Here is a 46339-nt window from a genome sequence, read left to right as displayed (position 1 = left end):
TCATCCCGACACTCATAACTGGGGCGCGCGGGGTGGCCCAACTCTTAATTCCGCCACGTCGAGCGGCTGACCGGGGACGGTACCCAGGCCCGCCGGAGCCGTTCACCGGGCCCGGTGCGCCGCTCGCCGCGCGGCCGGGGCCGCGCCGCCGGGCGGCATTCGATCACCGCCGATCCGCGCGGGAGCCGGAAGTGCCTGCCGGGCAAGGATTCTGACGCCGTGTCGTGATCGCCGTCGCGCTCCCACCGCCCCGGAACCGCCTCCGACCAGTGACTTTGTGCGTGCATTCACAAGTGGTCTACCGTAGGGCCATCGCCCGGAGCGAGCCGGTATCGAACCGGACTCCGGGTCCTGGGTCAAGACACAGTTCCGAATGGCGATGGCCGCCAGACGTGCACAGCGGGCAGGAGACGACGGCGTGGTGACACAGCGGGGGAGGCGCGACGCGGCGGACTCCCCGGGGCGGGCGCCCCGGCGTCCCCGCCGGCCGGCCGGCCCCGACGCCGACAACGCTCCCACCGCCGAAATGCCCGCGGTACCCGCGGGTGAGCCGGGCCGCAACGGGGATGCCCCCGAGGCCGTCCGGGCGAAGTCCATTCCCGAGGCCGCTGTCGCGCGGCTGGCCGTCTACCTCCGGGTGTTGTCCGGAATGTCGGAACAGGGCGCGACGACCGTTTCGAGCGAAGAGCTGTCGCAGGCCGCGGGCGTCAATTCCGCGAAGCTGCGCAAGGACCTCTCCTACCTGGGCTCCTACGGCACCCGCGGCGTCGGCTACGAGGTCGGCGTGCTGGTCAGCCAGATCGAGCGCATCCTCGGCCTGACCCGGCAGCACAAGGTCGCCGTGGTCGGGATCGGCAACCTGGGCCACGCGCTGGCCAACTACGGCGGCTTCCCGGGGCGCGGCTTCCCGGTCGAAGCGCTGTTCGACCTGGACGCGGACCTGATCGGCGTGCCGGTCGGCGGGCTCCCGGTCTCGCACATGGACGACATCCCCCGGATCTGCGCCGAACGCGGCATCTCCATCGGCGTGATCGCCACCCCGCCCACCGCGGCGCAATCGGTGTGTGACCGGCTGGTCGCGGGCGGTGTCCAGTGCATCCTCAACTTTGCTCCCGTCGTGCTGCAAGTTCCGGCTCACATTGAGGTCCGGAAAGTGGATTTGGCCGTGGAGCTGCAGATACTCTCGTTCCATGTGGCCCGCCGAGCGGACAGTGAAGGCCTAGCCGCCGGTAATCAGGGCAATTCCGGATTACCCGGTGCGGTTCTGCCGTCCGACAATGGAAACGGCAGGCGGAACGGCACGGGTCCGGACGGCGGACGGGAAATGGTGGTGCGCTCATGAGCGTCTTGGCGGTCGGTCTCTCGCATCGGAGTGCGGAGCTGAGCACGCTCGAGCGCGTCGCGGTGCCGGTGCCCGAGATCGGCAAGATCCTCGACGAGCTGCAGCAGGCCGAGCACGTCAGTGAGGTCATGCTCGTCTCGACCTGCAACCGGATCGAGGTCTACGCGGTCGTCGAGACCTTCCACGGTGGCCTCAACGACGTCTCCGAAGTGCTGTCTCGCCAGGCCGGGATGGAACCCGCCGAGCTCTACGACAGCCTGTACGTGCACTACGCCGGTGCCGCCGTCGAGCACCTCTTCTCCGTCACCTCGGGCCTGGACTCGATGGTCGTCGGCGAGACGCAGATCCTGGGCCAGGTCCGCTCCGCCTACGCCACCGCGCGCGAGGCCGGCACCGTCGGCCGCACGCTGCACGAGCTGATCCAGACCGCGCTGCGCGTCGGCAAGCGCGTGCACACCGAGACCGGGCTCGACCAGCTCGGCGCGTCGGTCGTCTCCGAAGCGCTCGCCGCGGCCGGGGACGTCACCGGCAAGCACGCCGTCATCGTCGGCGCCGGCTCGATGGGTGCGCTGAGCGCGTCGCAGCTGCGGAAGGCCGGGATCGGCGAGATCACCGTGGCCAACCGCACCGACGCCCGCGCCCGGCGGCTCGCCGCGAACGTCACCGAGCAGGGCGTGCCGGCCCGGGCGGTCCCGCTGTCCGCCGTCGCCGGCACGGTCCGTGACGCCGACATCGTCATCTGCTGCACCGGCGCGCAGGACGCCGTCTTCGGCCCCGGGCACGTGCTGCCGCGCGGCGGCCGGGACCTCGTCGTCTGCGATCTGGGCCTGCCCCGGGACGTCGACCCGGCGGTCGGCGAGCTCGCCGGCGTCCGGGTGGTCGACCTGGCCACCATCCAGCGCCGGATGCGCGAAGCGGGGACGCCGACCACCGAGCGCCAGACCGCCAAGGCGACCGGGATCGTCCTCGACGAGGTGCGCGACTACCTCGCCGGGCAGCGCAGCGCCGAGGTGACGCCGACTGTCACCGCGCTGCGCCGCCGCGCGGCCGAGGTGGTCGACGCCGAGCTGCTGCGGCTCGACAACCGCCTGCCCGGCCTGGACGGCGCCGTCCGCGAAGAGGTCGGCCGCACGGTCCGCCGGGTGGTCGACAAGCTGCTGCACGCGCCGACGGTGCGGGTCAAGCAGCTGGCCGCCGAGACGGCCGACACCGACTACGCGAACGCGTTGCGAGAACTGTTCTGCCTCGACCCGCAGGCGCCCGCCGCGGTGGCGAGCCCGAAGCCCCCACCAGAGAAGAAGTAGTAGTGACCAGAGTCATTCGTATGGGTACGCGTGCTTCGAAGCTCGCGCTCACCCAGACCGGGACCGTCGCCGACGCCCTGCGCGCCACCGGCGTCGAGGTCGAGATCGTCAAGGTGACCACCCCCGGCGACAAGTCGCTGGCGCCGATCGCGACGATCGGGGTCGGCGTGTTCACCTCCGCGCTGCGGGAAGCCTTGCTGCGCAACGAGGTCGACGTCATCGTCCACTCCTACAAGGACCTGCCGACGGCGCCGGAGCCCGGGATCACGCTGGCCGCCGTGCCGCCCCGCGAAGACCCGCGGGACGCGCTGATCGCGCGCGACGGGCTCACGCTGGGTGAGCTGCCGCCGGGTTCGACGGTGGGCACGGGGGCCGCGCGACGCACCGCGCAGCTGCGCGCGCTGGGTCTCGGTTTGGAAATCGTGCCGATTCGCGGCAATATCGACACCCGCATGCGCAAGGTGACCGACGGCGAGCTCGATGCCGTGGTGCTGGCGCGTGCCGGACTGGCCAGGGTCGGACTGGTCGAGGCGATCACCGAGACCCTCGACCCGATCCAGATGCTGCCCGCGCCCGCGCAGGGTGCGCTCGCGGTGGAGTGCCGGGCCGCCGACGTGGACCTCGAGCAGCTGCTCCGGTCCACTTTGGACGACGAGGGCACGCGGGCCGCGGTGACGGCCGAGCGGGCTCTGCTGGCCGCGCTCGAGGCGGGGTGCAGCGCGCCGGTGGGCGCGCTCGCCGAGATCGTCGAAGATCTCGACGCCGAGGGCAAGGTCGTGGAACGGATCTCGCTGCGCGGCACCGCCGCGGTCGAGGGCGAGGAAGGTGCGGTGGACATGGTCCGGGCCATCGCACTGGCCGACAAGGACCAGGCCGCCCAGCTGGGCAAGGACCTGGCCGCCGAGCTGCTGGACCTAGGGGCCGGAACACTTTCCGGTCCCGCCGAGTGACCTGGGCGTCACACATCCGAACGTAGGAGACCTGTGGCCGGGCGATCCCGCACGGCCGCCGCAAGAGGAGAAACGCACAGATGACCCCCGCGCGAAAGACCACCGGGCGCGTAGCCTTCGTGGGCTCCGGGCCCGGCGACGCCGGCCTGCTCACCGTCCGCGCCCAGGAACTGCTGACCAAGGCCGAGGTCGTGGTGACCGACCCCGACGTGCCGCAGTCCGTGCTGGCCATGGCGGCCGAGGGCGCCGAGGTCCGGCCCGCCGTCGGCGAGGCCACCGAGGTCGCCAAGGACCTGACCACCGAAGCCAAGGCCGGCCGGCTGGTGCTGCGGCTGGTCGCGGGCGACCCGCTGACCACCCCGGCCGTCGTGGCCGAGGTCCAGGCGGTCGCGCGCACGAGCGCCGTGTTCGACGTCATCCCGGGTGTCTCGCCGGCCGCGGCCGTCCCCGCGTACGCGGGCGTCGCCCTGGGCGGCACGCACACCGAGGTCGACGTCCGCGGCGACGTCGACTGGGCGGCCCTGGCCGCCGCGCCCGGCCCGCTGGTGCTGCACGCGACGTCGGCGCACCTGGCCGAGGCCGCGTCGGCGCTGACCGGCAACGGCGTCCCGGCGTCGACCCCGGTCGCGGTCACCGCGAACGGCACCATCAACACCCAGCGCACCCTCGACACCACGCTCGAGAAGGTCGCCAACGACGCCGGCGAGCTCGTCGGCCCGCTGATCGTCACGATCGGCCAGGCCGCCGGGCAGCGCTCGAAGCTGTCGTGGTGGGAGTCGCGGGCGCTGTACGGCTGGAAGGTCCTGGTGCCGCGCACCAAGGAGCAGGCCGGCGAGATGGCCGAGCGCCTGCGCGGTCACGGCGCGACCTCGCACGAGGTGCCGACCATCTCGGTCGAGCCGCCCCGCAGCCCGGCCCAGATGGAGCGTTCGGTCAAGGGCCTGGTCGACGGCCGCTACCAGTGGATCGTCTTCACCTCCACCAACGCGGTCCGCGCGGTGTGGGAGAAGTTCGAGGAGTTCGGCCTGGACGCCCGCGCGTTCTCCGGCGTGAAGATCGCCTGTGTGGGTGAGTCGACCGCGGCGAAGGTGCGCTCGTTCGGCATCATCCCGGAGCTGATCCCCTCGGGCGAGCAGTCGTCCGAAGGCCTGCTGGCCGAATTCCCGCCGTACGACGACGTGCTCGACCCGGTCGACCGCGTGCTGCTGCCGCGGGCCGACATCGCCACCGAGACGCTGTCGGCCGGCCTGCGCGAGCGCGGCTGGGAGATCGACGACGTGACGGCCTACCGGACCGTCCGGGCTGCCCCGCCGCCCGCCGAGACCCGCGAGATGATCAAGACCGGCGGCTTCGACGCGGTCTGCTTCACCTCGTCCTCGACCGTGCGGAACCTGGTCGGCATCGCCGGCAAGCCGCACACCCGCACGCTGGTCGCGTGCATCGGCCCGAAGACCGCCGAGACCGCGGTGGAGTTCGGGCTCCGGGTCGACGTCCAGCCGGAGAAGGCGGACGTCCCCCACCTGGTGGACGCGCTGGCCGAGCACGCCGCGCGGCTGCGCGCGGAAGGTGCCCTGCCGCCGCCGCGCAAGGCGAAGCGGGCCCGCCGCTCCTGAGGTTCGACGTGCCGAAGGCCGCCCCGGTTCGCCGGGGCGGCCTTCGCTCGTTTCAGCGGGGGTTGTCTTTGCGCCACTCCACGTAGTCGGCCACCGAGGCCGCGATGTCGAACCGCGGCTTGAAGCCGGTGTCCTCGGTGAGCCGGGAGATGTCCAGGTACGGGTCCTCGCCGGAAGCCCGCCGAAGGCGCATCCGAAGGGCCTCTGCGAACTCGCAGCCCTGGAACCGCAGCGTCCGCTGGAGGACCCTGGGGCTCACACCCATCGCCTGCAGGCAGCGGCGGTGCAGCTGGCTGGGGGGAGAGCGCGAGGGTTCCGGCCAAGGTGTCGATGTCGACCGGGTGCCACGGCATCAGCCGCCGCACGGCCTCGGCGACCAGCGGGTCCACCGCTTTCACCGGCAGCCGGGCCTGGACGACCTCGAGCGCGCGCTCCGGGGAGCCGGCCGTGGTCACGGCTTCGGCCGAGCGGCCGTCCGCCAGGTCGACGTGCTGGTCGACCAGGTCGTCGAGGGGCACCGGCAGCGGGGGCGTGGCACCCGGCCGGAACCGCACGCCGGCTCGTGCGTGGCGGGATGATCTCGAGCCGCGCCGCGGTCAGCGGGCCGAGCAGCCGGGGCCGGCCGCCGACCGGGAAGTGGAGCTCGATCCCGCCGGTCGGCAGGTGCCGCTCGTCACCGGTGCGCTGGACCCAGACCGTCCGCACGAGGCCGGCCAGCGCGGGCACGGGGAGGCGTTCGACGTACACCTTTCGCACCGAAGCGGTTCCGCGAGAGCGGCGTCAAGCGCACCCTTGCGGAACTGCGGCAAAAGCCGCGGGAGTAACTTGGTAAGGGTGTTCCCCGAGCATCGTCCCCGCAGGCTTCGCACCACCCCGGCCATGCGCAGGCTGGTGGGCGAAACGACGCTGCGGCCACGCCAGCTGATCCTCCCGATGTTCGTCGCCGAAGGGATCGACGCGCCGCGGCCGATCTCGAGCATGCCCGGCGTCGTCCAGCACACCCGCGACACGCTGCGGAAGGCCGCCGTCGACGCGGTCAACGCCGGCGTCGGCGGGCTCATGCTGTTCGGCATCCCGGCCAAGCGCGACGCCGAGGGCTCCGGAGCCGTCGACGAAAAGGGCATCCTCAACGTGGCCCTGCGCGACCTGCGCCAGGAGCTGGGTGACGCCACCGTGCTGATGGCCGACACCTGCCTCGACGAGTTCACCGACCACGGCCACTGCGGTGTCCTGGACGCCGACGGCGGGGTCGACAACGACGCCACGCTGCGGATCTACGCCCAGATGGCCATCGCGCAGGTCGAAGCCGGGGCGCACGTGCTCGGGCCGAGCGGGATGATGGACGGCCAGATCGGCGTCATCCGCCGGGCGCTCGACGAGGTCGGGCACAAGGACGCGGCGATCCTCGCGTACTCCGCGAAGTACGCCAGCGCGTTCTACGGTCCCTTCCGGGAGGCCGTCGACTCGCAGCTCAAGGGCGACCGCAAGACCTACCAGCAGGACCCGGGCAACGGCCGCGAGGCACTGCGCGAGATCGAGCTGGACCTCGCCGAGGGCGCGGACATGATCATGGTCAAGCCCGCGCTGGCCTACCTGGACGTCATCAAGGCGGCCGCGGACATCTCCCCGGTCCCGGTGGCGGCTTACAACATCTCGGGCGAGTACGCGATGGTCGAGGCCGCGGCGGCGAACGGCTGGCTGGACCGCGAGCGGACGGTCCTCGAGGTGCTGACGTCGATCCGCCGCGCGGGTGCGGATCTCATCCTGAGCTACTGGGCCGCGGAAGCCGCTGCCTGGCTGGACTGACCCGTTAGAGTCCACGCGTGGAAGACAAAGAGGACCTCACGGGTCTGACCGACGACGAACGGCGCAAACTCGGCCGGTCGCCCGACCCGGTGCTCCCCGGCGAGCGGGCCCCGAAGGCGGCACCCCCGCGTCCGGTGGCCGTGTCGTTCTGGCTCTGGCTGGCCGGTGGCGTCGTGCTGATCCTGGGGTACGTCCAGCTGATGGCCGGCAAGTCCGCGGTCATCGACCGGTACGTCAAGGGGACGACCGACCCGAAGATCACGCCGCAGATGATCGCGGACGGCGTCACGGCGATGCTGTGGTTCCTCCTCGTCGGGTCGGCCGTGTTCAGCCTGCTGTTCCTCCTCTTCGCGTACAAGGCCCGCGAAGGCACCCGCTCGGCCCGGACGGTGCTGACCGTGCTGCCGATCGTGATGGTGCTGCTGATCTTCACCTTCGCGCCGGTGCTCACCTACCTGACGCTGGTCGCGGTGCTGCTCTTCGTGATCGCGCTGGTGCTGCTGTACCTGCCTTCGGTGAGCGGCTACTTCCCCAAGGTCGGCAAGAAGCTGTGAGCGATCGGCTCTACGCCGAGTCCGGGGTGAGCTGGGCGGCGATCGGGTGGGGGCCGGTCTTCGCCCTGGTGGGCGCGCTGGCGGAGCTCGTCACCGGCGGCCCGGTGCACGTGGTGGGCTGGCTGATGGTCGGGTTCGCGCTGGCCGTCATCACGATGCCGTGGGTGTACGCGCGCCGCCGGTTCCTGTCCCTCGAGGTGACGACCGAGCAGCTGCGGCAGGGCCGGGAGAAGGTGCCGGCCGCGCAGCTGGCTTCGGTCACCGACGTCGGGACGCCGGTCGGCGCGCGCGTGCTGGGCGGCGGCTGGTCGGTGCCGCGCAAGTACGACTCGCTGCCGGTGCGGCTGGCCGACGGCACGGTCGTGCTGGCGTGGGCGAAGGACGTCGAGGCCCTCCAGGACGCGCTGGACCGGCTCGTCCGGGCGACGCCGCGCGAAGCATGAGAAAATCCCCGGTGTGATCGACCTTCCGCAGCCCACCGGGGCCGAGCTCTGGCCGCCGGAAGAACCCGGCCCGCGTGCGCGGCTGCACAAGCCATGGCGGACGTTCGTCGCCGCCGTGGAAGTCGTGCTCGCCGTCGTCGCCGGCTGGGCCGCCTACTCGTGCTGGCACAGCAGCGTCGCCACCGTCGTCACCCGGACCGAGGACGGGGCCGTGCTCGAGTCGCACCGGTACTTCGGCGGGCTGCTCGCCGCCGCCATCGGGCTCGGGACCGTGGCCGCGCTGCTGCTGGTCGACGCGGTGCGTCAGCTGGCGCTCGCCATCCGTGCGCGGAGTACCAAGACCAAGGCCTGATACACAGCTGGCGCACAGGTAACCAACAGTCCATTGCTAAGCAGCGGCACGAAGGTTGCCGCATGACGCGCGTGCGTGCCTCGAAGGCATGGGTGATCAACGGAGCCCTGGTTGTCCTGCTGGCCGGGGCCGGATTCGGGATATACCAGGCATTCAGCCCCGAACCGAGCTCGGCGCAGGCCCAGTCGCGCGGTACCCCGGTCCGCCGGGCGACGGTCACCGAGACCGTCTCCGCCGCCGGGACCCTCGCCAGCAGCTACACCGGCGCGGCGAACTTCGCGACGGCGGGCAAGGTCACCTCGATCGACGTCAAGGTCGGTGACGTCGTCAGTGCCGGGCAGAAGCTCGCCACCGTCGACAGCACCCAGGCGGCGAAGCAGCTTCAGGTCGCGAAGGCGAACCTCGCCGTCGCCCAGAACGCCCTCGACACCGCCGAGACGGCCGAAGACACCCCGGCCACCGGGCAGAACAACCAAAACAGCCAGAACAGCGCCCAGACCGCGGCCAACAACGTCACGTCGGCGCAGGCGAAACTCGACCAGGCCCAGCTCGACGTCCAGACCGCGCAGCAGACGCTCGACAACACGACCCTCTACGCGCCCGGCGCCGGCACGGTCACCGCGATCAGCGGCGCGGTCGGGCAGCAGTCCTCCAGCGGGTCCTCGGCCACGAGCCAGTCTTCGAGCAGCGGCAGCGGCCAAGGCGGCCAGGGTTCGACGAATTCCGGCGCCGCCGCATCGAGCAGCAGTAGCAGTAGCAGCAGCTCCGGGTTCATCACCATCACGAACCTGACCGGCCTGGTCGTCAACACCTCGGTCGCGGAGATCGACGTCAGCAAGGTCAAGGCGGGGCAGAAGGCCACGGTGACGCTCAACGCGCTGCCGGACAAGCCGGTCCAAGCCACCGTGTCGAGCGTCAACCTGACCCCGACCACCAGCGGCAGCGTCGTCTCCTACGGCGCGCAGCTGGCCCTGACCAGCCCGCCGGACGGGCTGCGGCCCGGCCAGTCGACGAGCGTCGTGATCACCGTCGCCGAGGCGGACAACGCGCTGAGCGTGCCGGCCGCGGCGGTGCAGACCGTCGGCAGCACCAACCTCGTCACCGTGCAGGAAAACGGGCAGAACGTCACCCGCCAGGTGCAGGTCGGGCTGCGCGGCGAGTCGACGGTCCAGATCACCTCCGGGGTGACCGAAGGCGAGAACGTCGTGCTCACAGGGACGGCCTCGACCGGGACCACGGGCGGCACCGGGCGCACCGGCGGTACCGGGGGCACCGGCGGGTTCCCCGGCGGCGGAACCGGTGGCTTCCCGGGCGGCGGCCAGCGCGGCACCGGCGCCGGCGGCGGCTTCGGCGGACGCGGATGAACCCGGTGATCGCGGTCTCCGGACTGCGCAAGACCTACGGGGCCGGCGAGACGGCGGTGCACGCGCTGCGCGGCGTCGACCTCACCGTGTGGCCCGGCGAGTACGTCGCGATCATGGGCGCGTCCGGTTCGGGGAAGTCCACGCTGCTGAACATGCTGGGCTGCCTGGACGTGCCGACGTCCGGCCGGTACCTCCTGGACGGCTTCGGGGTCGGCAAGCTGAACGAACGGCAATTGGCGTTGCTGCGCAACCGGAAGATCGGGTTCATCTTCCAGTCCTTCAACCTGGTGCCTCGGACGTCCGCTTTGTCCAATGTGGAACTTCCTTTGGTCTACAGTGGACTCAAGCGGTCCGAGCGCCGTCGCCGCGCGCTCGCGGCGCTCGACATGGTCGGGCTGTCCGACCGGGCCAAGCACCTCCCGAGCGAGCTTTCCGGCGGCCAGATCCAGCGCGTCGCGGTGGCGCGGGCGCTGGTCACCGGCCCGGCGATGCTGCTGGCCGACGAGCCCACCGGCAACCTCGACCGGCGCAGCACCGAGGACGTCCTCGGCGTGTTCGACCGGCTCAACTCCCTCGGCCGCACCATCGTCGTCATCACGCACGAGGACGAGGTCGCCGAGCACGCGCACCGCGTCGTCCGGGTCGACGACGGGCTGATCGTGTCGGACGAAACCACGCGTGCGGTGGGAGCGGTCCGGTGAACCTCCTCGAAATCCTGCGGTTCGCCGTGCGCGGGCTCACCGCGAACAAGCTGCGCTCGGCCCTCACCACGCTCGGCATCACCATCGGCGTCGCCGCGGTGATCCTGCTGGTCGCGGTCGGCAACGGCGCGTCGGCGGCCATCGCGGCCAGCATCCAGGGCCTCGGCACCAACGTCGTCAACGTCTCCCCGGCCCGCGGCGGCGGGCAGGGCGCGGCGGCGCGGCCGCTGACCGTCCAGGACGCGCACGCGCTCGTCGACCCCGTCGGCGCCCCGGACGTCAAGGCCGCTTCGCCGGTGGTCAACACGACGGCGACCGCGACCTACGGGCAGACGTCCTACGACATCTCCAGCGTCGCCGGCACCGAACCCGCGTACTTCACCACGACCAACCGCGAACTCGCCCAGGGGCAGCTGTTCACGAGCGAGGACGTCACGGCCGCGCGGAAGGTCGTCGTGCTCGGCCCGACGACCGCGGAGTCGATCTTCGGCACCGCCACGGACGCGGTCGGCAAGAACGTGCTGCTGAACAGCATCCAGTTCACCGTGATCGGTGTGCTGCAGGCCAAGGGCAGCACCGGGCTGCAGAACGCCGACGACGTCGCCATCGCGCCGATTTCGGCGGTCCAGAACTCCCTCGCCGGCTACGGCAGCCTCAGCCAGATCGCCGTCCAGGCCACCAGCGCCGACTCCGTCTCGCTGGCCCAGTCCGAGATCACCGCGATCCTCAACGCCCGCCACGGCGTCCGGCTCGGCGGCACGCCGGACTACCAGATCCAGAACTCCGAGCAGCTCCTCGCGACCCGGACGTCGGCGACCGAGACGTTCACCGTGCTGCTGGGGGCGGTCGCGGCGATCTCGCTGCTGGTCGGCGGGATCGGCGTCACCAACATCATGCTCGTCACGGTGACCGAGCGGATCCGCGAAATCGGCATCCGCAAGGCGATCGGCGCCCCGCGCTCGGCCATCCTCGGCCAGTTCCTCGCCGAAGCGACCATGCTCAGCCTGTTCGGCGGCCTGCTCGGCGTCGCGATCGGGGTGATCGGCAGCCGGTTCACCATCTCCGGGATCAAACCCGTCGTGGTGCCCTCGTCGATCCTGCTCGCCTTCGCGGTATCCGCCCTGATCGGGCTGTTCTTCGGCAGCTTCCCGGCGAACCGGGCCGCCAAGCTCCGGCCCATCGATGCGTTGCGTCACGAATAAGGAGTTCCCGCATGTCTTCCTCCACCCAGACGCCGCCCGTCCCGGGTGACGAGCCGACGGCGATCCTGCCCGCCGTCGAGCCGACCGCGGAGCAGATCGTCGCCAGCCCAGCGGTCGACGGTGACCTCAACGCCGAAATGCGCCGGGCCGCGAAGCCGTTTTCCCGCACGACGCTGGTGCTCGCCGGGCTCGTCGTGTTCGCGATCGCGTTCGGCGGCGGCGCCTGGACGCACGCGGCGTTCGGCTCCGCCACGCCCACGCGCCCCGGCGGCACTGCCGGGGGCAGTCAGGCCCGCGCCCAGGGCGGCACCGGCCAGCCCGGCGGCACCGGCCAGCAGGGCAGCGGGTTCCGCGGCGGCCGCGGCACCACGGGCACGGTCGACCACGTCGACGGCACCACCGTCTACGTGAAGACCGCGCAGGGTGCCGACGTCAAGGTGTCCACATCGGACTCGACCACGGTCGGGGTGACCCAGCAGGGCAAGCTGTCGGACCTCAAGCCGGGCGCGACGGTCGTCGTCCAGGGCCAGGCGGGCAGCGACGGCACGGTGACCGCGCAGGCCATCACCCAGGAGGCCGGGCGCTAGTTCCAGCTAGTTCAGGACGAGGATCGCGGTGTTGAGCGCCGTCGCGTAGAGGATCCAGGCGAGGTAGGGCACCAGGAGCGCGGCGGCGGCCTTCGACCGGCGGCCGAACAGGACGATCGTCACGACCACGACGACGTCCAGCAGCACGATGTCGGCCAGGGCGAGCCCGGCCGCGCCGCCCTCGAAGAACAGCGGGGTCCAGAGCAGGTTGAACAGCAGGCCGATGCCGTACGCGGCGAACCCGCGCGTCTCGCCGTCGGTCCGCCAGTACAGCCAGCCCGCCACCGCGATGGTGACGTACAGCACCGTCCACACCGGACCGAACAGGGCGGCGGGCGGCGCCCACGCCGGCTGCTCGAGCCGCGCGTAGACCGCCCTCGCCGACGTCGCGGCCAGGCCGCCGACCACGGCCACCACGGCGACGACGCCCAGGAACCCGGCCAGCATCAGCCACGGGTTGCGGTGCGGGGCGCGTTCGGTCACCGGCTGTTCCCCTCCCGGGCGGCTGCCCGTCATCTTAGGCGGGTTTGCGAGACTGGAGGGGTGAGCACTGGAACCGAGCAGTCCAAGGCATGGTTCGACCGCGCGAAGGCGGCCATCCCGGGCGGGGTGAATTCGCCGGTGCGGGCGTTCAACTCGGTCGGCGGCACGCCGCGGTTCATGGTCCGCGGCGAGGGCCCGCACCTGTGGGACGCCGACGGCAACCGCTACGTCGACCTGGTGTCGTCCTGGGGCCCGATGATCCTGGGGCACGCGCACCCGGCGGTCGTCGAGGCGGCGCGCCGGGCGGCGACGTCCGGGCTCTCGTTCGGCACCCCGACGATCGGCGAGGTCGAACTGGCGGAGGAGATCATCGGCCGGGTCGAGCCGGTCGAGCAGGTCCGCCTGGTCAACTCGGGGACCGAGGCCACGATGAGCGCGATCCGGCTGGCCAGGGGGTTCACCGGCCGGTCGAAGATCGTGAAGTTCGCCGGCTGTTACCACGGTCACGTCGACGCGCTGCTCGCGCAGGCCGGCTCCGGCGTCGCGACGCTCGGGCTGCCGACCTCGCCGGGCGTCACCGGGGCACAGGCCGCGGACACGCTGGTGCTGCCCTACAACGACCTCGACGCGGTCCGGAAATCCTTTGTGGACAACCCGGGCGAGATCGCCGCGGTGATCACCGAGGCGGCGGCCGGGAACATGGGCGCGGTCGCGCCGGACGACGGCTTCAACGCCGGGCTGCGCGAGATCGCGCACGAGCACGGCGCGCTGCTGATCATGGACGAGGTGATGACCGGGTTCCGCGTCTCGCACGCGGGCTGGTTCGGCCTCGAAGGCGTGGCCGGCGACCTCTACACGTTCGGCAAGGTGATGTCCGGCGGGCTGCCGGCGGCGGCCTTCGGCGGCCGCGCCGACGTGATGGCCAAGCTCGCCCCGGGCGGGCCGGTCTACCAGGCCGGGACGCTCTCCGGGAACCCCGTCGCGGTGGCCACGGGCCTCGCGACGCTGCGCGCGGCCGACCACGCCGTGTACGCGGCTCTCGACGCCAACGCGAAGCGCCTCGGCAACCTCTTCCACGCCGCGCTCCTCGAAGCGGGGGTCGCGCACAACGTCCAGTACGCGGGCAACCTGGTGAGCGTGTTCTTCGGTGAGACGCCGGTCCGCGACTACGCCGGCGCGCAGGGGTCCGAGACGTGGCGCTTCCCGCCGTTCTTCCACGCGTTGCTCGACGGAGGCGTGTACGCGCCCCCGAGCGCGTACGAGGCGTGGTTCGTCAACGCGGCGATGGACGACGAAGCGTTCTCGGTGATCGAAGCGGCGCTGCCCGCGGCGGCGCGCGCAGCGGCTGGGGCCGTCCAGTGACCACCGTCGTCCACATGCTGCGTCACGGCGAAGTGCACAACCCGGAGAAGATCCTCTACGGCCGGCTGCCCGGCTACCGGCTCTCGGAGCGTGGGCAGCGGCAGGCACTCACGGTCGCCGAGGCCGTCGCCGGTCACGACCTCGTGCACGTCGTCGCCTCGCCGTTGCAGCGGGCGCAGGAGACGGCGGCCCCGATCGCCGCCGCGCACCGGCTCGACATCGCGACCGACGAGGGCCTGATCGAGGCGGGCAACCAGTTCGAGGGCCTGCACGTGGCGGTCGGCGACGGCGCGCTGCGGGAGCCCAAGCACTGGCCGAAGCTGGTGAACCCGTTCAAGCCGTCGTGGGGCGAGCCCTACCTCGAGATCGCCCACCGGATGCTCGGCGCGGTCCACCGGGCCCGCGAGGCGGCTCTCGGTCATGAGGCCCTGTGCGTCTCGCACCAGCTGCCGATCTGGACGTTGCGGCGGTTCCTCGAGGGCAAGCGCCTGTGGCACGACCCGCGGCGCCGCCAGTGCTCGCTGGCGTCCCTGACGTCGCTGGTGTTCGAGGGCGACGAGCTGCGCGAGATCGTCTATAGCGAGCCGGCGGGCGCGACCGACCCGAAGGTGACCGGGGCATGAGGCTGGTCTGGGTGGTGCTCGCGGCACTGGCGCTGGCCGGCTGCAGCGCGGGCAAGGACGCGGTGGTGCAGGGGAGCAGCTTCAGCTTCGTCTCCCCGGGCGGCAAGATCGACATCACCTACGACGCCGCCCAGCGCCAGACGGCCCCGGTCCTGGCCGGCGAAGACCTGATGAACGAGGGCAAGCAGCTGTCGCTGGCGGACTACGCGGGCAAGGTCGTGGTGCTCAACCTGTGGGGCCAGTGGTGCGGGCCGTGCCGCACGGAGGCGCCCGAGATGGAGTCGCTGGCGAAGCAGGGCGTCCAGGTGGTGGGCATCGACGTCCGCGACCCGGCCCGCGAGGTGGCCCAGGACTTCGTCCGCGACCGGCAGCTGACGTACCCGTCGATCTACGACCCGGACGGCCGGGTGCTGCTCAAGCTGAGCGGCTACCCGCGCAACATCATCCCGTCGACGATCGTGCTGGACAAGCAGCACCGCGTGGCGGCGGTGTTCCTGCGGCCGGTGCTGGCCCAGGACCTGCTCCCGGTGACGCAGCGGCTGACCGCGGAGGCTTGAGCGGGGTTGGCCGGGGCGGCACGGCCGGCGGGCTCGGGAGCGCGGCCCGCCCTTCCCTTGGGGGGACCTCCCTGGTCCAGTTTATCGGCGGAGTACGACAGAACCCCGAAATCGCCGGTCGGAAAGCGGAGTCATCCACAACTCAGCCGGGCTGTGGATGAATCAGGCGGAATCGGGTCCTGTCGTGCCGGGTCGGCCCGGAATCGGGCCATCCCGGGCCGCAACCTCGCCGCAGCAGCGCGGACCCGCGACCGAACCACGGCCCGAGCCCGGCACCAGAAACCCGGCCACCCGTGCCACAACCCCCGAAACCCCCGGGACCAAGGTCCTGATCTGCTGTGACCGAGGTCCTGTGAAGCGGCCCCGGCGTTCTCACCAGGACCTCACTGCCTACCCTCAACGGGGTGAACTCCGTGACCGAGCTGGCGATCTCCGGACCGCTGCTGCTCGCCGCGGGTGTCGCGCTGCTCGCCGGCGCGATCTCCTTCGCCTCGCCGTGCGTCGTGCCGCTCGTGCCGGGTTACCTCGCCTACCTCGCCGCGCTCGTCGGGGCCGATGCCCCCGCCGTCAGCGCCGATGAAGAGCGCAAGCAGGGCCGGTGGGCCGTCGTCGGGGCCGCGCTGCTGTTCGTGCTCGGGTTCACCGTCGTGTTCGTCGCGACCTTCGGCACGCTCGTCTGGCTGACCGCGACCCTCACCCTCAACCAGGACCTGCTGCAGCGCCTCGGCGGCGTGCTCACCATCGCGATGGCGCTGGTGTTCCTCGGCTGGATCCCCGGCCTGCAGCGCGAGGTGCGCTCGCACCACGTCCCGCGCGGCGGTGTTTGGGGTGCCCCGCTGCTCGGCGCGATCTTCGGGCTCGGCTGGACGCCCTGCATCGGCCCGACGCTGTCCGCCGTCACCACCCTGGCCAGCGCGACCGGCGGCGCGGCGGCCCGCGGGTACCTGCTGATCGCCGTCTACTGCCTCGGCCTCGGGCTGCCGTTCCTGCTCATCGCGCTCGGCGCCCGGTGGGCCGTGCGCGCCACCGACTGGGTCCGCCGGCACGGCCGCCAGGTGCAGGTCTTCGGCGGCGTGCTGCTGCTGATCGTCGGCCTCCTGCTGGTCACCGGCGTCTGGGGAGATCTGATGGGCTGGATCCGCAACGAACTCGCCATCGACCTGAGGCTGCCCCTGTGACGACCACCGAGGCGCCCCCGAAGACCCCGCAAGGCCCCACGCCCGCCAAGCGCACCTTCGCCTTCCTGCGCAACACCTGGCGCGGCCTGACGTCCATGCGCACCGCGCTCGTCCTGCTGTTCCTCCTCGCCCTGGCCGCCCTGCCGGGCGCGCTCCTGCCGCAGCGGAAGCTCAACGCGCCCAAGGTCGCCGAGTACATCGCCGCCCACGGGTGGTGGGGGACGCTGCTCGACAAGCTCGAGTTCTACGACGTCTACTCCAGCATCTGGTTCTCGGCGATCTACCTGCTGCTGATGATCTCGCTGATCGGCTGCCTGACGCCGCGCAGCTTCGAGTACGTCAAGGCGATGCGCGCCAAGCCGGTGCTGACGCCGCGCAACCTGGCGCGGATGCCGCACTACCGGCTCGGCCGCGGCGAAGCCGATGCCACCGCCGAGATCGCGGCCGTCCACAAGCAGCTTTCCGGCTGGCGCCGCATCGAACGCGAGGAAGCCGACGGCGCCCGCACGATCTCGGCGGAACGCGGGTTCCTGCGCGAGACCGGCAACCTCGTCTTCCACTTCAGCATGCTCGGCCTGATCGTCTTCTTCGCCCTCGGCAAGCTCTACGGCTACGAAGGCCAGGTCATCGTCCAGGCGAACGGCGACGGCTTCTGCAACGCCGGCATCTACAACTACGACTCCTTCAACGCGGGGCTGCGCGTCGACGGCACCGACCTCGACCCGTTCTGCGTGAAGGTCAACGACTTCACCGCGCGCTACACCGAGTCGGGCCAGCCCGACTACTACCACTCGAACATCGAGTACCAGTCCGGCCCGGACCTCGAGACGGGCACCTGGCGCCCGTACGGCCTCGAGGTCAACTCGCCGCTGCGCACCGCCGGCGACCGCGTCTACCTGCTCGGGCACGGCTACTCGCCGAAGTTCACGGTCACCTTCCCGGACGGCTCGCAGCGCACCCAGAACACCCAGTGGCGCACGGTCGACCCGACCACGATGCTCGCCGAAGGCGCGACGAAGTTCGACCAGCCCGGCATCACCGACGAGGTGCAGCGGCGGACCCGCCAGCTGGCCGTCACCGGCCTGTTCGCCCCCACGGCGTTCCTCCACGGCAACGTCCTGACGTCGTCGGCGCCCGAGGCGAAGGACCCCGCCGTCGCCGTCGACGTCCTGCGCGGTGACCTCGGCCTCGACGCCGGGCGCGGCCAGTCGGTGTTCGAGGTCGACCAGACCCTCGTCGACGACGGCAGGCTGAAGAAGGTCGCCCGCGAGAACCTGAAGGTCGGCCAGGAGCTCAAGCTCGACGACGGCACGAAGGTCCGCTTCGACGGCGTCGGCGAGTGGGTCTCCCTGCAGGTTTCCCACGACCCGACGCAGGGGTTCGTGCTCGGGTTCGCCATCGCGATGTTCCTCGGCCTGGGCGCGTCCCTGCTGGTCAAGCGCCGCCGGCTGTGGGTGCGGGTGAAGCCGGGGACGCCGGGCGACCCGGGTACCGTGATCGAGGTCGCCGGGCTGGCCCGCACCGACCAGGCCGGGTACGGCGAAGAGTTCCAGCGGGTCAGTGAACGCCTGATCAGTGGTCAGAAGGGCTGAGGCATGCCGATCAACGAGACGCTGTCGACCTACAGCGACTGGCTGTACACGACCGCCGCGGCGATCTACGTCGTCGCGCTGATGATGACGCTGGTCGAGCAGGGCTTCGGCGCCAAGGGCCGGCTCGCCACCGAGCGCGCCAAGCTGCGGGCGCGCGAGCTCGTCGGCGCCGGCGGGCCACCGGTCGACGAGGTCCCCGCCGCCCAGCGCGAGGTCGGCCGCCCCGAGCGGATCGGCCGGATGGGCGCGTCGCTGCTCGTGCTCGGCGCGCTGCTGCAGCTCTCGGCGATCGTGCTGCGCGGCCTCGCCGTGCACCGCGCGCCCTGGGGCAACATGTACGAGTACGGCATGGCCGTCACGTTCATCACGGTCCTCACCTGGCTGATCGTGCTGGCGAAGTTCCCGGTCCGGCACCTCACCGGCTTCCTGCTGCTGCCCGTCGTGATCCTGATGTTCATCAACGGCACGCTGCTGTACACGACCGCTGCCCCGGTGCAGCCCGCGCTGCAGTCGTACTGGCTGGTCATCCACGTCTCGGCGGCGATCATCGGCTCCGGCGTCTTCCTCGTGCCGGGCGTGGCCAGCGTCTTGTACCTGTTCCGCGCGGCCTTCGAAAAGGACGGCACGAAGTTCGCCCGGTTCGCCTCGAAGCTGCCGTCGGCCGACGTCCTCGACCGGATCGCCTACCGGACCACCATCTTCGCCTTCCCGGTGTTCACCTTCGGCGTCCTCTGCGGCGCGGTCTGGGCCGAGTCGGCGTGGGGCCGGTTCTGGGGCTGGGACCCCAAGGAGACCGTCGCCTTCATCGCCTGGGTGGTCTACGCGGCCTACCTGCACTCGCGGGCCACCGCGGGCTGGCGGGGCGCGCGGGCCGCGGCCATCAACATCGTCGGGTTCGCCGCGATCGTGTTCAACCTGTTCTTCGTGAACCTCGTCACCGCGGGCCTGCACTCCTACGCCGGGGTGGGCTGAGCAGCCCGCGCGTCCGCCGACTACCGTCGTCACCGGGGGCGGAGTGTCAGGCGGAGCGCGTGGAGGTTTTCACCGGTGACCGGACCCAGCGAAGAATCGGCTCCAGGCCACCCCGAACAGGCTGAACCGGCCGCTGCGGCACCGCAGCCGGGCCTGTTCGCCGACGATCGGACGGACTCGCACCCGCACCCCGAGGCATCGGGGGCGTTCGACGTGCAGCCGACGCAGGCGGTGGCGCCGCCGGTCAACCCGGCGGTCTCGGGGCCCCACCAGGTGCCCAATCCGGCCGTGTCGGGGCCCCACCAGGTGCCCAATCCGGCCGTGTCGGGGCCGCACCAGGTGCCCTACGGCTACGACCAGAACCTGCCGCCGCTGCAGCCGCAGTACGGCGACCCGGCGCAGCAGTACCAGGCCAACGCCCAGTACCCGCAGCAGCCGCCGCCCGGGCACCAGCAGCCGTCCGGGCTGCCGCAGCCCCAGGGCGGCCGGCACGCGGCCCCGCAGCCGCAGCCGGGCCACGGCCACGACCTGTCGACCGCACACCTGGTCAAGCAGACCAGGCGGCCCCCGCAGTCCGGCTGGCGCAAGGCGCTCTACGTCGGCACCGGGAAGCTGGTCAACCCGGGGGAGAGCCCGGCGGACACCCGCCGCCGCGAGCTCATCGCGCGGGTCAACCAGCCGCTGCGCGGCTGCTACAAGATCGCGATGCTGTCGCTCAAGGGCGGCGTCGGCAAGACCACGGTGACGACGACGCTGGGCTCGACGTTCGCGTCCCTGCGCGGCGACCGCGTCGTCGCCGTCGACGCCAACCCGGACCGCGGCACGCTGTCGCAGAAGATCCCGCTGGAGACGACCGCGACGGTCCGCCACCTGCTGCGTGACGCCGCCCGCATCACGCGCTACAGCGACGTCCGGTCCTACACGTCCCAGGGCTCGAGCCGGCTGGAGATCCTGGCCAGCGAGCAGGACCCGGCCGTGTCGGAGGCCTTCTCCGAGGACGACTACCGGCGCACGGTCAACCTGCTGGAGCACTTCTACAACATCGTGCTCACCGACTGCGGGACCGGCCTGATGCACTCGGCGATGAAGGGCGTCCTGGACGTCGCGGACGCGCTGGTCGTGGTCTCGTCCGGCTCGGTCGACGGCGCCCGCAGCGCCTCGGCGACGCTGGACTGGCTCGAAGCCCACGGCTACGGCGAGCTGGTCAAGCGCTCGGTGGCGGTGATCAACTCGGTCCGGCCCAAGGGGGGCTCGGTCGACCTCGACAAGCTTTCGGCGCACTTCGGCGCGAAGGTCCGGGCGGTCTGCAAGGTGCCGTTCGACCCGCACCTGGAGGAAGGCGCCGAGATCGAGCTGGACCGCCTGTCGGGCGACACCCGCCTGGCCCTGCTCGAGCTGGCCGCGACCGTCGCCGACGGCTTCGCGACCCCGCTCTCACAGGGTTACCGCTGACCCGGCCTACCGGCCTGACCCCAACGCAGTGAATGACTCATTCCTTGCATCGGACGCAAGGAATGAGTCATTCACTGCGTCCGGGGACGGGCCGGTAGGCGGGCGAAGGTAAAGGGTTTTCTAGAGGTCTTCGTCCCGGCGTTTGCGCTGCTGTTCGGCCAGCTGGCGCAGGAAGTCGGGGTCGTCGTCCGGGGCGAGGGTGACGCGGCGCGGAGCCGAGGGCACCCCGATCCGCTGGCCGGCGAACGACCGCCACAGGAGCAGGGCGACGACCAGCGCGCCGACCGCCGCGAGCAGAGCGAGCATGCCGGATCCTTCCGTATGGCTGCCTGTCCCCCGAGGTTAACCTCTCCGGCCGTGTGGTGGGCCTGAAGTGGTCACCGAAGCACGAAGGCCGTGCCGGGACGGGGTGGTTCCCGTACCCGACACGGCCCTGGCGTCCGGATGGTTCAGGCGGTGCGCGCCGGTTCGCTGGCGTCGGTGGTCAGCTCGGCGAGGAGCTCGTTCACCTCGGACTCCCGGAACCGCCGGTGCCCGCCCGGGGTCCGGATCGAGCCGATCCGCCCCGCGGTCGCCCACCGCGTCACCGTCTTGGGGTCCACTCGGAACAGCGCTGCCACCTCGCCAGGGGTGAGCAGGCGTCCGCCCATCGTCGCGGTCATTTTCCGCCTCCTTAACGAACTCACTGCTATACCGGAGGCGTCCGGGCCTTCTGGCCCGTCGCGCCGGGGTAGCCAACAAGGCAATCGTTGCACTTCACCCGTCGGGTACTCGAACGGTTGTCCGCGAGTAAAGAGCCCTTAAAGGTCAAAACGGACAGATTGTGCGTCGTGGCGGCTACCGTCCGGTGACGTGACGTGCGAGGACGTCCCTCCCCTGGGCACCGGCGGCGAGGCGTGGTGCCAATGGGGGATTGTCCAACCGCATAGAGTGATCCCCGTGGATCAGTTGGACCGGAAGATCATCGCAGCGTTGCGCATCAACGGACGGGCCACCTATGCCGATCTCGGACGAGCCGTCGGGCTGTCCGCGTCGTCGGTGCACGAGCGCGTGGGAAAGCTGGAGGCCGCCGGCGTGATCACCGGCTACCACGCGGTCGTCGACCCGAGCTCGGTCGGGCTCGGCGTCACCGCCCTCGTCAGCATCCACCCGACCGACACGGCCACGGAGGACGACGTCGCCGACGCGCTCGCCGAGCTCGACGAGGTCGAGAGCTGCTACGCGGTGGCCGGCGACGAGGCGTTCGTCGTCAAGGTGCGCGTGTCGACCGTCGACGAGCTGGAGCGCACGCTGGGCCGGCTGCGGCGCATCCCCGGCGTCGGGCGGACGAACACCACCGTGGTGCTCTCGACGCGGTTCGAGGGCCGTCCGAACAACGCGGGCCTGCAGAAGGACCGGCTTGGCGGGGCGTAGCCTGCGTTGATGTGAGCGACGTGAAGGCCGACCACCTGCCCCGTGACCTGACGCTGTACCTGCTGGCGCGGTTCGTGCTGGTCGGGGTGATCGCGTGGGGGCTGTCCCTGACCGGGGTGCCGCTGCTGGTCGCCCTGGTGATCGGCCTGGTCGTCGGGCTGCCGCTCGGCCTGCTGCTGTTCCGCCCGCTCAACGCCCGCGTGACCGCCGGGCTGGCGAAGCGCAACGAGAAGCGCGCCCGCGCCCGTGCCGAGCTGCGCGCGCAGCTGCGCGGCGAGGGACAGCCCGAGTGAGCCGCCGCCCGCACAACCGCAGCTGGGTCCGCGAGGCCGTCCGGATCATCGAGGCCGACGCCAACCGCAGCGCCGACACCCACCTGCACGTCTTCCCGCTGCCCCCGGAATGGGGCATCGACCTGTACCTCAAGGACGAGTCGGTCCACCCGACCGGCTCGCTGAAGCACCGGCTGGCCCGGTCGCTGTTCCTCTACGGGCTCGTCAACGGCCAGATCGGGCCGGACACCGTGCTCGTCGAGGCCTCCAGCGGGTCGACTGCGGTGTCCGAGGCCTACTTCGCCCGCATGCTCGGCCTGCGCTTCATCACCGTCGTGCCCCGGCGCACGTCGAAGGAGAAGGTCGCGCTCATCGAGTTCTACGGCGGCGAGTGCCACTTCGTCGACACGGCCCCCGCGATGTACCCCGAGGCGGAGCGGCTCGCCGCCGAGTGCGGCGGGCACTACCTCGACCAGTTCACCTACGCCGAGCGCGCGACGGACTGGCGCGGCAACAACAACATCGCCGAGTCGGTGTTCGCGCAGATGCGCTCCGAGCGCCACCCGATCCCGACGTGGATCGTCGTCGGCGCGGGCACCGGCGGGACGAGCGCGACCTTCGGCCGGTACGTCCGCTACAAGCGCCACACGACGAAGGTCTGCGTCGTCGACCCGGAGAACTCGTCGTTCTACGGCGCCTGGGAGACCGGGGCGCTGGACTACGGCACCGGCATGCCGTCGCGGATCGAGGGCATCGGGCGGCCGCGCTGCGAGCCGTCGTTCGTCCCAGGCGTCATCGACGAGATGTTCCAGATCCCCGACGCCGGCTCCCTGGCGGCGATCCGGCTGCTGCGCGAGCGGACCGGCCACTGGGCGGGCGGCTCGACCGGCACCAACCTCTACGGCGCGTTCCGGCTCATCGCCCGGATGGTCGAGGACGGCCAGGCGGGCAGCGTCGTGACGCTGCTGTGCGACGGCGGCGAGCGGTACGCGCACACCTACTACAACGACGAGTGGGTGGCCGAGCAGAACCTGGACCTGGCCCCGCACACGGCGTTGTTCGAGGAGTTCCTGACGACCGGGAAGTTCCTCCCGGAGGGCTAGGTGTTCAGGCCGACCGCGGTGGCCACGGCCCACAGCAGCATGGTGAAGCCGGTGTCCCGCAGCGCGGGGATCAGCTCGCGCCCGGTCTTGCCGCCGTGGACCGCGCCCACCGCCGGGAGCAACGCGGGGATGGTCAGCGTGGCCAGCGCCACCAGCCCGTACCCGGCGACAGCCAGGACAAGGGTGAGCACGTACGGCACGGCGATCAGCACCAGGTAGAGCCGTCGCGTGCCCTTGTCACCCAAGCGGGTGGCCAAGGTGCGCTTGCCCGCTTCGACGTCGGTCGGGATGTCACGCAGGTTGTTGGCCGTCAGGACCGCCGTCGAGAAGCAGCCGACCGCGACCGCGCACCCCAGCGCCGCCCAGCTCACCCGGCCCGCCTGGACGTACACCGTGCCGAGGACGCCGGCCAAGCCGAAGAACACGAAGACGGCGATCTCGCCGAAGCCGTAGTAGCCGTAGGGCTTCTTCCCGCCGGTGTAGAACCACGCGCCGAGGATGCACAGCGCGCCCATCCCCAGCAGCCACCAGTGCCCGCTGACGGCCACCAGGACCAGCCCCAGCACCCCGGCCAGGCCCAGGGAGATCAGCGCGGCGGTCAGCACGGCCTTCGGGGCGGCGACGCCGGAGCCGACCAGCCGGAGCGGGCCGACGCGGTTTTCGTCCGTGCCGCGGATGCCGTCGGAGTAGTCGTTGGCGTAGTTGACGCCGATGATCAGCGAGAGGGAGACCAGCAGCGCCAGCGCCGAACGCCACCAGGAGAACGCGTCCAGCGCGATCGCCGCGCCGACGCCCGCCACCACCGGCGCCACCGCGTTGGGCAGCGTCCGCGGCCGGGCCCCTTCGATCCACTCGCTCAAGCTCGCCATGGCGCCATTCAACGCCATGGTGATCACGCCTGGACGCCGAACCCGGGCAATCAGTCCGAGGTCGGCATCTCCCAGACGAGCGAGCCGCTGTTCGGGTCCACGCCCTCGGCGAGAGCCGCGCTCGCGGGCAGCAGGACGCCCAGCGCGACGGCCGTGGCGACGAGAGCAGTTCTGATCCAGCGCCTCATGGTGAGTAGCCAAGCGGGCGCACCCTCTGCGTGTCAACGAAGTGCCGCCATTCAGCCGGTCGCGCCCGGTGCCAGCTGGGCCTTCACCGCCGCCCGGTCGACCTTGCCCGGCCCGCGCAGCGGCAGTTCGGAGCCGAATTCGATGCGCTTCGGCGTCGCCGCGGCGCCCAGTTCCGCGCGGACCGCCGCGCGGAGGTCGCCGTGCTCACCCCGCGGGACGACCAGCGCCACCACGGCCTCGCCCCACTCCGGGTCCGGCACGCCGACGACGCAGGCGTCCCGCACCCCGGGCTGCGCGCAGAGACACCGCTCGATCGCGTTCGCCGACACCTTCACGCCACCGGTGTTGATCATGTCGTCGGCCCGGCCGAGGACCTCGATGCGGCCGTCGTCGTGCCGGACCCCCCGATCGGACGTCGTGAACCAGCCGTCCGCGAACGACTCCGCCGTCAGGTCCGGCCGGCGCCGGTAGCCGTGCGCGAGGACGTCCCCGGCGATCCGGATCCGGTCACCGGAGAGGTCGACGCGGACGCCGTCGAGGGGGACGCCGTCGTAGACGCAGCCGCTGGCCGTCTCGCTCATCCCGTACGCGGGGACGATCCGCACCCCGGCGTCCGTGGCGCGCTCACGCAGGGCCGGCGAGGTCGCCGCCGCGCCGACCACGATCACGTCGAACGTCTTCGCCGCGGCCAGCCCCGCGCCGCCGTCGTCGAGCAGCCGGACCAGCTGGGTGGGCACCAGCGCCGTGTACCGCGGGCCGCCCGGCAGCCGGGCCGCCGCGGCCGCGAAGTCGTCCGGGCGGAAGCCGGTGCCGGTCAGGTGCACCGGGGTCGTCCCGGCCAGCAGCGACCGGACCAGCACCTGCAGCCCGCCGATGTAGTGCGCCGGGGTGGCCAGCAGCCAGTGCCCCGGGCCGCCGAGCCGGGCGTGCGTGGCCTCGGCGGACGCGGTCAGCGCGCGGGCCGACAGCAGCACGCCCTTGGGTGCGCCCGTCGAGCCCGAGGTGGCGATGACCACGGCGGTGCCCGGTTCGGCGGGCTCGTCCGGCGCCATCGCGTCGCGCAGGGCGGGGTCGGTGAACGGCAGGACCGCCGGGCCACCGTCCAGCGCCTCCGCGACGGCTCTGTTCAGCGTGCCGAGGGCTTCGGGCGAGCCGTCGAGGTGGACCGGGAGCAGCTCAGTAGTAATAGGGGACGTCCTTGAAGTCGGGGTCGCGCTTCTGGAGGAAGGCGTCACGGCCTTCGACGGCCTCGTCCTGCATGTAGGCCAACCGGGTGGTTTCGCCGGCGAACAGCTGCTGGCCGACCAGGCCGTCGTCGGTGAGGTTGAACGCGTACTTCAGCATCCGCTGCGCCGTCGGCGACTTGCGCGTGATCTCCCACGCCCAGGTCAGCGCCTCTTTTTCCAGGTCGGCGTGCGGCACGACGGCGTTCACCGCGCCCATCCGGTGCATCTGCTCGGCGGAGTACTCGCGGCCGAGGAAGAAGATTTCGCGGGCGAACTTCTGGCCGACCATCTTCGCCAGGTAGGCCGAGCCGTAGCCGCCGTCGAACGAGCCGACGTCGGCGTCGGTCTGCTTGAACTTCGCGTGCTCGGCCGAGGCGAGCGTGAGATCGCACACCACGTGCAGGGAGTGCCCGCCGCCCGCGGCCCAGCCCGGCACCACCGCGATCACGGGTTTCGGCATGAACCGGATGAGCCGCTGGCACTCGAGGATGTGCAGCCGGCCGGCCCGCGCGGGGTCCACCGTGTCGGAGGTCTCGCCGCTCGCGTACTGATACCCGGAGCGTCCGCGAATACGCTGGTCACCACCGGAGCAGAACGCCCACCCGCCGTCCTTGGGCGACGGGCCGTTCCCGGTGAGCAGGACACATCCGACATCGGCGCTCATCCGGGCGTGGTCGAGGGCCCGGTAGAGCTCGTCGACGGTGTGCGGCCGGAAGGCGTTGCGGACCTCCGGACGGTCGAACGCGATGCGCACCACGCGTTTGCCGCCATGGTTCTCAGCGGAACGGTGGTAGGTGATGTCGGTGAAGGCGAAACCTTCGACCTCGGTCCACGCGGCGGGGTCGAACAGCTCGGAAACTCGGGCGTCATCCACGTTTGCGAGGATAGGACCTGTGGACATGAACACCGGCGACGTACTCCCTCCCGCGGAGGCGGCATCAAACGCTGCCGGCGTACCAGGGGCGTGCCGGTGAACCCTTCCACCGCGCAGGCCAGGGTCATCGTCGACGAACTCGTCCGCAACACCGTTTCGCACGTCGTCCTCTGCCCGGGCTCCCGCAACGCGCCGCTGTCGATCGCGCTGTACGACGCGGCCGCGGCCGGGAAGCTGCGGCTGCACGTCCGCATCGACGAGCGCGGGGCCGCCTTCCTCGCCCTCGGCATCGCCGCGCGCACCGGCCGCCCGGTGGCCGTGCTGTGCACGTCCGGCACCGCGGCCGCGAACTTCCACCCGGCGGTGCTCGAGGCCGACCGGGCCGGCGTCCCGCTGATCGTCATGACCGCCGACCGGCCGCCCGAGCTGCGGGCCGCGGGGGCGTCGCAGGTCATCGACCAGCACCAGCTCTACGGCGACGCCGTCCGCTACTTCGACGAGCTGGCCGTCGCCGAGCGGCGGGCCGGGCAGAACTCGTACTGGCGCAGCCAGATCTGCCGGGCCTGGAACGCCGCCTACGGCGAGTGGCGCTGCGGGCCGGTGCACCTGAACATCCCGTTCCGCGAGCCGCTCGTGCCCGATCTGGACGATGACGGCGAGTGGTACGAATCGCTCGACGGCCGGGCCGACGGGTCCCGCTGGACCGAGCTGCCGGACTTCGGCGCGCTCCCGTCGTTCGTGGTGCCGTCGGCACGCCACGGCCTGGTGATCGCGTGCGACACCGGCGTCCAGGCGGCCAGCGAGTGGGCCGAGCAGCACGGCTGGCCGGTCGTGTCGGAGACCGGCGGCCTGGGGCTGTCCGGCGGCACGGCGATCTCGTCCGGGGTGTGGCTGCTGGCCGTCGAGGAGTTCATCAGCAGGCACAAGCCGGAGCAGGTGCTCTGCCTCGGCCGTCCGACGGTGTTCCGGCAGATCCAGAACGTGCTCTCGGACGCCGAGGTCGAGGTGCTGCTGGTGCGGCCGGACTCGGACTGGCCGGCGCCCGCGCACAACGTCCGCCAGGTCGGGCAGTGGTTCGACGAGCCGACCAAGCCCGCCGACCCGGAGTGGCTGGCGAGCTGGCGCCGCGCCGACGCCGCGGCCGCTTCCGCCGTCGCCGCGACGCTGGCCGACGAGCCGTGGCCCAGCGGGCTGCGGGTGGCCACCGAGCTGGTGGACTCGCTGCCTCCGGACTCGCTGCTGGTGGTGGGCTCGTCCAACCCGACCCGGGACGTCGCACTGGCCGGCCGGCTGCGGCCGGACGTCCTCGTGCACCGCAACCGCGGCGTCGCGGGCATCGACGGCACGGTCTCGACGGCCATCGGCGCCGCGCACGTGCACCGGGGCCCGTCGTACGCGCTGTTGGGCGACCTCACGTTCCTGCACGACGCCTCGGGGTTGCTGACCGGGCCCGCCGAGCAGCGTCCCGACCTGACGATCGTGGTCCTCAACGACGACGGCGGCGGCATCTTTTCGCTGCTGGAGCAGGGGGCGCCGGAGCACTCGGCGAGCTTCGAGCGCGTCTTCGGCACTCCCCACGGCGCCGACCTGGGCGCGTTGTGCGCCGGCTACCGCGTCCCGCACGTCGTCGCGGAGACGCTGACGGAGTTCCGGGCGGCGCTGGCGCCCGCCCCGGGGCTGCGGGTCGTCGAGGTGCGGGTGGACCGGTCGCGCCACCGCGACCTGCACGCCCGCCTGCGGGCGGCGGTCTCCTCGGCCGTCTCCGCGGGCTGACGTCAACCGCTTTCCGGGTGGGATCCCAGCAGGCAAGAAACCTCCCTTCGGCTGTTCCTGGGTGCTCCTTGGCTGGCTACGTTCGAGCGCGCTGATCCTCACTCCTTCTGGAGGAATTCGAATGCGTGCAAGAACGCGTACCGGTCTCGGTGCGCTCGCGGCCGGCGTCGTCTCGGTGCTGCTCGCCGGCACCGCGAGCGCGGCGCCCGCCCCCGGCGCCCCCGGCGTCGGCGACCCGTACTACCCGAACGCCGGCAACGGCGGCACCGACGTGCTGCACTACGACATCCGGCTGACCTACCAGCCCGTGACCGACCTCCTGTCGGGCACCACGACGCTGCTGCTCACGGCGACGCAGGACCTCTCGCGGTTCGACCTGGACTTCGCGCTGAAGGCGTCGAGCGTGCGGGTGAACAACCGGCCGGCGCAGTTCACGAACCAGACGGGCAACGGCGAGCTCGTCGTCACGCCGGCGCAGCCGCTGCTCAAGGGCCAGACCGCGACGGTCGTCGTCGCCTACGCGGACACGCCGTCGACCGAGACGGTGGACGGCCTCAACGCGTGGAAGAAGGGCTCGTTCGGCGCGCTCGGCATCGACGAGCCGCAGAGCTCGGCGTGGTGGTTCCCGGCCAACGACCACCCGACCGACAAGGCGACCTACGACGTCTCCATCGAGGCGCCGGACGACAACGCCGCCATCTCCAACGGCACCCTGGTCCGCAAGACGAAGAGCCGCGCGGGCTGGACCCGCTGGCAGTGGCGGAGCACCAAGCCGCAGGCGACGTACCTGACGTCGTTCATCGTCGGCAAGTACGAGGTCGTCGAGTCCACGACGCCCGACGGCAAGCCGTTCGTGACGGCGTACGGAGCCGACCTCGGCGACTCGCTGTACGCGGCGAAGGCCAGCGTCGAGCGGACGCCGGAGATCGACGAGTTCCTGGCGACGCAGTTCGGGCCGTACCCGTTCGAGGCCGAGGGCGGCGTCGTGACCAGCGGGATCACGTTCTCCCTGGAGAACCAGACCCGCCCGACGTACGGCGTCCGCAACTTCCGCGCGGGCTCCAACACGACGCTGATCGCGCACGAGAACGCCCACCAGTGGTTCGGCGACAACGTCTCCCTCGGCCGCTGGAGCGACATCTGGCTGAACGAGGGCTTCGCGTCCTACGCGGAGTGGCTGTGGTCGGAGCACGAGGGCGAGGGCACGGTCGCCGAGCTGGCGCAGTACACGTACGACTCCAACCCGGCCGACGGCGACCTGTGGAAGCTCGTCCCGGCCGACCCGGGCGCGGACAACCAGTTCGACAACGCGGTCTACGACCGGGGTGCGCTGACGCTGCAGGCGCTGCGGACGGCCGTCGGGGACCAGGCGTTCTTCGCCATCTTGAAGGCGTGGCAGGCTGCCAAGGGCGGTTCGGACGGGCGGATTCTCCAGTTCATCGCGCTGGCGGAGAAGATCTCGGGCAAGCCGCTGCACGACCTGTTCCAGACGTGGTTGTACACGGCGGGCAAGCCGGCGGTGGGTCCGAACGGTGCTGCCGCGGCCGCTCCCGCTTTGCGGGCTTCGGCTTCGGCTCCGGCTGGGGCTTCGGCTTCGGTCAAGCCGCGTTCGTACGACCAGATCCAGGCGAACCACCGGTTCCTCGCCGCCGAACACGCGGGCTGAGCAAGACCGCTACGCTCGCGGCGTGAGCACGAGAGGTGAGCGGGCGAGGCGCGTCGGGTGGTGGACCATCCTCGGCGTCGCCTCGCTCCTCACGGTGATGTGCGTGTGCCTGCTGTTCGCCGCGATCCGCAACGACAGCGCGATCTCGGCCCAGCTGGGGACGGCGACGGCGACGGTGGATTCGGTGGCGTTCGACCGGACGATCATCCACTTCGAGACGCCGGACGGGATCGTGCACAGCCCGGCGAACGGGGTGCTGTACCCGGACGGGCTGGCGGCCGGACAGCTGGTGCGGATCGAGTACGACGCGTCTGATCCGGAGCTGGCGCGGGTGGCGGGGCGATCTGCGACGCTGACGTTGCTGCCGCTGGGGAGTTTTGTCTTCTTCACTTGGCTGGTGGGTGGGCCGGGGCTTTGGTGGATCCGGCGGCAGGACAAGCGGGTGAAGGCTGCGGCCTGAGGGGACATGTGCCGGAGGGGGGATTTGTCGTGGTTCCCGCTCCTCGTCCTTTGATTGTTCAACACCGGAGAGCCGGCCTCAAGGGCGCCTTCGGCGTCGCTTCGCGATGAGCTTCGCTCACCCTTGACCCCGGCTCTCCGGTGCTGACTGCGGCTGGGACGAGGGGCGGGGGAGGTGTAGGGCGGTTCCGTGCGGCTTGGTTCGTTGGGGCGTCCGCTGGGGCTCGCCGAAGGTCGCGAATGACTCATTCGGGACGTCGGAGGTCTCGAATGAGTCATTCGCGACCTTCTCGCCGGGTGAGCGCGAGAAACTCAGCCCGCCGTCTCCAGCCACCGCTTCCGCGTGATTTCGTACTCGACCTCGCCCTGCTCGGCGCCTTCGATCGGGTCGTCGTACTCCGCGGCCGAGGTGAACGCCCGCGCGAACGTCAGCCCGGCCGAGGCCATGGTGGCCCGAGATGGCGTGTTGACCGCCATCGTCTGGGCGAAAACACGGTCGAGGCCCAGCTCCTCGAAGCCGTAGCGGAGCAGCTCCAGCGAACCCTCCCGGGCATACCCTTGCCGCCACTGGCGGCGCAGGAGGCGGTACCCCAGCTCCGCCTCGCCGTCGGCTTCCGGCTGGTCCGGGCCGTGCGGTGGCCGCAACAGCCACCACCCGACGAAGTCCTCGCCCGCGAAACCCATCCAAAAGCCGAAGCCGGGTGCGGTCGCCATCCGGCGGGCGTGGGCCTGGGCGACCTCGGAGCGGGTTGCCGCGCGGCCGGTGAGGTAGCGCATCACCGCCGGGTCGGAGTCCAGCTCGTACTCCAGCTCGAGGTGCTCGTCGGCCAGTGGCACCAGGGTGAGCCGCGGCGTGCGGAGGGTCGGCATGGCTCGATCTTCACAGCTCGCGCAACCCGATTAGCCCGCCGTTTCCTGCCACCACCCGAGGACCTCGTCCGCCACTCCCGGGGCCGCCACCAGCAGGCCGTCCGTGGGCAGGGCCGTGTCCTCGCCGTGCTTGTCCAGCACCACCGCGCCCGCCTCGATGGCCATCGCCACCGAGCCGGCCACGTCCCACTCGTGGTAGCTGTGCAGCACGGCCGCCGCCGCGTGGCCCAAGGCCACCTGGGCGATCGACAACGCCGCCGAGCCGAGCACGCGGACCCCCGCGTGGGCCGCCGCCGCCCGCTCGATGAAGCCGCCCATGCCCGGCCACGGGCCGCTGCGGGCCAGCTCGGTGCACACCAGTGCCCCCGCCGTCACGCAGCGGTCCACCAGCTTGATCGGCTTGCCGTTCGCGCGGGCCCCCCGGCCGCGCGCCGCCGCGTAGATCTGGGCGCGGTACGGGTCCGCCACCACGCCCACCACCGGGCCCGCCGCGTCCACCAGCGCCAGGCTGTACGCGCACCACGGCACCCCGGCCACGTAGTTCGCCGTGCCGTCCACCGAGTCCACCACCCAGCGGTATTCCGCGACGTCCGCGCCGTGGTCGGCGCCGAACTCGTGGCCGACCACCGGGATGCCCGGGAACTCCGCGGTCAGGACGCGCCGCGTGTGGCGCTCCAGGATGCGATCCGTGTCGGTGACCCAGTCGAACGGCGAATCCAGCGTCGAAGGGTGGGCGCCGCGGCCGGCGGTCGCGGTGATCACGTCGGTGGCGTCGTTGGCCAGCCGCCCGGCCACTTCGAGCGCCCTCGACAGCAGGCCGGGCTCGACGGGCCGCGGCGGCCGTGAGGACAAGAGGGTCATGCCTGCTTAGCCTGGCCCACCCTGGTTTCCAGGACACGACCTTGAGATGACATGTCGTAGCCGATCTGTTCCGGCAGCGTTGGCTCACACGTCACACCAGCGCCAGGATCGGGTGCGATCGTCCAGGACGTGCGAGTCGCCATAGTCACCGAAAGTTTCCTGCCCCAGGTGAACGGCGTGACCAACTCCGTCCTGCGGGTCGTCGAGCACCTGCGCGAACGCGCGCACGACGTGCTGATCATCGCCCCCGGCCCCGGCCCGGACTCCTACCGCGGGGCTCCGGTGATCCGGATTCCCGCGCTCGACGTCCCCGGGGTCAGCTCCCTGCCGATCGGCCTGCCGACGCGCACGGTGCTGAACGCGCTGGCCGCGTTCGGCCCCGACGTCGTGCACCTCGCGTCGCCGTTCGTCGTCGGCGCGCGCGGGCTCGCCGCGGCGAGACGGCTGCGCGTCCCGTCGATCGCCGTCTACCAGACCGACATCGCCGGGTTCGCCGCCGCGTACGGCTTCGGCATCGGCGCCCGCGCCGCGTGGCGCTGGGTGCGGCGGCTGCACTCGCGCGCCGACCGGACCCTCGCCCCGTCCAGCGACTCCGTCGAGCAGCTGCGGCTCCACGGCGTCCCGCGCGTGCACCGGTGGGCGCGCGGCGTCGACATCGACCGGTTCTCCCCGGCGCACGCCGACCCGGTGCTGCGGGCCGAGCTGGCGCCGGCCGGTGAGCTGCTCGTCGGGTTCGTCGGCCGGCTGGCGCCCGAGAAGGAGGTCGACCGGCTGGCCGCGCTGGCCGCGGTGCCGGGGATCCGCGTGGTCGTCGTCGGCGACGGGCCCGAGCTCGAAACCCTCCGGGACCAGCTGCCGGACGCCGCTTTCCTCGGCGCGAAGTACGGCGAGGACCTCTCGAAGGCGTACGCGAGCCTCGACGTCTTCGTCCACACCGGACCGCATGAGACCTTCTGCCAGGCGGTGCAGGAGGCGATGGCCTCCGGGCTGCCGGTGCTCGCCCCGGACGCGGGCGGCCCGAAGGACCTCGTGCTGCCCGGCCGCACCGGCTACCTGCTGCCCGCGGACCGCGAGCGGTTCGGCCCGGCGCTCGTCGAAAAGGTCGACGCCCTCCGAGACGCCGCGTTGCGCGCGAGGCTCGGCGAGAAGGCGCGCAAGGTGGTGCTGGGCCGCACTTGGCCCGCCGTCTGCCACGAGCTGGTCGGGCACTACGAAGCCGTGCGGGGCCGGGCCGCCCGCGCGGCCTGACGTGCACATCGTCCAGGTCGCGAACTTCTACGGGCCGCGCTCGGGCGGCCTGCGCACCGCGCTGCACCACCTCGGCGCCGGCTACGTCGCGAGCGGGCACGAGGTGACGCTCGTGGTGCCCGGCCGCCGGTACGCCGACGAGGTCCTGCCGACCGGCGTCCGGCGGTTTTCCCTGCCGGCGCCGCGGATCCCGGGTACTGGCGGCTACCGCGCCGTCGACCCGCACCGGGTCCGCGCGGTGCTGCGGAAGCTCGAGCCGGACCGCCTGGAGGTGTCGGACCGGCTGACGCTGCGGGGGATGGGCGGCTGGGCGAGCCGCCACGGCGTGCCCAGCACGGTCATCTCCCACGAGCGCCTCGACCGCCTGCTGGAGCAGTTCCTGCTGCCCGCGCCGGTGGCCCGCCGCGTCGCCGACACCGCGAACCGGCGGATGGCCGCGAGCTACGACACGGTCGTCTGCACGACGGCGTTCGCGCGCGCGGAGTTCGACCGGATCGCGGCGCCGAACGTCCGCCGCGTCCCGCTCGGCGTCGACCTCACGACGTTCCGGCCCGCCATGCGCGACGACGGCAGGCGCGCCGGCCTGGCCGGCGGAGCGGACGTCCTGCTGGTCCACTGTGGACGGCTGTCGCCGGAGAAGCACGTCGAGCGCAGCGTGGACACCGTCGCCGAGCTGACGGAGTCGGGCGCGCGCGTGCGGCTGGTGGTGGCGGGTGACGGGCCGCGACGGCGGGCGCTGGAGCGCCGGGCGCGCGGCCTGCCGGTGACGTTCCTGGGCTTCCTGCCGGGCCGCGGCGACGTCGCCAGGCTGCTGGCCAGCGCGGACGTCTCGCTGGCGCCGGGGCCGCACGAGACGTTCGGGCTCGCGGCCTTGGAGGCCCTGGCCTCGGGGACGCCCGTGGTCGTGTCGGCGTCGTCGGCGCTGCGGGAGATCGTCCGGCCGGGTTGCGGCGCGGCGGTGGACGACCACGCGCCTGCGTTCGCCACGGCCGTGACCGACCTCCTCGAGCGCCCCGAGGAGGCCCGGCGCGCGGCGGCACGGGCCCGGGCGGAGGAGTTCACCTGGCCCGCGGCGGTGGCCGGGATGCTGGCGACCTTCCGCTGAAGCAGCGGACTAATCTCAGGTCATGTCACGCGCAAGCCTGGACAAGGACCCGCACGAAGTCGCCGCGATGTTCGACGGTGTCGCGGACGGGTACGACCGGGCGAACTCGTTCATGACGTTCGGCTTCGACCGGCGCTGGCGCACCACCACCGCCCGCGTGCTCGACGCCCGCCGCGGCGAAAAGGTCCTGGACCTCGCCGCCGGCACCGGGGTGTCCACCGTCGAGTACGCCCGCGGGGGCGCCTGGTGCCTGGCCGCGGACTTCTCGTTCGGCATGCTGAAGGCCGGGCTGCACCGCCGGGTCCCGATGGTCGCGGCCGACGCGCTCCACCTGCCGTTCGCCGACGAGAGCTTCGACGCCGTGACGATCTCGCTCGCGCTGCGCAACTTCGTCGACACGAAGGCCGCGCTCACCGAGATCGCCCGGGTGGTCAAGCCGGGCGGCCGGCTGGTGATCTGCGAGGTCTCGACCCCGCCGTTCGCGCCCATCCGGTTCATCCACCGGCGGTTCATGCTCAAGCTGCTGACCTGGGTCGGCAAGCGGACGTCGTCGAACCCCGAGGCGTACTCCTACCTGGCCGAATCGATGCTGGCCTGGCCGGACCAGCGCACCCTCGGCGAGATCATCGCGAGCGCGGGCTGGGCGGACGTCGAGTGGTTGAACCTCACATTCGGCGTCGTGGCGATCCACCGCGCCCGAAAGCCTGCCTAAACTCGCGGGTATGAGCCGTCGTAGCCCAGATCAGGACGCCGAAGTCATCGTCGTCGGCGCCGGACCCGCCGGGTCCACCGTGGCCACCTACCTGGCCCGCGCGGGCGTCGACGTCCTCCTGCTGGAGAAGACCGAATTCCCGCGCGAGAAGGTCTGCGGCGACGGCCTGACCCCGCGTGGCGTCAAGCAGCTCATCGACCTGGGCATCGATACGAGCGAGGACGCGGGCTGGGTGCACAGCCGCGGCCTGCGGATCCTCACCGGCGACCTCACGCTCGAGCTCGACTGGCCGGACCTGACCAGCTACCCGCCGTACGGCGTGTCCCGCACCCGCCACGACTTCGACGATCTGCTGGCGAAGCTCGCGGTGAAGGCGGGTGCGCGGCTCTACGAACGCACGACCGTCACGAGCGCGATCACGAACGCGAGCGGGCGTGTGGTCGGCGTCGAGGCGAAGGTCGGCCCGGAGCGGACGCCGGTGAAGTACTACGCGCCGCTCGTCCTGGCCTGCGACGGCGTGTCCGCGCGACTCGCGCTGAGCGTCGGCATCCAGAAGAACGAGAAGCGCCCGATGGGTGTCGCGGTGCGCCAGTACTACAAGAGCCCGCGCCACGACGACCCGTTCATCGAGGGCCACCTCGAGCTGTGGGATCGCTCCGACCCGCGGAACCCGAAGCTGCTGCCGGGCTACGGCTGGGCGTTCCCGCTCGGCGACGGCACGGTGAACGTCGGCCTCGGCATGCTGTCGACGTCGGCCTCGTTCCGGAACACCGACTACCGCGCGCTGCTGCGCCAGTGGCTCGACGGGACGCCGGAGGAGTGGGGCTACCGCGAGGAGAACGCGATCGGCAAGGTCGGCGGCGCCGGCCTCCCGATGGGCTTCAACCGCACCCCGCACTACCGCGACGGCCTGCTGCTGCTCGGCGACGCCGGTGGCATGGTCAGCCCGTTCAACGGCGAAGGCATCTCGGCCGCGATGGAGTCCGCGCAGATCGCCGCGGAGGTCGTCGTGCAGGCTCTGGCGCGCCGCGAAGGCCCTTCGCGGGAGCGGGCGCTGGAGGCGTACCCGCGGGCCGTGGGCGAGCTGATGGGCGGCTACTACCAGCTGGGCAACGTCTTCGCGAAGATCATCGGGAAGCCGAAGATCATGCACGCGTGCACCAAGTACGGGCTGCGCATCAACAAGCTGTTGCCGCTGGTCTACAAGGGCCTCTCGGGTTGCTACGACGCCAAGGGCGGCGACGGCGTCGACCGCCTGATCTCGGCTCTGGCGAAGGTGACCCCGAGCCCGCGCTGACCGGATTTCCCGAGAGCCGGGCACGGTTCCCGTGCCGGGCTTTCTCGCGCGGACACACGAGTGGCGTAACAAGTTGGCCGTGCGGTCAGTGGGATAGATCACAGGTCAGCGCCCGTTTTGTCCCTCCGGAAAGCGATCTTGAACGCCTTTCGCGCAGGTCGCGCGCGCGGTGTTGCCGACCCGTGACAACGATGGCGCCGGAACTTAGGCGACCCTCATAACACGGGGTACTAGGGACAAGAGTGTGAGTCGCGTCCTAGACTCCCCCCATGCTTTGTGAATCCCTTCACATCCGCGACGAGTGGCTTGTGAACTATTTCACAAGCACGCAGTGTTTTTCCTCCAGGTCCAGCCACGGGCCGTAAGGAGACCCTGACCCTCGGCGGTGTGACCCAGGTCCCTTAGGGTGCCGACGAGGCTCAAGCGGTTCCCACCACAAGCAAAACCGCAGCGGCGCGGAAAGGATGGCGAAGACCCCGTGCTGACGTTGCTGACCCGAACCGAGACGGTGCAGCTGGCTCAAGAGGCCCCGAGCCTGAAGCCCTACCTGCCCCTGGTCCTGTTGTTCGTGCTGGCGCTCGGGTTTGCCGTGCTGTCGGTGCTCCTGGGCCCGCTCGTGGGTCCCAGTCGCTACAACAAGGCCAAGCTCGAGGCCTACGAGTGCGGCATCGAACCGTCCCCGCAGCCGCTCGTCGGCGCCGGGCGGATGCCGGTGGCGTACTACATCACCGCAATGATGTTCATCCTGTTCGACATCGAGATGGTCTTCCTCTACCCGTTCGCCGTGCAGGCGGACGCGCTGGGCACGTTCGGCCTGGTGGAGATCCTGCTGTTCATCGCGACGGTCGGCTTCGCGTACGCCTACGTGTGGCGGCGCGGCGGCCTGGATTGGAACTAGACCCATGGGCCTCGAAGAGAAACTCCCCAACGGCATCCTGCTGGCCAGTCTCGAAGGCCTCGTCAACTGGTCGCGGAAGAACTCGATGTGGCCGGCCACCTTCGGGCTCGCCTGCTGCGCGATCGAGATGATGACCGTCGGCGGTTCCCGCTACGACATCGCCCGCTTCGGCATGGAGCGCTTCAGCGCCACGCCGCGCCAGGCCGACCTGATGATCGTCGCCGGCCGGGTCACCCAGAAGATGGCCCCGGTCCTGCGCCAGATCTACGACCAGATGGCCGAGCCCAAGTGGGTGCTGGCCATGGGCGTCTGCGCCTCCTCCGGCGGCATGTTCAACAACTACGCCGTGGTCCAGGGCGTCGACCACATCGTGCCGGTCGACATGTACCTGCCCGGCTGCCCGCCGCGGCCGGAGATGCTGCTGGACGCGATCCTCAAGCTGCACGCCAAGATCCAGGACGAGCCGATCAACGCCCGCCGCGCCGCCATCCGCGCCGCCAGCGGGGCGCGGACCGAGCTCGTCGCGTCGTCGATCAAGTACGCGAAGAAGTAGAGCGATGACTGAGAACCCCCAACCCGGCGAAGAGCAGTCGAGCGCCGAACGCGCCGAAACCGGCCTGACGGCTAAGGGCCCGGGCTCGGCGGAGGCCGTGGTCACCGGCCGCGAGCGCCAGGGCATGTTCGGCGTCCACGGCACCGGCGACACCTCCGGCTACGGCGGCGTCCGGCTCCCGGCGTACAGCCCGGCGCCGGCCGAGCGCCCGTACGGCGGCTGGTTCGACGCCTTCGCCGACGAGTTCTACGCCGCGCTGGCCGAGCGCAAGATCCCCGCCGAGGCGATCCTCCAGACGACGGTCGACCGCGGCGAGATCACCTTCTACGTCGCCCGCGAGCACCTGCCCGCGATCGCCAAGACGCTGCGCGACGACGGCGGCCTCCGGTTCGAGCTGCTGTCCTCGGTGTCCGGTGTGGACTACGGCGTCGACGTTCCGCAGCGGCTGCACGCGGTCTACCACTTCACGTCGCTGACCTACCGGCGCCGGATCCGGCTCGAGGTCACCCTCGACGTCGAGGACGCGCACGTGCCGTCGCTGGTGGAGACCTACCCGACCGCCGACTGGCAGGAACGGGAGGCCTGGGACATGTTCGGGATCGTCTTCGACGGCCACCCGGCGCTGACCCGGATCCTGATGCCGGACGACTGGGACGGCCACCCCCAGCGCAAGGACTACCCGCTCGGCGGGATCCCGGTCGAATACAAGGGCGCGGAGATCCCGCCGCCGGACCAGCGGAGGTCGTACTCGTGAGCACCGAAAACCTGTCGGACGTCACGACCGGCACGTCGACGACCGAGACCGGCAGCGACAGCACGGACAACGTCAACTACGCCGATTCCCGTGACACCACCGAAGGCCGCGTCTACTCGGTCTCCGGCGGCGACTGGGACGACGTCATCGCCGACGCCGCGCACGACGAGCGCATGGTCATCAACATGGGCCCGCAGCACCCGTCGACGCACGGCGTGCTCCGGCTCGTGCTGGAGATGGAGGGCGAGACCGTCACGCAGCTGCGGTCGGTCATCGGCTACCTCCACACCGGCATCGAGAAGAACTGCGAGTACCGGACCTGGACCCAGGGCGTCACCTTCGTGACGCGCATGGACTACCTGGCCCCGCTTTCGACGGAGATGGCGTACTGCCTCGGTGTCGAGAAGCTGCTGCAGATCGAGGCCCCGCGCCGCGCGCAGCTGCTGCGCGTGATGCTGCTGGAGATCAACCGGATCGGCTCGCACCTCGTCTACATCGCCACCGGTGGCATGGAGCTCGGCGCCACCACCGCGATGACGCTCGGTTTCCGCGAGCGCGAAGAGGTGTTGCACCTGCTGGAGCACCTGACCGGCCTGCGGATGAACCACGCGTTCATCCGCCCCGGCGGCCTCGCGCAGGACATGCCGGCCGACTACGTCGAGGTCGTCAAGGCGTTCATCAAGACCATGAAGGAACGCCTTCCGCTGTACGACAAGCTCTTCACCGGGCAGCCGATCTGGCGCAACCGGCTCAAGGGTGTCGGGTACCTGCCGGTCGACGCGTGCCTCGCGCTCGGCGTCACCGGCCCGGTGCTGCGGTCCGCGGGCCTGCCGTGGGACCTGCGCAAGACCGAGCCGTACTCCTGCTACGACGAGTTCGACTTCGACGTCCCGGTCGACAACGGCGCCGACTGCTGGTCGCGCTACCTGATCCGGGTGCACGAGATGCACGAGAGCCTCAAGATCATCGAGCAGTGCCTGGAGAAGCTCGAGCCGGGCCCGGTCATGGTCGAGGACAAGAAGGTCGCCTGGCCCGCGCAGCTGTCCATCGGCAGCGACGGCATGGGCAACTCGCTCGAGCACGTCAAGAAGATCATGGGCCAGTCGATGGAGTCCCTGATCCACCACTTCAAGCTGGTCACCGAGGGCTTCAAGGTGCCGGCCGGGCAGGTCTACACCTCGGTCGAGTCGCCGCGCGGCGAGCTGAGCGCGCACCTGGTGTCCGACGGCGGCACCCGGCCGCTGCGGGTCCACGTGCGCGAACCGAGCTTCGTGAACCTGCAGTCGATGCCCGCCATGGCCGAGGGCGGCCTGGTCGCCGACGTGATCGCCGCCATCGCCTCGATCGACCCCGTCATGGGGGGAGTGGACCGATGACCACAGCAGTTCCCGAGCCGGGCCCCCACTACGCCGCGGCAACGCACGCGGCGACCGGCCCGGACACCGACGTCGTCGCCATCGCGCCGGACCCCGATGTCGCCGCCGGCATCATCACCGAGACGCCGCTGGAAGACATCTTCGACGCGGACATCCACGCCAAGGCGCAGGACCTGATCGCGCGCTACCCGATGTCCCGCTCGGCGCTGCTGCCGATGCTGCACCTCGTGCAGTCGGTGCAGGGGTACGTCAGCCAGGAGGGCATCGCGTTCTGCGCGCGGCAGCTCGACCTGTCCGACGCCGAGGTCAGCGCGGTCGCGACGTTTTACACGATGTACAAGCGGCGTCCGTGCGGCGAGCACCTCGTGAGCGTCTGCACCAACACGCTGTGCGCGGCCATGGGCGGCGACGCGATCTACAAGAAGCTCCAGACGCACCTCGGTTCCGAGGAACAGCCGCTGGGGCACAACGAGACCGCGGGCACGCCGAACGAGCCGGGCTCGATCACCCTCGAGCACGCCGAGTGCCTCGCGGCCTGCGACCTCGCGCCGGTCATCCAGGTCAACTACGAGTACTTCGACAACCAGACCGAGGAGAAGGCCGTCGCGCTGGTCGACGCGCTGCAGGCGGGCAAGAAGCCGGCCCCGACGCGCGGTGCCCCGCTGACGAACTTCAAGGGCGCCGAGCTGCAGCTCGCCGGGTTCTTCCCGGAGGACGAGCGGACCTACCGCAAGGACGTCGACGGCCCCTCGCAGGCCGTCGAGACGCTGCGGGGCGCGAAGCTCGCGCAGGAGCGCGGCTGGGTCGCGCCCGTCGCCCAGGACGTTCCGCTCCCTGAAGTGGAGAAGAAGTAATGGCTGATCCCATCACTCCGGTCCTCACGAAGCGCTGGCTGTCGCCGAACTCCTGGCAGATCGGCACGTACGAGGCTCTCGAGGGCTACACCGCCGTCCGCAAGGCCCTGGCCGGGACGCCGGAGCAGCTCGTCCAGCTGGTCAAGGACTCGGGCCTGCGCGGCCGCGGCGGCGCGGGCTTCCCGGCCGGCATCAAGTGGTCGTTCATGCCGCCGAACTTCGACAAGCCGCACTACCTGGTGATCAACGCCGACGAGGGCGAGCCGGGCACGTGCAAGGACATCCCGCTGATGATGGCGGACCCGCACTCGCTCATCGAGGGCTGCATCATCGCCTCGTACGCGATGCGCTCCAACCACTGCTTCATCTACGTCCGCGGCGAGGCGCTGCACTGCATCCGCCGCCTCAACGCGGCCGTGCGCGAAGCCGAAGCGGCGGGCTACCTGGGCGAGAACATCCTCGGCTCGGGCTTCGACCTGAAGATCACCGTCCACGCGGGCGCGGGCGCGTACATCTGCGGCGAAGAGACGGCGCTGCTCGACTCGCTGGAAGGCCGTCGTGGCCAGCCGCGGCTCAAGCCGCCGTTCCCCGCCGCCGCGGGTCTGTACGCCGCGCCGACCACGGTCAACAACGTCGAGACCATCGCGAGCGCGCCGTTCATCGTCAACGGCGGCTCGAGCTGGTTCCGCGAGATGGGCCGCGAAAAGTCGCCCGGCCCGAAGATCTACTCGATCTCCGGCCACGTCGAGAAGCCCGGCCAGTACGAGTGCCCGCTGGGTACGACCCTGCGCGAGCTGCTGGACATGGCGGGCGGCATGAAGGACGGCATCCCGCTCAAGTTCTGGACCCCCGGCGGCTCGTCCACCCCGATGTTCACCGCGGAGCACCTCGACGTTCCCCTGGACTTCGAAGGCGCGGCGGAAGCCGGGTCGATGCTGGGCACCACCGCCGTCCAGGTCTTCAACGAGACCGTGTCGGTGCCGTGGGCCGTGATGAAGTGGACGCAGTTCTACGAGCACGAGTCCTGCGGCAAGTGCACGCCGTGCCGCGAAGGCACGTACTGGCTGGCGCAGATCCTCGAGCGGATGGTCGAGGGCCACGGCACCGAGGAGGACATCGACACCCTCCTCGACGTCTGCGACAACATCCTCGGCCGGTCGTTCTGCGCCCTCGGCGACGGCGCGGTGTCGCCGATCACCAGTGGCATCAAGTACTTCCGGGACGAGTTCCTCGCGCTGTGCGAGAAGAACCGGCACGAACAGACCAAGCCCGAACTCGTGGGAGCGCAGGCATGACGATCGCGCCCGACAAGCCAGAGACCCAGGAGACGCCGGTCCCCGAAGGCCACGTCAAGCTGGTCATCGACGGCGAAGAGGTCATCGCCCCCAAGGGTGAGCTCCTCATCCGCACGGCCGAGCGCCTCGGCACGGTCATCCCGCGGTTCTGCGACCACCCGCTCCTCTCCCCGGCCGGCGCCTGCCGCCAGTGCCTGGTCGAGGTCGAGATGGGCGGCCGGCCGATGCCGAAGCCGCAGGCGTCCTGCACGATGACCGTCGCCGACGGCATGGTCGTCAAGACGCAGCTGACCTCGCCGGTCGCGGACAAGGCCCAGCAGGGCGTGATGGAGCTCCTGCTCATCAACCACCCGCTGGACTGCCCGATCTGCGACAAGGGCGGCGAGTGCCCGCTGCAGAACCAGGCGCTGGCCCACGGCCGCACCGAGTCCCGGTTCGTCGACACCAAGCGGACGTTCCCGAAGCCGCTGCCGATCTCGACGCAGGTGCTGCTGGACCGCGAACGCTGCGTGCTGTGCCAGCGCTGCACCCGGTTCTCCAGCGAGATCGCCGGCGACCCGTTCATCGAGCTCCTCGAACGCGGTGCCCACCAGCAGATCGGCACCGCGGAGACGGCGGACGTGCTCGACATGGCGTCGCGGACGACGTCCGGCCAGCCGTTCCAGTCCTACTTCTCCGGCAACGTCATCCAGATCTGCCCGGTCGGCGCCCTGACCAGCGCCGCCTACCGGTTCCGCTCCCGCCCGTTCGACCTGGTGTCCGCGCCCAGCGTGTGCGAGCACTGCTCGTCCGGCTGCGCCGAGCGCACCGACTTCCGGCGCGGCAAGGTCCAGCGCAAGCTGGCCGGCGACGACCCCGAAGTCAACGAAGAGTGGATCTGCGACAAGGGCCGCTTCGCCTTCCGCTACACGACGGCCGACGACCGCATCCGGCGTCCGCTGGTCCGCAACCGCGAGACCGGTGAGCTGGAAGAAGCGTCCTGGACCGACGCGCTGCGCGCCGCGGCCGCCGGGCTCGTCGAAGCCCGGTCGAACGGCGGCGTCGGCGTCCTGCCCGGTGGCCGGCTGACCGTCGAGGACGCCTACGCGTACTCGAAGTTCGCCCGCGTCGCCCTGCAGACGAACGACGTCGACTTCCGCGCCCGCCCGCACTCGGCCGAGGAACTCGCGTTCCTCACCTCGCACGTCGTGGGCGTGACGCCGGACTCCGGCGTCACCTTCGGCGAGATCGAGCGGGCCCGCACGGTCCTGTGCGTCGCCTTCGAGCCCGAGGACGAAGCCCCGATCGTGTTCCTGCGGCTGCGCAAGGCGGCCCGCCGGAACAAGACCCGGGTCGTCCACTTGGGACAGTGGACGACGTCGTCGGTGCGCAAGACGTTCGGCGAGCTGCTCGCGTGCGTCCCCGGCCAGGAAGCCGCCGCCGTCGAGGGCATCGCCAAGCACGCGCCGGACCTCGACGAGTCCCTGCGCGGCGAAGGCGCCGTCGTCCTGGTCGGTGAACGCGCCGCCGCGGTCCCCGGCCTGTTCGCCGCCCTGCACGACCTGGTCGAGCGCACCGGCGTCCGGCTCGCGTGGATCCCGCGCCGCGCCGGCGACCGGGGCGCGCTGGAGACCGGCTGCGTGCCGTCGCTGCTGCCCGGCGGCCGCCGGGTCGGCGACGACGCCGCCCGCGTCGCCGTCGAAAACGCCTGGGGCGTCCCGCTCCCGGCCACCCCGGGCCGCGACACCACCGACATCCTGCTGGCCGCTTCGGCCGGTGAGCTCGGTGGCCTGGTCGTCGGCGGCGTCGACCCCTACGACCTGCCGGACCCGGACCTCGCGCTGCGCGCGCTGGACACCGCCGGGTTCGTGGTCAGCCTCGAACTGCGGCACAGCGCGGTGACCGAGCGCGCGGACGTCGTGCTCCCGGTGGCCGCGTCGGACGAGAAGGCGGGCAGCTACCTCAACTGGGAGGGCCGCACCCGCCCGTTCGACGTCACCCTCGAAGGCACCGGCACCCTGCCGGACTGCCGGGTGCTCGACACCCTCGCCGTCGAGATGGACGTGGACCTGTTCACGCAGACGCCGGCCGCCGCGCGCGGTGACTTCGAGAAGCTGGGCCAGGCCTCGGCGCTGCGCTGGGGCCACGTCGCCGCCGAGGTCGCGCCGCCCGCGACGCCGGGTGCCGGCCAGGCGATCCTGTCGACCTGGCGCCAGCTGATCGACAACGGGTCCCTGCAGGACGGCGAGCCGCACCTCAAGGGCACCCAGCGCACCCCGGTCGCGCGGCTGTCCGCGAAGACCGCGGAAGGCCTGGGCGTCACCGTGAAGGTGAGCACCGAACGCGGTGCGATCACGCTGCCGGTGGAGATCGCGGACCTGCCCGACGGCGTCGTGTGGCTGCCGGGCAACTCCGACGGCTCCGCCGTGGCCAAGACGCTCGGTGCCGGACACGGCGCCGTCGTGAACCTCGCTGGAGGTGGGCAATGACCCCGCTGCTGACCGAAGCTGCTGTCGGGAGTGTTCCGGACGCGGCCACGCGGGCGGCGCTGCTGGCGGACGACCCGTTGTGGCTGATCCTGCTCAAGTGCGTGGTCATCCTGCTGATCGGGCCGATCCTGACGATCTTCCTGATCGTCTGGGAGCGCAAGGCGGTCGGCCGGATGCAGAACCGGCCCGGCCCCAACCGCGTCGGCCCCGGCGGTTACCTGCAGTCCCTGGCGGACGCGATCAAGCTGCCGTTCAAGGAACAGATCATCCCGGACACCGCCGACCGCAAGGTGTACTTCCTCGCCCCGGTCGTCTGCGTGGTGCCTTCGCTGATCGCGCTCTCGGCCATCCCGTTCGGCCCGGTCGTGTCGATCTTCGGTGAGCGGACCGTCCTCCAGCTGCTCGACCTGCCGGTCAGCGCGCTGGTGATCCTGGCCTGCTCCTCGATCGGCGTCTACGGCATCGTGCTCGCCGGCTGGTCGTCCGGCTCGCCGTACCCGCTGCTCGGCGGCATGCGCAGCGCGGCGCAGGTGATCTCCTACGAAATCGCGATGGGCCTGTCGATCGTCGCGGTGATCCTGCAGGCCGGGTCGCTGAACCTGGCCGACATCGTCGCCAAGCAGCAGCCGGCGTGGTTCCTCTACCTGATCCCGAGCTTCGTGATCTACCTGATCTCGATGGTCGGCGAGACCAACCGTGCCCCGTTCGACCTCCCCGAGGCCGAATCGGAGCTGGTCGGCGGCTTCCACACCGAGTACAGCTCGATGAAGTTCGCGATGTTCTTCCTCGCCGAGTACGTCAACATGGTGATCGTCTCGGCGTTCGCGACGACGCTGTTCCTCGGCGGCTGGATGGCCCCGTGGCCGCTGTCGCTGATCGGGAACAACGTGCTCAACACCGGCTGGTGGCCGGTGCTGTGGTTCTTCGCGAAGATGTTCGTCCTGCTGTTCGGGTTCATCTGGCTGCGCGGCACGCTGCCCCGCCTGCGCTACGACCAGTTCATGCGCCTGGGCTGGAAGGTCCTGGTCCCGCTGAACCTGGTGTGGATCATCATGGTGACCTTCGCGAAGGTCATCACCTGGAACACCGCGTCCATCATCATCGCCGCGGTCGCGATCTTCATCGTCGTCGCGCTGTTCTTCTACGTCCGCGCCGCGGGCCGGGAAGAAGAGAGCGAGAGCGTCCCGGTGACCGGCGGCGGGTTCCCGGTTCCGCCGCTGGACCTCAAGGTTCCGCAGACCACCCCGCGTCAGAAGGCTTTGGCCAAGGCCGAGGCGAAGGCGGCCCGCCGCAAGCCGGCGGCCGTCGGTACCGCACAGGAAGGGGCACAAGATGGGGTTTCTTGATCCCGTCAAGGGCTTCGGCGTCACCTTCGGGATGATGTTCAAGAAGGTCGCCACCGAGGAGTACCCGGAGGCCGGCGCTCCCGCCGCCCCGCGTTACCACGGCCGGCACCAGCTGAACCGCCACCCGGACGGCCTCGAGAAGTGCGTCGGCTGCGAGCTGTGCGCGTGGGCGTGCCCGGCGGACGCGATCTTCGTCGAGGGCGGTGACAACACCGAGGAAGCCCGGTTCTCGCCGGGCGAGCGGTACGGCGCGGACTACCAGATCAACTACCTGCGCTGCATCGGCTGCGGCCTCTGCATCGAGGCGTGCCCGACCCGGTCGCTGACGATGATCAACTTCTACGAGCTGGCCGACGACGACCGCCAGCGGCTGATCTACACGAAGGAAGACCTGCTCGCCCCGCTGCTGCCCGGCATGGAG

At 71.3% G+C, this 46339-nt stretch carries 49 protein-coding genes (1 of these 49 running past the window's edge); 39 read left to right on the top strand and 10 right to left on the bottom strand.

Features of this window, described 5'->3' with window-relative positions:
• The first annotated feature begins 418 nt into the window (after window positions 1-418).
• The 4 genes from AB0F52_RS29385 (at window position 419) to AB0F52_RS29370 (ending at window position 5209) form a co-directional block, all read left to right on the top strand.
• A complete protein-coding gene (locus AB0F52_RS29385) occupies window positions 419-1342 on the top strand; it encodes a redox-sensing transcriptional repressor Rex (RefSeq protein ID WP_360178253.1) in 924 nt (307 codons plus the stop codon).
• Window positions 1339-2646 (top strand): glutamyl-tRNA reductase, encoded by a 1308-nt coding sequence (locus tag AB0F52_RS29380; protein ID WP_360177923.1) that lies wholly within the window; start codon window positions 1339-1341, stop codon window positions 2644-2646. The genes AB0F52_RS29385 and AB0F52_RS29380 overlap by 4 nt, the downstream gene beginning before the upstream one ends.
• A 20-nt stretch (window positions 2647-2666) precedes the next feature.
• Window positions 2667-3596, top strand: a complete 930-nt coding sequence (hemC, locus tag AB0F52_RS29375; RefSeq protein WP_360177920.1) for a hydroxymethylbilane synthase — start codon at window positions 2667-2669, stop codon at window positions 3594-3596.
• Between the two features lie 80 nt (window positions 3597-3676).
• A complete protein-coding gene (locus tag AB0F52_RS29370; protein ID WP_103337296.1) occupies window positions 3677-5209 on the top strand; it encodes a bifunctional uroporphyrinogen-III C-methyltransferase/uroporphyrinogen-III synthase in 1533 nt (510 codons plus the stop codon).
• A gap of 52 nt (window positions 5210-5261) precedes the next feature.
• Here AB0F52_RS29370 and AB0F52_RS29365 read toward each other — a convergent pair whose 3' ends face one another.
• Window positions 5262-5468 (bottom strand): hypothetical protein, encoded by a 207-nt coding sequence (locus AB0F52_RS29365; RefSeq protein WP_360177917.1) that lies wholly within the window; start codon window positions 5466-5468, stop codon window positions 5262-5264.
• A gap of 82 nt (window positions 5469-5550) precedes the next feature.
• On the opposite strand from AB0F52_RS29365, the gene AB0F52_RS29360 reads away from it, so the two are divergent.
• From AB0F52_RS29360 to AB0F52_RS29320, 9 genes are all read left to right on the top strand, one after another.
• Entirely contained in the window at window positions 5551-5787 is a 237-nt protein-coding gene (locus AB0F52_RS29360; protein ID WP_360177914.1) for a hypothetical protein, read from the top strand.
• Window positions 5788-6043: 256 nt separating this feature from the next.
• Window positions 6044-7015, top strand: a complete 972-nt coding sequence (gene hemB / locus AB0F52_RS29355; protein ID WP_360177911.1) for a porphobilinogen synthase — start codon at window positions 6044-6046, stop codon at window positions 7013-7015.
• Between the two features lie 17 nt (window positions 7016-7032).
• The gene (locus AB0F52_RS29350; RefSeq protein ID WP_360177908.1) at window positions 7033-7569 is read left to right on the top strand and encodes a hypothetical protein; all 537 of its coding nucleotides are present in this window, start codon (window positions 7033-7035) and stop codon (window positions 7567-7569) included.
• Window positions 7566-8012 carry a hypothetical protein gene (locus AB0F52_RS29345; RefSeq protein WP_360177905.1) on the top strand — a complete coding sequence of 149 codons (447 nt, stop codon included), beginning with the start codon at window positions 7566-7568 and terminating at the stop codon, window positions 8010-8012. Before AB0F52_RS29350 ends, AB0F52_RS29345 begins: the two co-directional genes overlap by 4 nt.
• A gap of 13 nt (window positions 8013-8025) precedes the next feature.
• Window positions 8026-8364, top strand: a complete 339-nt coding sequence (locus AB0F52_RS29340; protein WP_360177902.1) for a hypothetical protein — start codon at window positions 8026-8028, stop codon at window positions 8362-8364.
• Between the two features lie 62 nt (window positions 8365-8426).
• Window positions 8427-9728: an HlyD family efflux transporter periplasmic adaptor subunit gene (locus tag AB0F52_RS29335; protein ID WP_360177899.1), complete on the top strand. Its 1302-nt coding sequence runs from the start codon at window positions 8427-8429 to the stop codon at window positions 9726-9728.
• Window positions 9725-10429: an ABC transporter ATP-binding protein gene (locus tag AB0F52_RS29330; protein ID WP_360177896.1), complete on the top strand. Its 705-nt coding sequence runs from the start codon at window positions 9725-9727 to the stop codon at window positions 10427-10429. Before AB0F52_RS29335 ends, AB0F52_RS29330 begins: the two co-directional genes overlap by 4 nt.
• Window positions 10426-11631, top strand: coding sequence for an ABC transporter permease (locus tag AB0F52_RS29325; RefSeq protein ID WP_360177893.1), 1206 nt, complete (start codon window positions 10426-10428; stop codon window positions 11629-11631). Before AB0F52_RS29330 ends, AB0F52_RS29325 begins: the two co-directional genes overlap by 4 nt.
• Before the next feature lie 11 nt (window positions 11632-11642).
• Window positions 11643-12218 (top strand): hypothetical protein, encoded by a 576-nt coding sequence (locus tag AB0F52_RS29320; protein WP_360177890.1) that lies wholly within the window; start codon window positions 11643-11645, stop codon window positions 12216-12218.
• Between the two features lie 6 nt (window positions 12219-12224).
• Here AB0F52_RS29320 and AB0F52_RS29315 read toward each other — a convergent pair whose 3' ends face one another.
• Window positions 12225-12701, bottom strand: coding sequence for a TspO/MBR family protein (locus AB0F52_RS29315; RefSeq protein ID WP_360177887.1), 477 nt, complete (start codon window positions 12699-12701; stop codon window positions 12225-12227).
• Between the two features lie 60 nt (window positions 12702-12761).
• Here AB0F52_RS29315 and hemL point away from each other — a divergent pair, with 60 nt between their 5' ends.
• From hemL to AB0F52_RS29280, 7 genes are all read left to right on the top strand, one after another.
• The gene (gene hemL, locus AB0F52_RS29310) at window positions 12762-14063 is read left to right on the top strand and encodes a glutamate-1-semialdehyde 2,1-aminomutase (RefSeq protein ID WP_360177884.1); all 1302 of its coding nucleotides are present in this window, start codon (window positions 12762-12764) and stop codon (window positions 14061-14063) included.
• Window positions 14060-14686, top strand: coding sequence for a histidine phosphatase family protein (locus AB0F52_RS29305; protein ID WP_360177881.1), 627 nt, complete (start codon window positions 14060-14062; stop codon window positions 14684-14686). Before hemL ends, AB0F52_RS29305 begins: the two co-directional genes overlap by 4 nt.
• Window positions 14683-15243, top strand: a complete 561-nt coding sequence (locus tag AB0F52_RS29300) for a TlpA disulfide reductase family protein (protein ID WP_360177878.1) — start codon at window positions 14683-14685, stop codon at window positions 15241-15243. Before AB0F52_RS29305 ends, AB0F52_RS29300 begins: the two co-directional genes overlap by 4 nt.
• 404 nt (window positions 15244-15647) lie before the next feature.
• A complete protein-coding gene (locus AB0F52_RS29295; protein WP_360177875.1) occupies window positions 15648-16421 on the top strand; it encodes a cytochrome c biogenesis CcdA family protein in 774 nt (257 codons plus the stop codon).
• The gene (locus AB0F52_RS29290; protein ID WP_360177872.1) at window positions 16418-18013 is read left to right on the top strand and encodes a cytochrome c biogenesis protein ResB; all 1596 of its coding nucleotides are present in this window, start codon (window positions 16418-16420) and stop codon (window positions 18011-18013) included. Before AB0F52_RS29295 ends, AB0F52_RS29290 begins: the two co-directional genes overlap by 4 nt.
• 3 nt (window positions 18014-18016) lie before the next feature.
• On the top strand, window positions 18017-18985 hold the full coding sequence (ccsB, locus tag AB0F52_RS29285; protein ID WP_360177869.1) for a c-type cytochrome biogenesis protein CcsB: 969 nt from the start codon (window positions 18017-18019) through the stop codon (window positions 18983-18985).
• Between the two features lie 75 nt (window positions 18986-19060).
• Window positions 19061-20437, top strand: a complete 1377-nt coding sequence (locus AB0F52_RS29280; protein ID WP_360177866.1) for an AAA family ATPase — start codon at window positions 19061-19063, stop codon at window positions 20435-20437.
• A gap of 120 nt (window positions 20438-20557) precedes the next feature.
• On the opposite strand, the gene AB0F52_RS29275 is transcribed toward AB0F52_RS29280, so the two are convergent.
• Together AB0F52_RS29275 and AB0F52_RS29270 are read right to left on the bottom strand one after the other, a co-directional pair.
• Complete coding sequence (locus AB0F52_RS29275) at window positions 20558-20743, bottom strand: hypothetical protein (protein WP_103337315.1); 186 nt, start codon at window positions 20741-20743, stop codon at window positions 20558-20560.
• Between the two features lie 143 nt (window positions 20744-20886).
• On the bottom strand, window positions 20887-21099 hold the full coding sequence (locus AB0F52_RS29270; protein ID WP_086837800.1) for a BldC family transcriptional regulator: 213 nt from the start codon (window positions 21097-21099) through the stop codon (window positions 20887-20889).
• Window positions 21100-21376: 277 nt separating this feature from the next.
• On the opposite strand from AB0F52_RS29270, the gene AB0F52_RS29265 reads away from it, so the two are divergent.
• The 3 genes from AB0F52_RS29265 to AB0F52_RS29255 are packed head-to-tail and all read left to right on the top strand — an operon-like array spanning window position 21377 to window position 23225.
• A complete protein-coding gene (locus AB0F52_RS29265; protein ID WP_308678144.1) occupies window positions 21377-21850 on the top strand; it encodes an Lrp/AsnC family transcriptional regulator in 474 nt (157 codons plus the stop codon).
• A gap of 11 nt (window positions 21851-21861) precedes the next feature.
• A complete protein-coding gene (locus AB0F52_RS29260; protein ID WP_103337318.1) occupies window positions 21862-22143 on the top strand; it encodes a DUF4229 domain-containing protein in 282 nt (93 codons plus the stop codon).
• A complete protein-coding gene (locus tag AB0F52_RS29255) occupies window positions 22140-23225 on the top strand; it encodes a PLP-dependent cysteine synthase family protein (RefSeq protein ID WP_360177861.1) in 1086 nt (361 codons plus the stop codon). The genes AB0F52_RS29260 and AB0F52_RS29255 overlap by 4 nt, the downstream gene beginning before the upstream one ends.
• On the opposite strand, the gene AB0F52_RS29250 is transcribed toward AB0F52_RS29255, so the two are convergent.
• Genes AB0F52_RS29250 through AB0F52_RS29235 form a run of 4 tightly spaced genes read right to left on the bottom strand, consistent with a single transcriptional unit; the run spans window position 23222 to window position 26383 of the window.
• The gene (locus AB0F52_RS29250; protein WP_360177858.1) at window positions 23222-24094 is read right to left on the bottom strand and encodes a 1,4-dihydroxy-2-naphthoate polyprenyltransferase; all 873 of its coding nucleotides are present in this window, start codon (window positions 24092-24094) and stop codon (window positions 23222-23224) included. The two genes, AB0F52_RS29255 and AB0F52_RS29250, sit on opposite strands and share 4 nt — an antisense overlap.
• A 50-nt stretch (window positions 24095-24144) precedes the next feature.
• Entirely contained in the window at window positions 24145-24282 is a 138-nt protein-coding gene (locus AB0F52_RS29245) for a hypothetical protein (RefSeq protein WP_360177855.1), read from the bottom strand.
• Between the two features lie 51 nt (window positions 24283-24333).
• A complete protein-coding gene (gene menE, locus AB0F52_RS29240; protein ID WP_360178250.1) occupies window positions 24334-25458 on the bottom strand; it encodes an o-succinylbenzoate--CoA ligase in 1125 nt (374 codons plus the stop codon).
• A gap of 1 nt (window position 25459) precedes the next feature.
• Window positions 25460-26383, bottom strand: coding sequence for a 1,4-dihydroxy-2-naphthoyl-CoA synthase (locus AB0F52_RS29235; protein WP_360177852.1), 924 nt, complete (start codon window positions 26381-26383; stop codon window positions 25460-25462).
• 96 nt (window positions 26384-26479) lie between these two features.
• Between AB0F52_RS29235 and menD the strand changes: the two genes are divergently transcribed.
• The 3 genes from menD to AB0F52_RS29220 all read left to right on the top strand — a co-directional run bounded on the left by menD (window position 26480) and on the right by AB0F52_RS29220 (window position 30282).
• A complete protein-coding gene (menD, locus tag AB0F52_RS29230; protein WP_360177849.1) occupies window positions 26480-28156 on the top strand; it encodes a 2-succinyl-5-enolpyruvyl-6-hydroxy-3-cyclohexene-1-carboxylic-acid synthase in 1677 nt (558 codons plus the stop codon).
• Window positions 28157-28277: 121 nt separating this feature from the next.
• Window positions 28278-29822, top strand: a complete 1545-nt coding sequence (locus AB0F52_RS29225; protein ID WP_360177846.1) for a M1 family metallopeptidase — start codon at window positions 28278-28280, stop codon at window positions 29820-29822.
• A gap of 22 nt (window positions 29823-29844) precedes the next feature.
• Window positions 29845-30282, top strand: a complete 438-nt coding sequence (locus AB0F52_RS29220) for a DUF3592 domain-containing protein (protein WP_360177844.1) — start codon at window positions 29845-29847, stop codon at window positions 30280-30282.
• 311 nt (window positions 30283-30593) lie between these two features.
• Here AB0F52_RS29220 and AB0F52_RS29215 read toward each other — a convergent pair whose 3' ends face one another.
• Together AB0F52_RS29215 and AB0F52_RS29210 are read right to left on the bottom strand one after the other, a co-directional pair.
• Complete coding sequence (locus AB0F52_RS29215) at window positions 30594-31151, bottom strand: GNAT family N-acetyltransferase (RefSeq protein WP_360177841.1); 558 nt, start codon at window positions 31149-31151, stop codon at window positions 30594-30596.
• 30 nt (window positions 31152-31181) lie between these two features.
• Window positions 31182-32012: an inositol monophosphatase gene (locus tag AB0F52_RS29210; RefSeq protein WP_285987955.1), complete on the bottom strand. Its 831-nt coding sequence runs from the start codon at window positions 32010-32012 to the stop codon at window positions 31182-31184.
• A 129-nt stretch (window positions 32013-32141) separates the two neighbouring features.
• Between AB0F52_RS29210 and AB0F52_RS29205 the strand changes: the two genes are divergently transcribed.
• The 13 genes from AB0F52_RS29205 to nuoI form a co-directional block, all read left to right on the top strand.
• On the top strand, window positions 32142-33260 hold the full coding sequence (locus AB0F52_RS29205) for a glycosyltransferase family 1 protein (RefSeq protein WP_360177838.1): 1119 nt from the start codon (window positions 32142-32144) through the stop codon (window positions 33258-33260).
• A 1-nt stretch (window position 33261) separates the two neighbouring features.
• Window positions 33262-34365, top strand: coding sequence for a glycosyltransferase (locus AB0F52_RS29200; RefSeq protein WP_360177835.1), 1104 nt, complete (start codon window positions 33262-33264; stop codon window positions 34363-34365).
• Between the two features lie 22 nt (window positions 34366-34387).
• Entirely contained in the window at window positions 34388-35077 is a 690-nt protein-coding gene (locus AB0F52_RS29195) for a demethylmenaquinone methyltransferase (protein ID WP_360177832.1), read from the top strand.
• Between the two features lie 10 nt (window positions 35078-35087).
• Window positions 35088-36374, top strand: a complete 1287-nt coding sequence (locus AB0F52_RS29190; RefSeq protein WP_360177829.1) for a geranylgeranyl reductase family protein — start codon at window positions 35088-35090, stop codon at window positions 36372-36374.
• A 478-nt stretch (window positions 36375-36852) separates the two neighbouring features.
• Entirely contained in the window at window positions 36853-37272 is a 420-nt protein-coding gene (locus AB0F52_RS29185; protein WP_285987962.1) for an NADH-quinone oxidoreductase subunit A, read from the top strand.
• Window positions 37273-37276: 4 nt separating this feature from the next.
• Window positions 37277-37825, top strand: coding sequence for an NADH-quinone oxidoreductase subunit B (locus tag AB0F52_RS29180; RefSeq protein WP_020643101.1), 549 nt, complete (start codon window positions 37277-37279; stop codon window positions 37823-37825).
• Between the two features lie 4 nt (window positions 37826-37829).
• Window positions 37830-38579, top strand: a complete 750-nt coding sequence (locus tag AB0F52_RS29175) for an NADH-quinone oxidoreductase subunit C (RefSeq protein WP_360177826.1) — start codon at window positions 37830-37832, stop codon at window positions 38577-38579.
• The gene (locus AB0F52_RS29170) at window positions 38576-39955 is read left to right on the top strand and encodes an NADH-quinone oxidoreductase subunit D (protein ID WP_360177823.1); all 1380 of its coding nucleotides are present in this window, start codon (window positions 38576-38578) and stop codon (window positions 39953-39955) included. Before AB0F52_RS29175 ends, AB0F52_RS29170 begins: the two co-directional genes overlap by 4 nt.
• Complete coding sequence (nuoE, locus tag AB0F52_RS29165) at window positions 39952-40809, top strand: NADH-quinone oxidoreductase subunit NuoE (RefSeq protein ID WP_360177820.1); 858 nt, start codon at window positions 39952-39954, stop codon at window positions 40807-40809. The genes AB0F52_RS29170 and nuoE overlap by 4 nt, the downstream gene beginning before the upstream one ends.
• Window positions 40809-42104 carry an NADH-quinone oxidoreductase subunit NuoF gene (gene nuoF, locus AB0F52_RS29160; protein WP_360177817.1) on the top strand — a complete coding sequence of 432 codons (1296 nt, stop codon included), beginning with the start codon at window positions 40809-40811 and terminating at the stop codon, window positions 42102-42104. The genes nuoE and nuoF overlap by 1 nt, the downstream gene beginning before the upstream one ends.
• Window positions 42101-44572: an NADH-quinone oxidoreductase subunit G gene (locus AB0F52_RS29155; RefSeq protein WP_360177814.1), complete on the top strand. Its 2472-nt coding sequence runs from the start codon at window positions 42101-42103 to the stop codon at window positions 44570-44572. The genes nuoF and AB0F52_RS29155 overlap by 4 nt, the downstream gene beginning before the upstream one ends.
• Window positions 44569-45918, top strand: coding sequence for an NADH-quinone oxidoreductase subunit NuoH (gene nuoH, locus AB0F52_RS29150; RefSeq protein WP_360177811.1), 1350 nt, complete (start codon window positions 44569-44571; stop codon window positions 45916-45918). The genes AB0F52_RS29155 and nuoH overlap by 4 nt, the downstream gene beginning before the upstream one ends.
• Window positions 45905-46339, top strand: the 5' portion of a protein-coding gene (gene nuoI / locus AB0F52_RS29145; RefSeq protein WP_103351837.1) for an NADH-quinone oxidoreductase subunit NuoI. Its footprint extends 129 nt past the window's final position; only the first 435 of its 564 coding nucleotides appear in the window; the start codon lies at window positions 45905-45907; the stop codon falls past the right edge of the window. Before nuoH ends, nuoI begins: the two co-directional genes overlap by 14 nt.

This window comes from Amycolatopsis sp. NPDC024027, assembly GCF_040638975.1.
Taxonomy (GTDB): Bacteria; Actinomycetota; Actinomycetes; order Mycobacteriales; family Pseudonocardiaceae; genus Amycolatopsis.
This window is presented reverse-complemented; position numbering and strand designations above follow the sequence as displayed.

Excerpts from the sequence above, each read along its gene's own strand:
- AB0F52_RS29380 (WP_360177923.1), top strand. The coding sequence starts at position 1,339 with ATGAGCGTCTTGGCGGTCGGTCTCTCGCATCGGAGTGCGGAGCTGAGC.
- hemC (WP_360177920.1), top strand. The coding sequence starts at position 2,667 with ATGGGTACGCGTGCTTCGAAGCTCGCGCTCACCCAGACCGGGACCGTC.
- AB0F52_RS29370 (WP_103337296.1), top strand. The coding sequence starts at position 3,677 with ATGACCCCCGCGCGAAAGACCACCGGGCGCGTAGCCTTCGTGGGCTCC.
- AB0F52_RS29335 (WP_360177899.1), top strand. The coding sequence starts at position 8,427 with ATGACGCGCGTGCGTGCCTCGAAGGCATGGGTGATCAACGGAGCCCTG.
- AB0F52_RS29330 (WP_360177896.1), top strand. The coding sequence starts at position 9,725 with ATGAACCCGGTGATCGCGGTCTCCGGACTGCGCAAGACCTACGGGGCC.
- AB0F52_RS29320 (WP_360177890.1), top strand. The coding sequence starts at position 11,643 with ATGTCTTCCTCCACCCAGACGCCGCCCGTCCCGGGTGACGAGCCGACG.
- AB0F52_RS29300 (WP_360177878.1), top strand. The coding sequence starts at position 14,683 with ATGAGGCTGGTCTGGGTGGTGCTCGCGGCACTGGCGCTGGCCGGCTGC.
- ccsB (WP_360177869.1), top strand. The coding sequence starts at position 18,017 with ATGCCGATCAACGAGACGCTGTCGACCTACAGCGACTGGCTGTACACG.
- AB0F52_RS29275 (WP_103337315.1), bottom strand. The coding sequence starts at position 20,743 with ATGCTCGCTCTGCTCGCGGCGGTCGGCGCGCTGGTCGTCGCCCTGCTC.
- AB0F52_RS29270 (WP_086837800.1), bottom strand. The coding sequence starts at position 21,099 with ATGACCGCGACGATGGGCGGACGCCTGCTCACCCCTGGCGAGGTGGCA.
- AB0F52_RS29250 (WP_360177858.1), bottom strand. The coding sequence starts at position 24,094 with ATGGCGAGCTTGAGCGAGTGGATCGAAGGGGCCCGGCCGCGGACGCTG.
- AB0F52_RS29245 (WP_360177855.1), bottom strand. The coding sequence starts at position 24,282 with ATGAGGCGCTGGATCAGAACTGCTCTCGTCGCCACGGCCGTCGCGCTG.
- AB0F52_RS29225 (WP_360177846.1), top strand. The coding sequence starts at position 28,278 with ATGCGTGCAAGAACGCGTACCGGTCTCGGTGCGCTCGCGGCCGGCGTC.
- AB0F52_RS29215 (WP_360177841.1), bottom strand. The coding sequence starts at position 31,151 with ATGCCGACCCTCCGCACGCCGCGGCTCACCCTGGTGCCACTGGCCGAC.
- AB0F52_RS29210 (WP_285987955.1), bottom strand. The coding sequence starts at position 32,012 with ATGACCCTCTTGTCCTCACGGCCGCCGCGGCCCGTCGAGCCCGGCCTG.
- AB0F52_RS29195 (WP_360177832.1), top strand. The coding sequence starts at position 34,388 with ATGTCACGCGCAAGCCTGGACAAGGACCCGCACGAAGTCGCCGCGATG.
- AB0F52_RS29190 (WP_360177829.1), top strand. The coding sequence starts at position 35,088 with ATGAGCCGTCGTAGCCCAGATCAGGACGCCGAAGTCATCGTCGTCGGC.
- AB0F52_RS29180 (WP_020643101.1), top strand. The coding sequence starts at position 37,277 with ATGGGCCTCGAAGAGAAACTCCCCAACGGCATCCTGCTGGCCAGTCTC.
- AB0F52_RS29175 (WP_360177826.1), top strand. The coding sequence starts at position 37,830 with ATGACTGAGAACCCCCAACCCGGCGAAGAGCAGTCGAGCGCCGAACGC.
- nuoE (WP_360177820.1), top strand. The coding sequence starts at position 39,952 with ATGACCACAGCAGTTCCCGAGCCGGGCCCCCACTACGCCGCGGCAACG.
- nuoF (WP_360177817.1), top strand. The coding sequence starts at position 40,809 with ATGGCTGATCCCATCACTCCGGTCCTCACGAAGCGCTGGCTGTCGCCG.
- AB0F52_RS29155 (WP_360177814.1), top strand. The coding sequence starts at position 42,101 with ATGACGATCGCGCCCGACAAGCCAGAGACCCAGGAGACGCCGGTCCCC.
- nuoH (WP_360177811.1), top strand. The coding sequence starts at position 44,569 with ATGACCCCGCTGCTGACCGAAGCTGCTGTCGGGAGTGTTCCGGACGCG.